Here is a 57,164-nt window from a genome sequence, read left to right on the forward strand (position 1 = left end):
CTGGCTGCCGCTGGACGCGGTCACGCTGGATGGCCGGCCGAGCCGCCTGTATGTGCTTGATGCCGTCCTGCTCGGCGCAGGCGCGGGCCTGACCATGTACGCCGCCCAGCGCCTGAGCTACGACTGGCACGGCGAGCGCCTGCATGTGCTGGCGCTGCTCGCGGCCGGCCTGGTGCTGCTGCTGGCCTTCGGCCTGTCGCATGCGCGGCGCGAACAGCCTTTCCTGCAGCTCGCGGTCCTGAAAAGCGGGCGCTACCGCGCCGCGCTGGCCATCTTCAGCCTGTGCTACGTGGTGCTGGGGCTGGTCAACGCCGGCCTGCCACAGCTTGTGCAGCGGGCCCTGGGCGTCGGCTTCGAGCAGGCCGGCCAGCTGCAGACGGTGGGGATGTCCTTCACCATACCGGCCTTCATCGTCCTGCTGCTGATGATGAAGCGCCGGCCGCACGCGACCAAGTTCTACGTCACCGGCTTTCTGATGCTGGCGCTGCTCGGCTGGTATTTCTCCCACCTCGACCCGCGCGCCCATGCCTGGGACAGCATCACCTTCCGCATCGGGCTGTTCGGCGGCTTCCTGGTGCTGGGGATGGCGACCACGGCGGTGCATGGCTTCAAGGACTTCATGGCGGACAACGTGGTGTTTTCCCAGGCCCAGCAGTTGAAGAACATGATGGGCCAGCCGGCCCTGGCCTTGGGCGTGGGCGCGACGGGGGTGCTGCTGCAGGAGCGCAGCGCGCTGCACGGCGCGCGCCTGGCCGAGGCGACGCTCGACGCGGGCGCGCCGCTGGCGCAGCAGACGGCGCTGCTGGCAGGGATGGACGCATTCTGGATCCTGATGTGGGTGGGATTGGCCGGGGCGGCCCTATTGCTTCGCCAACGCAGCTTCGACTGAGGTGCAGGGGACATGGCCCGGAAGGCCAGGGAGTTGGAACCGGGCTCCGGTGCAGAGACGTTCTGCCGGCGGCGGGCGCGCCTGCACGCCGGATCAGATGGAAGTAAAAAGCCCGCCCGGGCGTTGCGCCGGGGCGGGCTTATGGGAGCCGGCAGGAATCAGTCTTCCTGGAATGCTTCCTCGCGCTTCTTGCGCAGCGACGGCGACAACACCACCGCCATCGCGACCGCCGCCAGGACCAGCATGGTGGCGCTGATTGGACGCTCCAGGAACACCATCGGATCGCTGCGCGACAGCAGCAGCGCGCGGCGCAGGTATTCTTCCATCATCGGTCCGATGATGAAGCCGAGCAGCATCGGCGCCGGTTCCGCGCCCAGCTTGGCGCAGACGTAGCCGAGCAGGCCGAACAGGGCCATCAGCCAGACGTCGAATTCCGAGTTGTTCAGGCTGAACACGCCAATCGCGCAGAACATCAGGATCGCAGGATACAGGTAGTGGTAAGGCACCATGATCATGCGCACCCACAGGCCGATCATGGGCAGGTTGAGCACCACCAGGAACAGGTTGCCGAACCACATCGAGACGATCAGGCCCCAGAACAGCGCCGGCTGCTCGGTCATCACGGCCGGACCCGGCTGGATGCCCTGGATGATCATGGCGCCGATCATCAGGGCCATCACCGGGTTGGACGGGATGCCCAGGGTCAGCATCGGGATGAAGGAGGTCTGGGCGCCGGCGTTGTTGGCCGCTTCCGGCGCCGCCACGCCTTCGATCGCGCCCTTGCCGAAGTTGCGCGAATTGGGCGAGACCTTCTTCTCGATCGAGTAGGAGGCGAAGGAGGCCAGCATCGCGCCGCCGCCCGGCAGGATGCCGAGCAGGGAGCCGAGGCCCGTGGCGCGCAGCACCGGGCCGATGATGCGCTTGAGGTCGGATTTGTCCAGGGTCAGGCCCTTCACCTTCTTCATCAGGAGGTTGCGGGTCTCGTCGTGCTCCAGGTTGCGCACGATCTCGCCGATGCCGAACATGCCCATCGCGATGATCACGAAGTTGATGCCGTCCGCCAGCTGCGGCAGGTCGAAGGTGTAGCGCGCGGCGCCCGAGTTGACGTCGGTGCCCACCAGGCCAAGCAGCAGGCCCAGGACCACCATGCCGATCGCGTTGAGCAGCGAGCCGCTGGCCAGCACCACCGAAGCGACCAGGCCCAGCACCATCAGCGAGAAGTATTCGGCCGGGCCGAACTTCAGGGCGAGGTCGGCCAGCGGCGGCGCGGCCAGGGCAAGCAGCACCGTGGCGACGGTGCCGGCGAAGAAGGAGGCGATCGCGGCGGTGGCCAGGGCCTTGCCGGCCTGGCCGTTGCGCGCCATCTGGTAGCCGTCGATGGCGGTCACCACCGAGGACGATTCGCCCGGCAGGTTGACCAGGATCGCGGTGGTCGAGCCGCCGTACTGGGCGCCGTAGTAGATACCGGCCAGCATGATCAGCGCCGAGATCGGCGGCAGGCCGAAGGTCGCCGGCAGCAGCATGGCGATGGTGGCGATCGGACCCAGGCCCGGCAGTACGCCGACGGCGGTGCCGACGAACACGCCGATCAGGCAGTACATCAGGTTGGTGAGGGTGAAGGCCGTTTCGAGGCCCAGACCGAGGTTGGCGAGGATTTCCATATTCTTTTACTTATCCACCGAACCAGGAGCCGAAGATCGGCATCGGCAGGCCCAGGAGTTTGACGAACAGCACCACGGCGAACAGCGCCAGGCCGGCGGCCAGGGCGATGGTCTTACCGAGATGGAATTTGGGGCTGGCGAAGGCGCTGACCATGATCAGGATCACGGCCGCGGGCACCAGGCCGGCGGTGCGCACCAGGAAGCCGAACAGCATCACGGCTGCCAGGATCAGCACCAGTTCCTTGATGTGGAAGCGGCCGATGGCTTCGCCCGGACGCAGGAAGGAACGGATCACGCCGATCGCGCCGATGATGCTCAGGAGGCCGCCGAGCACGGTCGGGAAGTAGGCGGGACCCATGCGGCCGGCAGTGCCCATTTCGTAATCCTGGCCGATGATGACGGCGGCCAGGCCGAAAAACAGGAAGATGATGCCGGTCCAAAAGTCCTTCGGATGGCGAATGAAGGATGGCACGTGGTGGTCCCCTCTCGTCGATTATTCAAAGCTTGTTGTACGGGAAGGTCCCGCGCGGCCCTAAAGGGCCGGCGGGACCGGTCTTGCGGCGCGGGAGGTCCGCGTCCTCAGTCGGCGTAGGCGCCGGCTTTATGGATGATCGGACCCCAGCGGTCGATCTCGGATTTTACATGGGCGCGCAGGGCTTCGGGGCGGGCGCGTTCGTCGGCCACCGGCTCGGTGCCGAGGTCGGCGAAGCGCTGCTTGACGGTCGGATCCTTGAGCGCGCCGCGCAGGGCGTTGCTGAGGGTATCGATCACCTGCTTCGGCGTGCCCTTCGGCGCGTACATGCCGTGCCAGACCGCGACTTCGAAGTTCGGCAGGCCGGAGGAGGCCAGGGTCGGCACGCCCGGCAGGGCGGCCAGCGGGGCCTTGGTGGTCACGCCATAGACCTTGATCTTGCCGCCCTTGATCTGGCTGGTGGTGTTGGTGGTCTGGTCGCACATGATGTCCACCTGGCCGCCCAGCAGGTCGTTCATGGCCGGGCCGGTGCCCTTGTAGGCGACGGTGGTCAGGTCGACGCCGATGGCGGTCTGCAGCAGCATGCCGCACAGGTGCGAGGCCGAACCCAGGCCGGCGTGGGCGTAGGTGACCTTGTCCTTGTTGGCCTTGACGTAGGCCAGCAGCTCCTTGAAGTCCTTGGCCGGGAAGTCCTTGCGCGCCACCAGGGTCATGGGCACGTCGGTGACCAGGCCGATGGTCTCGAAGTCGTTCTGGGCGTTGTAGCTCAGCTTGCGGTACAGGGAGGGGGCGGTCGAGTGGCCGATGTGGTGCAGGAAGATGGTGTAGCCGTCCGGCGCGGCCTTGGCCACGCGCGCGGCGCCGATGGTGCCGCCGGCGCCGCCGACGTTCTCGATGATGATCTGCTGCTTGAGCGTATTGCCCATCGACTGGGCGACCAGACGCGCCACGGTGTCGGTCGGACCGCCCGCCGCGAACGGCACGATCATGGTGATGGTCTTGGTGGGATAGCCCTGCGCCTGGGCCAGGCCGGCGCCGAACATGGCCATGCACGCGACCGTGCACATCGTCTTGAATTTCATGGTGTCGTCCTCTGATCTCGGTATTGTTGGTTTTACAGCGCGTACGTACGCATTCCGGGTTATACCGGACAACATATGATTGACGCAACTAGGGGATACTACGGATGGCGTTTCCGCGCCACCCGCGTATTAATTGCTGAGCATCAACTACTACGGCGCCTGCTGCGGCGCCGCCCGGGTTTCAGCCCGGTTTCGCGACCGGCAGGCTGCGGTCTCCCAGCAACAGTTTGTCCGGGGTGATCGGGGTGCTGCGCAGGCGTTTGCCGGTGGCGTGGAAGATCGCGTTCGCCACCGCCGCCGACACCCCGACCAGGCCGATTTCGCCCACGCCCTTGGCGCCGAGCTGCTGGCTGACGATGCGGTCGTCCTCCTCGGCGAAGATGACCTCGATCTCGTGGATGTCGGCGTTGGCCGCCACGTGGTAGCCCGCGAAGTCATGGTTCATGAAACGCCCGAAGCGGTGGTCGGTATAGGTTTCCTCGTGCAGGGCCTGGCTGATGCCCCAGACCACGCCGCCGCTCACCTGGCTGGCCGCGGTCTTGGCGCTGATGATGCGCCCGGCGGCGACCGCGCTCACCACCCGGGTGACGCGCACGATGCCCAGCGCCTCGTTCACCTTGACCTCGCAGAACACGGCCGAATGCACGGCGCGGGTGTATTTGCGCTGCTTGAGCATCTGGGGCGTCATCAGGAACTTCTCTTCGACCCGGTCCCGGCCGCTGGCCGCCAGCACCTCGGACAGCGCCACCCGGCGCGTGGCGTCGGCGCGCAGCACCAGGTCGCCGTCGGCGAATTCGACGTCCTTCAGTTTGGCCCCCGCGAAGGGAGAGCCGGACATGGCTGCCGCCAGCTTCAGCAGATGTTTCTTGAGCTTGTCGCAGGCGCCGACGATGCCCGAGCCCACCGTCGCAACGTGCGAGGAGCCGCCCTCGACCGGCGCCATCGGCAGGGTCGAATCGCCCAGCTGGAAGGTGACGCGTTCCATCGGCAGCCCCATGGCCTCGGCCGCGATCATCGACATCACAGTATAGGTGCCGGTGCCGATGTCCGAGGCGGCGCTCGACACCACCAGGCGCCCGTCGGCGTGCATCACGGCCGACACGCGCGCCACCATCACCAGCGAATCCCAGATGCCGGTGGCCATGCCCCAGCCCACCAGTTCCTCGCCGTCGCGCTTGGCGCGCGGTTCCAGCGGCCGGCCCTCCCAGCCGAAGCGCTCGGCGCCCAGCCGGTAGCAGTCGCGCAGGGCCTTGGACGAGAAGGGCTTGTCCTCGATCGGGGCGACATCGGTATAGTTCTTCAGGCGCAGTTCGAGCGGATCCATCCTGAGCGCGTAGGCCAGTTCGTCCATTGCCACCTCGAGCGCGTGCACGCCGTGGGCCGCGCCCGGCGCGCGCATGTCCATCGGCGAGTGGCGGTCCTGGGCCACCAGCTTGTAGCCCAGTTCGATGTTCTCGCAGGCGTAGAGCTGGCCCGACCAGTTGACGACCACTTCCACATAGTCTTCCAGGCGCGAAGTCTCCTGGATCGCCTCGTGCAGGATGGCCTGCAGGCGGCCGTCGCGGTCGGCCGCCAGGCGCACCCGCTGCCAGGTCTCGGGGCGGTGGCCGAAGCTGAACATCTGCTGGCGCGTGAGCACCACCCGCACCGAGCGCTTGAGCTTGAGCGCCGCCATCACGGCCAGCGGTAGCTGGTACTGGGGACGCAGGCCTGAGCCGAAGGCGCCGCCCACGTAGGGGTTGCGCACCGTGACCTTGTCCTTGCCCAGCCCGAAGGCGCGCGAGACGTACCAGCGGCAGTTCTGCGAGCTCTGGGTCTTGTCGTAGATGGTCAGGTGGCCGTCCTCGCTGCGGATCACGGTGGAAGCGTGCATCTCCATCGGGTTGTGATGCTCGACCCCGCTGTAGTACTCGGCGTCGATCTTCACCGGGGCCGTGCCGAAGGCCTGGTGCGCATCGCCGGTGGAGCTGGGCGGCGTGAAGCCGGCCTTCAGCGGACGGGGCTTGTAGGCCCGGTCGAGGCTCGCCAGCAGATTGGTGTCGTGCTCCTCGCTCTCGTACTCGACCCGCACCAGGCCGGCCGCGTGGCGCGCGGCCTCGAAGGTGTCGGCGACCACCAGGGCGACCGGCTGCCCGCTATAGAAAATGCGCTCGCTGAACAGGGGGCGGAAGGGCGAGCCGCCCGGCGCCGTCATGTCCTTGTAGGCGAGGTCGGTCTCGCGCATCTTGGGCCGGTTTTCGTGGGTGAGGATGGCGATCACGCCGTGGGACGTGAGGGCGTCGACCAGGTTGATGCGGCGGATGCGGCCGCGCGCGATGGTGCTGTTGACGGCCACGCCGTAGCACAGGTCGGGCGCCTGCTGCTCGGCAGCGTAGCGCGCCGCGCCGGTCACCTTGGCGCGCCCGTCCACGCGCGAGACGCGCATGCCGCTGTGCACCCGGCCGGTGCCCTCGGGCGCGGTCGGGGTCTCGAGTTCGGGAATCAGGTCGCTCATGCTCGTTCTCCCTTCGCGTAGGCGGTGCCGCGGGCGGCCATGCCCAGGGCCTGGACGATGGCGTTGCGCGCCAGCGGCAACTTGAAGTCGTTCTCGCCGTAGCCGCGCGCGCCCTGCAGCAGGAGCTCGGCGGCCTCGGCGAAGGCGCCGGCGTCCGGCGCACGCCCGGCCAGCAGCGCTTCGGCTGCCTCGACCCGCCAGGGCTTGTGGGCCACGCCGCCCAGGGCGATGCGGGCCGCGCGGATCGATCCTCCCTGGATGTCGAGGGCGGCCGCCACCGACACCAGCGCGAAGGCATAGGACAGGCGCTCGCGCACCTTGAGGTAGGCGCTGTGGGCGGCGAAACGGTCGGCGTCCGGCAGGCTGAGGTGGGTGATCAGTTCGCCCGGCTCCAGGGTGTTGTCGCGCTCGGGATGCTCGCCGGGCAGGCGGTGGAAGTCGGCGAAGGGAATGCTGCGCTGGCCATCGCGGGCGCGCACGTGCACCGTGGCGTCGAGCGCGCGCAGGGCCACGCACATGTCGGACGGATGGGTCGCGATGCAGTGCTCGCTGGCGCCGAGGATGGCGAGCTGGCGGTTCAGGCCCTCGCGCGCCGGACAGCCGCTGCCGGGCTCGCGCTTGTTGCAGGGCGTCCCGGTGTCGTAAAAGTAGATGCAGCGGGTGCGCTGCATCAGATTGCCGCCGTTGGTGGCCATGTTGCGCAACTGGGCCGAGGCCCCGGCCAGGATGGCGCTGGACAGCAGCGGGTAGCGCTCGCGCACCAGCGGGTGGTAGGCGGTGTCGGCGTTGCGCGCCAGCGCGCCGAGCCGCAGGCCGCCGCCGTCTTCCTCGATGCCGTCGAGGCCCGCGATGCGGGTGATGTCGACCAGGCGCTGCGGCGCGGCGAGGTCGGCGGGTGGCACCCCCGCCTTCATCAGGTCGAGCAGGTTGGTGCCGCCGGCGACCGGCCTGGCGTCCTGGAGCGCGATCTCGGCCAGCACCCCGTCCAGGTCGGCGGGCTGGGTGTAGAGGAAGGGATTCATGCCAGCACCCCCCCGGTGGTGAAGGGGCCGCGGTCCTGGCGCCGCTCGGCTTCGCCGCGCTGCTGTTCGATCCCGAGCACTTCGCAGACGGCGTCGGCGATCTGGGGGTAGGCGCCGCAGCGGCACAGGTTGCCGCTCATGAGTTCGCGCACGTCGTCGCGGGTACGGGCCTGGCCTTCCTGCATCAGGCCCAGGGCCGAGCAGAGCTGGCCCGGGGTGCAGTAGCCGCACTGGAAGGCGTCGTGCTCGATGAAGGCCTCCTGCAAGGGGTGCAGGGCCTCTCCCTCTGCCAGGCCTTCGACGGTGGTGATCTCGCGCCCGTCCTGCATCACGGCCAGGGTCAGGCAGGCATTGATGCGGCGTCCGTCGACCAGGACGGTGCAGGCACCGCACTGGCCGTGGTCGCAGCCCTTCTTGGTCCCGGTGAGGCCGGCGCGCTCGCGCAGCAGGTCGAGCAGGGTGACCCAGGACTCGACCTCGAACCGTCGTTCCTGGCGATTGATGTGCAGCCGCAGCGGGTACTGCTTGTAGAGTTCCATGGCCTTCCCCTCGATGAACGGAGGCCCGACCTTACACCGCTGGCGGTTGTCGCTCGGTTAAGTCACACACCGAAATCGCTTCCGCAACCGCCCGGCGTGGCGCAGGTGGAAGGATGTTTGCCGACCGTTAACGTATGACCAGAACGCGCGCCGCCGGGTCGCGGGCCAGCACGAAGCGCGCGACCGATTCCGTGGTCACGGTGTCGATCTGGCCGGCGAGGCGGCGCGCAGTCGGGTGGTCGTCGAAGGCGACGTTGGCGCGAAACAGGCGGGCGCCCAGGCGCACCGAGGCCGGAATCTCGACCGTGATCGGGGCGAAGCCGGCCTGGCGCAGCCAGCGCTGGGCGGCCTCCCGCCCGGGCGCGGGTTCGTCTGCGGCGGCCGCAGCCAAGGTCTCCAGCACCCACTGGTTGGAGTTCTGGTAGCGGGTGGAGAAGGCATAGGACAGCATGTTGTAGCGCGGCTCGTGCAGGCGCAGGCCGGCCCTGGCCGCCATCGCCCGCGCGAGCCGGGCCTGCAGCTCCGGGCCGGGAATCACGACTTGCGCCTCGAAGCGGAACAGGTCGGACAGGAAGAAGTTGCCCATGCCTTCGTCGTAGAGGGCGGAACGGTCGGAGCCGCAATCGTTGAGGGCGTGGACCAAGGTCCAGCGCCCCGCGTGGTGCTCGCGCACCACGATCCCCATGTGCGAGTAGCGCACGCCATAGCGGTCGAGGTCCTGGCCGGCGCGCGACACCAGGGCGACGCTGGCGCCGCTGTCTTCGAGGACGCGCACGGTGCGCTGCGCCAGTTCGATCGACTGCAGCGCCTCGCTGGCGCCGAGCGGGGCTTCCGAGCAGCCCTGGCCGGCGCGGGCGGGCAGGGCGGTCGCGAGCAGTACGGCGAGGATAAGGGCGAGCAGGCGCGTCATGTCAGCTGGCCCGCGCCGAGTGCAGCAGGGCCTTGCCGGCTTCGTTCGGCAGGAAGGCGATCGCCTTGCCGGACAGGACCAGCAACTGGCCGGCGGAGGTGGCGAGCACCTCCAGCACCGTTCCTGCCGCGATCGAGATGCCGCCGGCGGCCTTGCCGGACAGGCGCAGGGTGGCGCGGCTGGCGTCGGCCGCGTTGCGGACCACGACCTCGATGCCGTCGCCGACGGCGTTGACGCTCTCGACGACCAGGCTGCCGCCGGCCGCGCTGACCAGCACCGAGCCGCCGACCACCGAGGCGGTGACCTGGCTGAGGGCGCGTGAGGGATTCGAGGCGTCCGCTTCGGCGTGGACGGTGGCGCAGGCGGCGCTAAGGAGGGTGGCAAGCAGCAGGTGTTTCATGGGCATCTCCGGATGGAAGGTGTGCGCATCTTCGCCGCCACGGCGCGGGGCGGCAAGCGCGCGTGGCGGCGGGCGCGCGCCGCGCTACGGCCGGTAGCGCCGCGCAATACCTGGCGGCCCTGGATCCACCAAAGTGGGAGGCGCGCCGGCGCGGCGGCGGCGATAATGCCTCTTCGGCATCAACGTGACAGGAGGAGCCATGGAAGAGTTGACACTTGCGTCCGGACCCTACGAGCCGGTGAGCTGCGAGCTCTACGACACGCTGGAGGCCATCGCGGTCCAGCGCCGCAAGGTGGCGATCGAAGTGAACTGCCGCGGCGGGGCCACCAGCACGCGCGTGGCCAGCATCCGCGACTTGTATACGCAAGGCGGGGTGGAATACGCGCTGCTCGACAGCGGCGAAGTGGTGCGGCTGGACGCCGTGGCCGCGGTGGACGGCGTGGACGTCGCCCAGATCCGCTAGCTTCGGCCCGTGTCAGGGGCCGCGGAAGACCACCGTCTTGTTGCCGTCGACAAAAACGCGGCGCTCGATGTGGAATTTGACCGCGGCGGCCAGGGCCATGCACTCGTTGTCGCGGCCGACCCGCGCCAGATGCTCCGGCCGGAAGGTGTGGTCGACCCGCGTCAGCACCTGTTCGATGATCGGCCCTTCGTCCAGGTCGGGCGTGGCGTAGTGGGCCGTGGCGCCGATCAGCTTGACGCCGCGATCGAAGGCCTGGTGATAGGGTTTGGCGCCCTTGAAACCGGGCAGGAAGGAATGGTGGATATTGATGCAGCGCCCAGCCAGGCGGCGCGCCAGTTCGTCCGACAGGATCTGCATGTAGCGGGCCAGGATCACGAGTTCGGCCCCGGTCTCCTCCACGATCTCCAGCAGGCGCGCCTCCTGCTGCGCCTTGTTCTCCTTCGTCACCGGCAGGAACACGTAGCGGATGCCTTCGCGCTCGACCATGGGGCGCAGGTCGAGGTGGTTCGAGACCACGGCCGTGATGGCCATGTTGAGTTCCCCGTTGCGGCGGCGGTAGAGCAGGTCGTCCAGGCAGTGGTCGTACTTCGACACCATGATCACGGTCTTGACCGCTTCGCGCGGGTCGTGGATCTTCCACTGCATCTGCAGGCGCGACGCCACCTGGGTTCCGAAATCCTCGCGCAGCGCATCCACCGCCGGCGAACCGTCCTGCTGGCGGAACACCAGGCGCATGAAGAAGCGCTCGGTGGAATCGTCGTCGAACTGTTCGAGCGAACAGATATAGCAGTCGCGTTCGGCCAGGAAGGTCGCGACCGCGGCCACGATCCCGGTGCCGGCCATGCAGGTGGCGGTGAGTATGTATTCGATGCGGGTGGGCGCGGTGTCGGCCTTGCTGCTCATGCTGTCATCCTGTGGTCGGTGCGGTCGAGTGAATGGCGGACGGCGCGGGCTGGCCGTGCCGGGTCCGGGAAACGCGTCCGCCACGCCGCCGGCGGAATGGGCCGGCCGCGGCTGCGGTTTCCAGACGAGCCTGGTTGGCGCGCCGGATGATCTTGTCAGAATGTATAGCATGGCCGATGAGCCGGGCCGCGTCAAGCGTGCCGGCGGCGACGTGCTACCATCCGTGGTTTTGCCGGCGCCACGCAGGCGCACCGCCTCCACGTTTCCATGCCTTGCCAGTTCCGCCCCCTGACCGGATCCGATCTCGACGCCGTGCTACGGATCCAGGCCGAATGCTATCCGCCCGCCATGCAGGAGTCCGCCGAGGTGGTAATGGCGCGCCTGCGCGCGGCGCCCGGCACCTGCCTGGCGGCCGTCGATGACGGCCAGTTGTGCGCCTATCTGTTCGCCTACCCCTCGCGCCTGGGCCTGGTCACCGACCTCGGCGCCGGCTTCACCCCGGCCCGCAACCCGGACACGCTTTACCTGCACGACCTGGCGGTGGCGCGCCGCGCGCTCGGGCGCGGCGTGGCGCGCGGTCTGGTCGGGCGCCTGCTGGACCAGGCGCGGCAACAAGGCCTGGCCTGGTCGGCCCTGGTCTCGGTGCAGGATACCCTGGCCTTCTGGGAAGGGCTGGGTTACCGCGCGGCCACCGCGAGTCCTGCGCCAACCGGGCGCGGACTCGGCTCGTATCCGGGCGCGGCGGTCTACATGGCCCGGCCGCTGGCCTGAGCCGGGCGCCGGCAAGGCGCGCGCAAAGCGCCTATACTGCCCGATTTGACCGCACCCCTGCGGCGCGCCATCCAGACCGCGCCGCCATCTCTTGAAAAGGACAAGCATGACCACGCCATTGACGATCATCGCCACGCTGCACGCCCTGCCGGGCAAGGAGGCCGACCTCGAACGCCGCATGCTGGAGATGGTCGAGGACACCCGCAAGGAAGAGGGCTGCATCGACTACGACCTGCATCGCTCGCACGAGGACCCGGCGGTCTACGTGATGATCGAGAACTGGGTCGACGCCGCCGCCCTCGACCGCCATTTCGCGACCCCGCACATGCAGCGTCTGGTGGCCGACCTGCCGGACCTCGTGGCGGACCGCGTGACGATCCAGAAGTTCGCCCGCGTCGGCCCGCCTGCCGCCTGATGCGCGGGCGGGGCTGCGGCGCCCGCGATGCGCGCTGCATGGCCGGATGCGAGGCAGCCAATGCCGCCCGGCCGTGCACACCCATTTCGGGGTGGTCCAGCACCTACCTAGGTATGATGGCCCGGCCCACCCCGTCCCGCTACACTTGGTTCGCAAACCGCTGCAGGCCGCAGCGTGTCCGTCACCATTTACAGGACCGAACCATGAACAAGCTCACCACCGCCGCCGGCGCTCCCGTCGTCGACAACCAGAACACCATGACAGCGGGACCGCGCGGCCCAGCCCTGCTGCAGGACGTCTGGTTCCTGGAAAAACTCGCCCACTTCGACCGCGAAGTGATTCCCGAGCGCCGCATGCACGCCAAGGGCGCCGGCGCCTACGGGACCTTCACCGTCACCCACGACATCACGCGCTACACCCGCGCCAAGCTGTTCTCGGAAGTGGGCAAGCAGACCGACCTGTTCATGCGTTTCTCGACCGTTGCCGGAGAGCGCGGGGCGGCGGACGCCGAGCGCGACATCCGGGGCTTCGCCATCAAGTTCTATACCGAGCAGGGCAACTGGGACCTGGTGGGTAACAACACCCCGGTGTTCTTCCTGCGCGACCCGCTCAAGTTCCCCGATCTGAACCACGCGATCAAGCGCGACCCGCGCAGTGGCCTGCGCAGCGCCGACAGCAACTGGGACTTCTGGACCAATCTGCCGGAAGCCCTGCACCAGGTCACGATCGTGATGAGCGAGCGCGGCATCCCGCGCAGCTACCGCCACATGCACGGCTTCGGCAGCCACACCTTCAGCTTCCTGAACGCTGACAACGAACGCTTCTGGGTCAAGTTCACCTTCAAGACCCAGCAGGGGATCGAGAACCTGAGCGACGCCGAAGCCACTTCCCTGATCGGCGGGGACCGCGAGAGCCATCTGCGCGACCTGTACGACAACATCGAGGCCGGCAACTTCCCGCGCTGGACCATGTACGTGCAGATCATGCCGGAGAAGGAAGCGTCGAGCTACCGCTTCAATCCCTTCGATCTCACCAAGGTCTGGCTGCACGAGGATTATCCGCTGATCGAAGTGGGCGTGCTGGAGCTGAACCGCAATCCCGAGAACCACTTCGCCGAGGTCGAGCAGGCCGCCTTCAATCCGGCCCACGTGGTGCCGGGCGTGGGCTTCTCGCCGGACAAGATGCTGCAGGGCCGCCTGTTCTCCTATGGTGACGCGGCGCGCTACCGCCTGGGCGTGAACCACCACCAGATCCCGGTGAACGCGCCGCGCTCGCCGGTACACAGCTACCACCGCGACGGCGCGATGCGGGTCGACGGCAACATGGGCGGCACCACCTCCTATGAGCCGAACCGCCACGGCCAGTGGCAGGAGCAGCCGGACTTCCGCGAACCGCCCTTGTCGCTGGAGGGGGCGGCCGACCACTGGAACCACCGGGTGGACGACGACTACTTCACCCAGCCGCGCCTCCTGTTCCGCAAGATGTCGGCCGCGCAGCGCGAGCTGCTGTTCCAGAACACCGCGCGCGCGATCGCCGGCGCCTCTAGCGAGGTGAAGGCGCGCCACATCTCGAACTGCAGCAAGTGCGATCCGGAGTATGGCGACGGGGTCGCCAGGGCGATCGCGCAGCTGGACGAGACACGCTGAGCGCCAGACGAACACCCGGCAGCATCTGTCAGAGTTAGCCGCCGCACGTCGTCCCGGCGAAGGCCGGGACCCAAGTTCTGCTCGAGTTGTCGAGACGCTGGCAAACTTGGGTCCCGGCCTTCGCCGGGACGACGGTTTTGGGGGCAACATTAGAAAGACGGAACCGCAGTTCCGCCAAAATTTGGCGCCTTGTTCGGCTCGAGTTGTCGAGACGCTGGCAAACTTGGGTCCCCGCCTGCGCGGGGACGACGGTTTTGGGGCCAACAATTAAGAAAGCGGAGCCGCAGTTCCGCCAGAATTTGTGGCCTTGTCGAGAATCTGTGGCCTTGTCGAGCATCTGTGGCCTTGTCTTGCATCCGTGGCCTTGTCGAGACACTGGCTAACTTGGGTGCCCGCCTCCGCGACGGGGGTGTTCCAGGCAGTGCCTGTAGCGACGTTTGGGGTGCAACAATAAAAAAAGCGGAACCGCAGTTCCGCCAAAAGAGGGGTGGAGAACACGCGACCCCCGGCTTCCAAGCAGCCAGGGGCCAGGTGCGGGGTTAGAAGCGGTAGGTCAGCGAGGCCTCCACCGCACGGCCGAACAGCGGACGCGCGTTGATCGGGCCGGTCGCGTTGCCCGCGGTCAGGCGCGAGTTGCCCTCGGTCAGGCCAAGCTCGTTGGTGACGTTGGTCGCGCTGACGCGGAACTCCAGCTTCTCGGACAGCTCGGCCAGCAGGCCCAGGTCCAGGGTTTCATACTTCGGCAGATACTGCTGGTTAGCCTGGTCGGCCCAGCGCGAACCGATGCGCGAGTAGGTGCCGTACAGGCGCAGCGCGTAGTCGCCCATCGGGATCCGGTAGCTCGGCGAGAAGCGGTATTGGAACTTCGGCTGGCGCTGCACGGTGTTGCCCTCGATTGCCGGATTGTCGCGGTACTCCGAATCCTGCCAGTTGCCGGTCAGCTGGAGCTGCAGGCCGGCCAGCGGACGCACGGCCAACTCGAATTCCACGCCCTTGCCCTTGGAGCCGCTCACCGAATACAGCACGCCGGTGGTGGTGATCTGCTGGAAGGAGATGCCGGTGAAGTCGGTGAAGAAGGCGTTCACGTAGGCGCTGTATAGCGGGTTCGCGGTCTTGAAGCCGACTTCGAGCTGCTTGACCTTCGGGGTCGGCACGCGCGAGCGATCATCCAGCACCGCCTGGGTGCCGGCGTTGCGCATGTCGTCGAAGTAGATGAAGGTGTGGCCCTGGTTGGCGCGCACGAACACGCTGCTGTCCTTGCCCAGCTTGTACAGGCCGCCCAGGGTGAAGGAATTCACCGAGTCGTCGCGCGACAGGCCGGTGAAGCTGCCGTCCGGGGTCGAGGTGCCGTTGTTGTACAGGGTCAGCGGGTTGTTGTCCGGGTCGACCGAGGTCAGGTTCGAGATGGTGGCGTTCAGGCGCTGCTTCTCGCGGCGGAAACCGGCGTCGAACTTGAGGCGGTCGGTCACGCGCCATTCGTCGGCAATGAAGAAGGCGGTGTTGTCGCCATCGTAGGACGCCACCGGCGCATAGAAGATGTTGCCTTCCTTGCCCTTGTTCGACACCACCGCGCCGTTGTTCAGGCGTACGTCGATCAGGCGCGCGTTCGGGGTGGCGGTCATCAGGTGGCTGTTGCCCAGGTACCAGACGTCCTTGGACGAATAGTTGGCGACATAGGCGCCGAGGGTCAGGGTGTGGTCCTCGCCGATGTTCTTGCTGACGCGGAACTCGTCGGTGAAGGAGCGCAGCTTCTTCTCGACCGCCCACAGGCCGGCCTGCACCACCTGCTGGTTCGGGTCGACCGCGCCGCCGCCATTGGCATAGGTCATGCTGCCCGTGGTGGCGCGCACGCCACCGGCCGCCGCCACCGCCGCGGCGTTGCCGTTGGCGCTGGTGATGGCGCTGGCCAGGTAGTCGCCGGCGCGCAGCGGGTTATTACCGGTGAACATGGCGATGGTATTGAGGTCGCCGTCGAAGTAGTTCAGCTTGTTCGATACCTGCCAGCCATTCAGGTTCTGCTGGAACTCGACGCCGAACAGGTTGGAATCCAGGCCGCGGCCGTCGCCCAGGTCGTAGTTGAGGGTGCGGCCGGGCGCGGCTTCGACCGTGAAGCGGCGCATCTCGTTGCTCATCAGGGTGCCCTTGAGCGGGTCGAAGCCCGGGAAGGCGGTAATGGTGCGGCCCTCGTTGGCCGACATCAGGGGCACGCCGGTGTAGAAGGCGTTCTTGTCCTTGGTCGAACGCATGTAGAAGTTCAGCTCGCCCTGGTCCAGCTTGCGGGTCAGCGAAGCGGACAGCTGGCCGCCGTCGTCGGCCGGGAAGCCCGACTTGCGCACGCCGTCGGTGACGCGGTAGAAGCCGCCGATCATGCCGTACCAGCCCTCGGCGATCTTGCCGCTGTAGACGCCGTCGACGCGGCGCAGGTTGCCGGTGCCGGCGGTGACGCGGATCGAACCCTCCGGGGTGTCCGTGCCTTTCTTCATGATGAAGTTCATGGTGGCGCCCGGCTGGCCCACCGAATAGATGGTGCTGGGCCCGCCGCGCAGCACTTCGACGCGCTCGATGGTGTCGTCGAGGCGGAAGGAGGACGAGCCTTCGAAGAAGGACAGCACCGGCACCGGGTAGATCGGGTTGCCGTTGAGCTGCACCGACACGAAGGGCGAATCGCTGCCCGAGGGGAAGCCGCGCACCTGGATGTTGGCGCCCGACTGGCCGCCGGTCGCTTCGGCATAGGCGCCGGGCACGATCTTCATGATGTCGGCGGTGCTGATCGGGGCCGCGGCCTTGAGCTGTTCCTCGTTGGCGGTGGTGATGCTGAAGGCGGCGTCGATCTTGCGGGTGCCGCTGGCGGAGGCGGTGCCGGTGACCACCACCTGCTGGATTTCCTTCTGCACCGCGGTCGGGGTGGCCGGGGCGTTCTGGGCGGCGCTGCTGCCGGTGGCTGCCGGGGCGCCGTCCTGGGCCATGGCCTGGCAATGGGCGCCGAGGGCGAGCACGGCGAGGGCGATGGCGGACAGTTGCGGGAACTGGGTTGCTGTCTTCATGTTGTGGGCTCTCTATTGTCGTGGAATCGAAACCGCGCGGGGCGTCTCCTCCCCGCATTCCCGTCCCGATGTGTGATCCGTTCGGGAAAGTCGTGTCATTGAATCATCGAATGTTATCGATGTCAACGAAATTGTTATCGATGTCATTTTGTGTCGACAAAACAAAAAGTTCTGTCATAATGCGTGGGACGCAACATACGATGAGCACGATGGCACTGGCGAAGCACAACAAGGCAAACGGCGATAGCGCGCCGACGATGGAAGACCTGGCGAAACTGGCCGGGGTCTCCACCATCACGGTCTCGCGCGCCCTGCGCGACAGCCCGCTGGTGACCGAGAAGACGCGCGAGAAGATCCGCCAGCTGGCGGCCGAACAGGGCTACCGCTTCAACATCAGCGCCCGCAACCTGCGCATGCGCCGTTCGTATTCGGTGGCGGTGGTGGTCGAGATGACGCCGGTGAAGGGCCGGCCGATGTCCGATCCCTATCCGCTCGAACTGCTGGGCGGGATCACCCAGGAACTGACCACCTCGGGCTACAGCGTGGTGCTGACCTCCAAGCAGTTGCTGGACACGGCGCCGGTGCAGGGCGCCGACGGCCTGATCCTGCTGGGCCAGGGCTCGCACGGCGAGGCGGTGCGCACCTTGCAGCAGACCAATCTGCCGCTGGTGGTCTGGGGCGCGCCCGAGCGCGACGGCGACTACGTGGTGGTCGGCTCGGACAACCGCAAGGGCGGGGCCAGCGCGGCCGAACGCTTCCTGGAGCAGGGCCGGCGCAAGCTGGTGTTCCTGGGCGACGTCGACCACGCCGAGGTGCAGGAGCGCTGCGCCGGCTTCATCGACACCCTTTCGGGCCGCGCCACCGTGCACATCCTGCGCCCCAAGGCCTTCACCTTCGAGGCGGGCTTCGATTGCGTCCAGACCCTGCTCAAGAAGAAGCCGGGCCTGGCGGCCGACGGCCTGTTCGCGGCCAGCGACCTGCTGGCCATGGGCGCCATCCGCGCCCTGACCGAGGCCGGTCTGCGGGTGCCGGACGACATTTCCGTCATCGGCTACGACGACACGCCGGGCGCGGCCAGCTTCGTGCCGCCGCTGACCAGCGTGCACCAGTACCTGCGCGACGGCGGCGTGCTGCTGGCCCGGAAGATGCTGGCCATGATCGAGGGCCGCCCCTCGCAGTCCGAAATGCTGCCCACGACCCTGATCGTGCGGCAGACCTGAGCAAGCGAACCAACACACACAGAACGAGCGAACCCAGCGCCGCCCCGCGGCCAACACGAGGAAAACGAAGTGGAAAATGTTATCGATGTCATCGGCAAGCTGCCGGCCGAACCCTGGGGCATCCGCGAAAGCGCAGCGAATGGCCCGCGCGCCTTCCTGCACGAGACCCTGTTCGCGCTCGGGAACGGCTACATCGGCATGCGCGGCACCCATGAAGAGGGAGGGGCGCAGGGGCCGACCCTGGAGGGGACTTACCTGAACGGCTTCTACGAGAACGAGGCCATCCACTATCCCGAGAATGCCTACGGCCTGGCGCGCACCAACGAGTTCATGCTGAACGTCCCCAACGCCAAGCGCATCGCCTTGACGGTGGACGGCGAGCGCTTCGGATTCGCCGAAGGCAGGCTGCTGGCCTACGAGCGCAGCCTCGACTTCCGCCACGGCGTGCTGGAGCGCACGCTCGAATGGGAAAGCCCGCGCGGGCGCCGGGTGCGCATCGAGAGCCGGCGCCTGGTCTGCTTCGGGCGCAAGCACGTGGCGGCGCTCGAGTACAAGGTGACCGCGCTGAACTTCAGCGGGCAGGTCGAGATCGCCTCCAGCATCGATGCCGAGGTCACCAACCTGCAGGCGGGCGACGATCCGCGCGTCGGTTCGGCGGTGACCGGGCCGGCGCTCTCGGTGCTCAGCCGCGAGCGCGGCGAAGGCGGCGAACTGCTGCTGCAGCGCACCCGCAACAGCGGCTTCCTGCTGGCGACCGGCGTCCTGCACGCCTGCAGTCATCCGTCCAGCCAAGGCCAGGACGGCGCCGCCGTGTTCTCGGCCGCGCTGCGCGAAGGCGAGAGCATCACCCTGCACAAGTACATCGCCTACGTCAGCTCGCGCGACGTGCCCGAAGCCGAGGTGCCGGCGCTCGCGCGCGCCGAGCTGGGACGGGCGGCGGGCGAGGGCTTCGCCGTGCTGGTGGCCGAGCAGCGCGCCTACCTGGAGCGCTTCTGGCGCGAGGCCGACGTCGGGATCGAGGGCGACGATGCCCTCCAGCAGGGCGTGCGCTTCAACCAGTACCACCTGCTGCAGTCGGTGGGCCGCGACGGCCGCACCAACATCGCCGCCAAGGGCGTGACGGGCGAGGGCTACGAAGGCCACTATTTCTGGGACACCGAGATCTACGTCTTCCCCTTCTTCCTGTTCTCGCGCCCGGAAGTGGCGCGCGCGCTGCTGCAATACCGCTACAGCGGCCTGCCCAAGGCGCGCGAGCGGGCGCGCCAGATGTCGCACGAGCGCGGGGCGCTCTATCCGTGGCGCACCATCGCGGGCGAGGAATGCTCGGCCTACTACCCGGCCGGCACCGCCCAGTACCACATCAACGCCGACGTCGCCTACTCGATCCGGCTCTACCTGCTGGCCACCGGCGACTTCGACTTCATCGCCCAATACGGCGCCGAGATCGTGCTGGAGACGGCGCGGATCTGGACCGGCATCGGCAGCTACGACCGCGCGGGGCGATTCTGCATCAATGCGGTGACCGGCCCGGACGAGTACACGGCCGTGGTCAACAACAACTACTACACCAACGCGATGGCGCGCATGCACATGCGCTTCGCCCTCGAGATCGCCCAGCGCCTGCGCGCCGAGGCGCCCGGCGAATATGCGCGGGTGGCCGCCGCGATCGGGCTGGAGGAGGCGGAACTGCAGGCCTGGCAGACCGCCGCCGACGCCATGCGCCTGCCCTACGACGAAGCGCTGGGCATCCACGAGCAGGACGACAGCTTCCTGTCCAAGAAGCCCTGGGATTTCGCCGCCACGCCCAAGGACAAGTACCCGCTGCTGCTGCACTTCCACCCGCTGGTGATCTACCGCCACCAGGTGTGCAAGCAGGCCGACGTGGTGCTGGCGCTGCTGCTGCTCTCGGACGAGTTCGCGCTGGAGGACAAGCGCCGCGACTTCGACTTCTACGAGCGCGTCACCACCCACGATTCCTCGCTCTCGTCCTGCATCTTCAGCATCATCGCCAATGAAGTGGGGCAGGCCGACAAGGCCTACGACTACTTCATGGAGACCGCGCGCCTGGACCTGGACAATACCCACGACAACACCGAATACGGCGTGCACACGGCGGCCATGGCCGGCACCTGGCTGGGCGTGGCCTACGGCTTTGGCGGCATGCGCCTGGGCGCGAGCGGCCTGCGCTTCGCGCCTGTCCTCCCGGGCAAGTGGCAAGGCTACCGCTTCCAGGTTCACGTGCATGGCGCGCTGCTGGCAGTGGCGGTCGACGCCCAGGGCGTGCTTTACCGGCTGGTCGATGGCGAGGAACTGGCATTCACCCACCACGGGCAGGCGCTGCACCTGACGCGCGCGGCCCCCGAAATTCGCATGGAGGCGGCATGAGCGGCAATCACGGCAAGTACAAGGCGGTCATCTTCGACCTCGACGGCGTCATCACCGACACCGCGCATTATCATTACCTGGCCTGGAAGCGGCTGGCGGACTCGATCGGCGCGCCCTTCGACGAAGCCTTCAACGAGGAGCTCAAGGGCGTGGACCGCATGGGTTCCCTGGCCCTGATCCTGGCGCGCGCGCCGCGCAGCTATTCGGACGAGGAGAAGCTGGACCTGGCCGATGCCAAGAACGCCCACTACCGCGAGCTGATCGCCACCATGACGCCGGACGACCTGCTGCCGGGGGCGCTGGAGGCCCTGGAAGCGGTGCGCGCGGCCGGGCTGAAGACGGGCCTGGCCTCGGTCAGCAAGAACGCCTTCACGGTGCTGGACCGCCTCGGCATCCGCGACCGCTTCGACACCGTGGTTGACGCCGCGACCATCGCCAACAGCAAGCCGCATCCGGAGATCTTCCTGACTGCGGCCAGCCAGCTCGGCCTCGCGCCGCAGGACTGCCTGGGCGTGGAGGACGCGGTGGCCGGCGTCGCCTCGATCAAGGACGCCGGTATGCGCGCGGTGGGGGTCGGACGTCCGGAGGTGCTGACCCGCGCCGACTGGGTGATCCCGTCCATGAGGGAGTTCCGGCTCGCCGATTACTGACACCGACACGGCACGCAGCACATACTTACAAGACAGGAGACAGCGTGAACCACCGTCGCATATTACTGGCACTATTCCTCATCTACTTCATGTTCGCCATCCTGCTCAACAGCGTGGGAACGGTGATCCTGCAGGTGATCAACAACTACGGCGTCGACAAGTCCTCAGCCAGCGTGCTGGAAGGCTTCAAGGACTTGCCGATCGCGATCGTGTCCTTCCTGGTCGCGTCCAGCCTGCCGCGCTTCGGCTATAAGAAGGCGATGCTGGTGGCCCTGGCCATCGTGGCCTGCGCCGCCCTGGCGATGCCGCTGCTGCCGGGCTTCGGCACCGCCAAGCTGCTGTTCCTGTGCGTGGGCGTGGCCTTCGCCCTGGTCAAAGTGTCGGTCTATACCACCGTGGGCCTGGTGGCCGAGGACCGCAAGCAGCACGCCGGCATCATGAACACCCTCGAGGGCTTCTTCATGGTGGGGGTGCTGTCGGCCTACTGGATCTTCGGCTACTTCATCGATTCCGAGAACCCGGCCTCGACCTCCTGGCTGAACGTCTACTGGCTGCTGTCGGCGATGTGCGCGCTGACCTTTGTGCTGGTGCTGTTCACCCGCTTCGACGAGAGCGCGGCGGTGGCGCCGGCCAGCCGCGGCCCGGCCCAGGACTTCATGGAGATGCTGCGCCTGTTCCTGCGCCCGCTGGTGTGCGTGTTCGTGCTGACCGCCTTCCTCTACGTGCTGATCGAGCAGAGCGTGGGGACCTGGCTGCCCACCTTTAACAACGAGATCCTCAAGCTGCCGGCGGCGATGAGCGTGCAGGTGACCAGCATCTACGCCTTCTGCCTGGCGGTCGGCCGCCTCTCGGCCGGCTTCATCATGCGCCGCCTGAACTGGTTCCCGGTGATGGTCGCCTGCGTGCTGGCGATGGGCGCGGTGGTGCTGCTGGCGCTGCCGCTGAGCCACGGCGTGGCCCACGATCCGGACGTCAGCTGGGCCAGCGCGCCGCTGGCGGCCTTCGTGTTTCCGCTGATCGGCCTGTTCATGGCGCCGATCTACCCGGGCATCAATTCCGTCATGCTCAGCTCCCTGCCGAAGCACCAGCACGCGGCCATGACCGGGCTGCTGGTGATCTTCTCGGCCTTGGGCGGCACCACCGGCTCGATGGTGACCGGCTATGTGTTCGGGCGCTACAACGGCCAGTTCGCCTTTTACCTGACGCTGGTGCCGATCGCCCTGGTGCTGGTGGGACTGTTCTTCTTCCGGCGCCAGGTCGAGCGAAGCGCCGCCGGACTCACGGCTCAGGCCGCCTAACACGGTCCTCACGGGGGCCTTGTGGGCAAACAATAAAGTCTGGCACAGGGTCCTCTATACGCCGCACTGATTCCCCCTGCTGTTCTTGCAAATAATGTTTGCCGCAAAAGCCAGCCGAACGGCCTTGCATCGTTTGCCAGGAAAAACAAAGTCTGCGGCAGCCTAGTCGGCGCGTTGGCTGCGCGAGAGTCCGCTGTCGATCCAAAGCGGACGTTCAGTCAGTGGTTAGACCCGTGCATTCGCCAAGGGCCGGGTATCGGTAAGTCTCGCGACGACTGATAGAGCGGCTTCCTCAGGTAAGTTGATGAGGATAGTTCCACTACTGTCCCAGCAAGCGATATCGGACAACGCACCATCAAGCTGAGGATCAGGTTCTTCCGCGCTCCAGTAGCTCGGGTTGCCCTCAACGCATGTTGCGGGAGAAGTAGTGAACCGAAACCCTCTGGGGACCGCACTAAATACTGCCCAGGTGAATTGCACCTAATGTTCATCTAAAAATGACGCCAGCTCTTCGCCAGAGAACCATTGATCAACTGGCGAGAACCCCGGTGGTGTCCAGTTTGTTTCTATGTCGCTGACGTACCAGTCATAATCTTGAGGGGCAATGTTCGCGGCATCGAGCACCTCGCGCATGTTTGTGAACCAACGGACTTGAGCTGTCCTTTCCAATATGAGATTTATCTGTGTCCTTGTAGAGCTCAACCCCGTACGTCCGCTTTCGGCCGATGCCGGACGGTCGTCACGGCGCACCATATCGGGTTGTTGCTTTCACAGTAACTAGAAAGCTCTGTTAGGCGTTCCAAATGAAGCTTTTTTCTGGCTCCAGAATATACATGTCCAGCTTCTCGTTATCTCCCGTAGAAACTGGAAACAACATTGGCAGCGGATTAGAGGCGTATGGGTTCTTGAGCAGCTTCCATACGTAGGTCTTACGAGTGCCCACAGTCCAAAATCTTGGCTCATACACCATTATTCCTGACACATGCTCCCATAGTCGCCAATAAGGGTCGACCTCATTCTCGATTTGTAGATACACATTTGGAAGGTTACTGCCTTCCAACGCAATAACGAACGGTACACCAGCAGTTCCTTGAAATTTTTCCGCTTTGCGTCTAATGGGATTTATATAATCTGCAGCGGGCGGCGCTGTCTTAAAATAAACATACCTGGGCGGAGAGCCAGTCCAGACCCCTGTTGCTACGAAACTTGCGCTAGATTTTGGCCACCAATGTGGCTGCAGCGCGGCCAATTTCGAATGAAAGTCGGTTTCTACGCTGTCGATAAATTGTGCAACCAGCCAACAATTTTCACACGACACAACCTCACCCGGCACGAGCGTCATCGCTGCGTCAAAGGCTTGACTCCGGTGCAAGCCGTTATTTACATCAATGAAGTAAAACGCAATATCGTTCTCAAGCTCTCCAGGTTGGATACCTCCAATGAAATCGCCCAAATACGCTCTGGCTTCTTCATGTACAGCTTTTTTCTCAGCATATGCGACTTCTACATCTACTTGGCCTTGCTCACTTACAAATCTCAGATCAGGCGTCTTGCGGGTGGACCGTGCGACGAAGTCGGCAGGCAGTCCAAGGGCATTTAATAAAGCACAGGCGTGGAGTTCTGCAAGTGTGCTTTCGATATCACTCGTCTGTATTTTTCCTGCCAAGTTCGCAGATAATACCTCCCTGATCTTTTTTGAGTTCCGAGTGTTATTTATTAACGTTAACGGCAATCCCAAGTCAAATATCCTCGAAACTTCCATCGCAAAAAATTGATCTGGCTCCCAGTCTTTAGCAGCGGGCAACGCCTCAAATGCATTAATTGAACGCCGCCCCAATGGCGTTAATGGTTGCCCGGTATATTCTTGAATTATATTATATAGGTCTCGCATATGGCCAATTAGATCAAAGCTATTTGAACGAGCGACGAGAGAGATTTCTGATTTGGTTCGTGATCTGGATTTTTATGCGACAACGACTGCTTTTTGCCGACAGCGGAAGTGCAGTGACCGCTAGTCTACCGGGCAGGCTTGCTCATGTGAAAACCTTAGCGTGCGATTGGGGCTGAGGAAGGACCGCAACCGACCCGAAGCAGACGCAAATGTTAAAGATTTTGAAGAAACTTCGCTAGACTTACGTCAGATAAACACATTCATCAAGGCTACCGAATCTTCTTCCAATCCTGCAGTATCTGAGTCTTTCCGCCCCCCATGGGGTTGAGACAATTTGGACTGTAGAATTTGGCGAATCTTGCACCGCGACGGTGGTTATGGTACGCATCAATTGTTATGCCTCCTCTAGGATCAGGGGCGAACGCCATGATGCCATAATCGTGTCCGCGAAATGTTAAAATTGTATCCCCGCCGCTGAACAGATTGGTGCAGCTTGGGCTGTATGTGACAAAAGCTTCGCTATTAAAGTTAGCAAAACTAGCAACGACACCGCTTCCACATACCTCTAAATGCGTAAGAAGGGTTGGTCGCGGGCCAACAGATTGGAAAATAGTGACCTCTGGTTTTCCCTCAACCTTCCAAACCACTGGTTTATAACTACCTAAACTTCCTTCGATTGTCCCTCCTCCGCATGGAATTCGAAAAACGTCATCACTCGAGTTTCTATTGCACGTTGGATGAGCCTCGTTGACACTGCGATATAACCTAGTGCCACCTGGACACGATTTGTTGCCGCAAGCGATAGTTATTCGATTCTCCTGTGTAAGGCATTCTTTGTGCGAACTGTTGCCTTGTGCTAAAGCAAGTGCGGCGCTTGAAAGAATCCACGACATGGAGAAGCATTTCGCAATTTTTAACGCGAATGAAACATGGGTCATAGTTCTCTCCTGTATTGAAATGAATTGCTTGCAGATACAAATTACCTTGGCTTCAATCAAGGTGTGTAAGACTGCTTTAGAATTAAATTCGACAGGCGTTTTTCCACTGCTGCTCATCACTCACAAATCCGTTCTCTGATGCAAATAGACTGCGGACATGGCCAGCATATGCGAGCAGATCGATGGATTTCTTAACAAACCATGACATCGCAATAGAACGCTTTTTGGCCGATTGCAGACATCATATATGGCTCAGTGTAGGATACTGTTGCACCTATGGCAACCGAGCTGCGAGTGTCACTTCGGAACGCGGTCTGTTACCTCTTTGAGGGCGCTGGCCAAGGGGCATCCGGCCATATTCCAAATTCCATAAAATCAGATGGTTAAGCTACTATGCGTACTTTGTGCGTAGGGAGGTTCACGCTCAGCAGGGCCCGGCACCCTTCCGCAACATGCTGAAATACAACGGCAGCTGGCCTACGGAGTGGCGGGCTGTGTGCTTCCTCGCGCGTTGACATATAGGGAGCAACGCTAGCTATCACTTCTTATTCCTAGGAGGCCAGTCGAGCTGCATGTGCGCCGCTAACCATTGCTTTGCAAAAAGATATTGCATCGTATCGCTCCGCTGCAGAAATTCCCAATGAGGAACAGAAGCGCTGAATGAAATAGAAAATTGGTTGCTTGGGAGCGGTGTGTGTGTGAAATCGACCGGAGCGAAGTAGGGATTGGCCTCGAAGAGGTAGCGTCTGAAATCATTGCCCAAAACGCGATGAAACGAGGACTCTATATTTGGTACCTGCATCTTGTTGCGCAGATAGAATGCCAGCGCGTCAAGGGCTAGCAGGTGGCCGGTATCGTAAATGGCCCCGTGGTTGTTGTAGCGGTTACTGGCTGATCCGTACCTTTCTAAAACAGAAGTGAACTCTCGCAATCTGAACCTGATTAGCGAGAAACCCGGTGCAAACGCTATATTTGGGTGCGGCCCCAAATTTAGGTCAGCAAAACCAGCTTCAACCTCTTCCGCCTTATTGAGTAATTTATTTAGTTTGTGTGAAAAATCCACTACGGAAACTCCACGTAAAAGCAGATATGCTTTCAAATACTTCTCAACGGCCTGCGCTGCAGACCAGAAGAATGAACGATGCATTCCACCTATTGCAAGGGTTCGCGCGGCCAGGTAATCGTCGTCGGCTGGCTCTACGAACGACTCAAGGATCACTTTTACGATGTGTTCCTCGATATTTGCCTGCTCTTCGGGCGTGCATGTTTTGAAGCGTTCAATCGTATTGCCAACTTCAAAGGAGTACGCGATGTTTTGATGCATCTTCAGTGTCCTCTGCCTAGGCTATGGCAAGCGACGGCCGGCTGTTGAGCGTGGAGTTCAGGGTGTCAGCATGTTGTTTTAATAGCGATTTTGGTTTCCAGCGGGCTAGTCACGCACAGCTTGGCCAAACACCGATTTTGGCACTTGGAATCACCCCTTCAGGCATGGGCGCGATGTTCGCCGCGCCGTACGTAACGTCCACCCAACTCAGATACCCTCGCTCGTCAGTAAAGAGAAGCATGTCGATCTCTTCGGGGAAGTTCGACGTGAAAGCCATTTCGTAAAATGGGCCTTGTCCGTCGTTTAGCGGTGGAACGTTTGCGTCACCATGCACCTCAAACGCAAATCCGTGACAGCCGCACTGATGAAGCTCGCCAACCTTACCGGCTGCGATCTGTTTCGACAATGTGGCGATAAACGGTAGGTCCTGCGTCAACAGGAAGCTTATACACTTTTGCGAATGAGCTTGCGTGTTTGCCATAGGGGTGTTCTGGAAAGGGCTATTGCGACAAAGCCTGCTGTCAGGCCAAAGTGAACCTCGTTCGCGAGTACGTCTGATCTTGGCCGATAGTGGACGGTCGGTACGGCTCAGTGTACGATCATGATGCCACGTTGACAAGGCGCTGGGCGTCGGTGTACCGCTAGAGCTTCTGTGGCAGTCGTTATTGCTTTGTGGCGAGTTCTAGTGGGGTTGTAACGGATTTTAATAGTCTGTGACAGCCGTTTGGATTCAGCGCCCCTTTTTAAGGCAGGCCTCTTTTGGTCTGGTCTGACATTCGGACACGGTCTCGGCGCTAAATAGGCGGGCCAGCGAAACTGCAGCTGGGTTCGTGTCCGAATGCCAGACCTGACCCCCATGCCTGGGGTGCAGGTGTGCTTGGTGCGGGCAGGCCTCAGGCCGCGGCCGCCGGCGTGTGCTTGAGTATGAAGGCCGCGGTATCGGCCGCGCGCAGCGGCCGCGAATAGTAGTAGCCCTGGATCTGGTCGCAGTCGGCCTTGCGCAGAGCTTCGACCTGGTCGGCGTTTTCCACCCCTTCGGCGATCACGATCAGGTGCAGGCGGTGGGCCATGGCCACGATGGCCTGCACGATGGCCAGCGATTCCGCGCTCTGGGTCATGTCGAGGATGAAGGAGCGGTCCACCTTCAGCTTGTCGATCGGCAGTCGCTTCAGATAAGCGAAGCTGGAATAGCCGGTGCCGAAATCGTCGATGCTGAGGGTGACGCCCAGCTCGCGCAGGCGGCGCATGGTGGAGGCGGTGCGCACCGGGTCGGTCAGCGACACGCTCTCGGTGAGCTCGATCTCCAGCGTGCGCGGGTCCACCTTGGCCTCGCGCAGCAGGCTGTCCACCAGGGCCACCACGTCGGTTTGCAGGAACTGACGCGCCGACACGTTGACCGCCACCGGAATCGGCGGAAGGCCCTCGTCGCGCCAGGCCGCCAATTGCGTCACGGCGGTGCGCAGCGCCCATTCTCCGATCGGCACGATCACCCCGGTTTCCTCGGCGATGGGGATGAACTCGTCGGGCCGCACCAGGCCGTACTCCGGATGCTGCCAGCAGATCAGGGCCTCGAAGCCGCCGATGCCCCCGGTGTGCAGGTCGATCTTGGGCTGGTATTGCAGGAACAGTTCGCCGTGGTTGGCGGCGCGCCGCAGATGGCTCTCGAGGGTCAGGCGGCGGCCCTGTTCCAGCCTCAGCTCGCTCGAGAACTGGTGCACCACGCCGCCGCCCAGGGTCTTGGCGTAGCGCATTGCCAGCGCGGCGCTGGTGAGGAGGGTGTCGGCGTCCTCGCCATTGTCCGGATAGCGCGCGTAGCCGATGCTGCAGGTGAGCGAGATCTCGTTGCCGCCCGAGATGATCTGGCGGTTGACGGCGTTGAGCAGGCGCTCGAGCAGGGCGCGCGCGGCTTCGTCGCCGCCGGCGTCGCCCAGCAGCAGGATGAATTCGTCGCTGCCGGCACGCGCCAGCACGTCGCCCTCGCGCAGGTTGTCCTGCAGGCTGCGGGTGATCGCCACCAGGGCCTCGTCGCCGGCGCGGTGGCCGAGCAGTTCGTTCAGGCGCTTGAAGCGGTCGAGGTCGATGCAGGCGACGATCGGGTGGGCGCCGCGCTCGCGCCACCCGGCCAGCCCGTCCTGGATCGCGCGCACCAGGGCGGCGCGGTTGGCCAGACCCGTCAGGACGTCGTGATTGAGCAGGTAATGCACCTGGTTGGCGGCGGCCGGCAGGCGCAGCGTTCCGGCCTGCTCCAGCAATTCCTCGTGCAGGGTCTGGGCCGCCATCGCGAGCTGGCGATGGAAGATCTGCTCCTCGACCATGTGCGCGAGGTCGCGCAGCGCCTCGAGATCGCGTGCCGTCAGCTCGCGCGGTCTGGTGTCCATCACGCACAGGGTGCCGAGCTTCATGCGGTCGACCGATTCCAGCTGCACCCCGGCGTAGAAGCGCACGTGCGGCGGGCCGGTCACGACCGGATTGTCGAAGAAGCGCGGGTCCTTGGTGGCGTCCGGCACCACCAGCGGCTCGTCGGTCAGGATCGCGTGACCGCAGAAGGAGATGTCGCGCGCGGTCTGGCGCGCGTCCAGGCCGCAGGTCGACTTGAACCACTGGATGTCCTTGGCCACCAGCGAGATGACGGCTATCGGCATGTCCAGCAGGCGCGCCGCCAGGCGGGTGATGCGGTCGAAGGATTCCTCGGGGTCGGTGCCGAGAAGATTGGTGGCATGCAGCGCCGCGATGCGGTGTGCTTCATCGGGGGGGATGCGTGGTGTTTCCATATGGCACTTTGTAGTCCGGGCAGCCGGGCGTTGCCGGTATTACGCCAGATGTGCAGGACAATTGCAAACGCCAGCCCTGCGGTGCGCGCCCATGCGGCTGGGATGCATGGCTCAGGCGAGCTGCGCCAGCAGGGCCGCCGTATCCGGCGCACCCATGCGGCGCGCGGCATCGAGGGCGCTGACGCCGTCCGCGTCCACGGCGCGCGGGTCGGCGCCGCGTTCGATCAGGAGGCGCGCGATCTCGACCCGGTTGAACATGGCGGCGAACATCAGCGCGGTCTTGCCGCCCGGCCCGGCGCTGTCCGGCCGCGCGCCCCGGTCCAGCAGCAGGGTGGCCACCGCCAGGTCGCCCTTGAAGGCGGCGCCGTGCAGCGGGGTCTGGCCGGCGTCGTTCAGCAGCTCCGGATCGGCGCCATGCTCGAGCAGCACGCGCGCGGCGTCGAGGTGGCCATGGTAGCTGGCCAGCATCAGCAGGCTGTCGCCGCGCTCGTTGCGCAGGTTGGGCGGCAGGCCCTGGGCCAGCAGCGCGCCCAGGGCCTCGGCCTCGCCGCCGCGCGCATGCTGGAACACCTTGCGCACCCATTCCAGGGTGGCTTCGTCGAGTTCTGCGGCCTTGTTTCCGGCAGGGGCGGGGGAGCTGGCTTGCATCGGGTTCTCCTTGTGCGTTCGATAGGCGATTAGATCACATCCCGGCGCGCCCTGCCGGCCGGCCCCGGCCTCATGCGGCCTGGCGCGCCGCCACGTGCTCGGCGTACTCGGCCACCCAGGCCGCCAGGCCGATCGCGGGCAGGGCCATGCCGGCGAACAGGGCGGCATGCCAGCCATGGGTCGCGTAGAGCCAGCCGCCCAGGGCCGAGCCGAGCGCGCCGCCGGCAAAGAACAGCGCGAAGTACAGGCCGTTGAGGCGGCTGCGCATCTCGGCGCCGAGGCTGAACAGGGCGCGCTGGCCCAGCACCAGGTTGGCGGCGACCGCCGCGTCGAGCACGATGGCGGCCACGGTCAGCAGTGCCAGGGCCACCCAGTGCGACTGCGGAGCCAGCAGCGGCAGGGCGAAGCTCAGCGCGCCCAGGGCCAGGGCGGCGGCGGTGGCGACCAGGGTGTGGCCGCGGTCGGCCAGGCGGCCGGCGATCGGCGAGGCCACCGCGCCCGCCATGCCGACCAGGGCGAACAGGGCGATGCCGGCCTGGGACAGGCCGAAGGCTTCGCTGGCCAGGGCCATCGGCGCCACGGTCCAGAACAGGCTGAAGGCGCCGAACAGGCCCGCATGGTAGAGCGCGCGGCGGCGCAGGACGCGGGTGTCGCGCAGCACCGGCCAGAGCGAGGCGATCAGCTTCGGATAGGGCAGCGCGGCGGAAGGCTGGCGCTGCGGCAGGCGAAGGCGCAGCACGGCGGCCAGCAGCAGCACCAGCACCGCGGCGATGCCGAACACGGCCTGCCAGCCTCCTGCCTCGGCCACCAGGCTGGCGGCGGGGCGCGCCACCATGATCCCCAACAGCAGGCCACTGACCACCTTGCCGACCACCTGGCCGCGGGTCGCCTCGGGCGCGAGGTGGGCGGCGAAGGGCACCAGCACCTGGGCCACCACGGCGGCCAGGCCGATCGCCAGCGCGGCGGCCAGGAACTGCAGGGCGCCGCCGGCGGTGGCGGTCAGCAGCAGGGCCGCGCCCAGCGCGACCAGGCCGGTCACCACCAGGCGCCGGTTCTCGACCAGGTCGCCCAGCGGCACGATGAACAGCAGGCCGAGGGCGTAGCCGATCTGGGTCAGGGTCACCACCAGGCCAGCCAGGCCTGGGGGCATGCCGATGGCGGCCGCGATCGGGGCGACCAGAGGCTGGGCGTAATAGAGGTTGGCGACGATGATGCCGGCGGCTGCGGCCAGCAGCAGCACCAGGCCGCGCGGTGGGTTGTTGGAAAGGGGAGTGGACATCGCGTTCTCCTGGGTGTGTAGATGATGTAGGCCATTGTAGAGAGGCAGGGCCCAAAGATAATTAGGGCATAATGCTCTTATACATTTCACTTTTCATGAACAATCATGGACAAGGTCAAGGCAATGCAGACATTCGTGCGGATCGTCGAGGCGAACAGCTTTTCGAAGGCGGCCGAGACCCTGAACCTGCCGCGCGCCTCGCTGACCGCGACCATGAAGAATCTCGAGGCCTATCTCGGCGCCCAGCTCCTGCAGCGTACGACTCGGCGCCTGTCGCTCACGCCCGAGGGCGAGCGCTATTACGAGCAGTGCGCCGCCATCCTGGAGGCGATCGAGAGCGCCGAGGCGGACTTCCTCGGCCAGTCGGCGGCGCGCCTGCGCGGCCGCCTGCGCATCGACCTGCCGGGCGCGCTCGGGCGCAGCCTGATCCTGCCCCGCATCCACGCCTTCCGCGCCGCCTATCCCGAGCTGGCCCTGACCATCAGCCTGAGCGACCGGCTGGTCGACCTGACCCAGGAGGGGGTGGACTGCTCGGTGCGCGTGGGCGTCCTGCAGGATTCGAGCTTCGTGGCGCGGCCGCTGGGCAGCATGCGCTTCGTGCTGGCCGCCGCGCCGTCCTACATCGCGCGCCGCGGGCTGCCGCGCGACATCGACGAGCTGGCGGCGCACGAGGGCATCGTGCACTTCTCCGGCCGCACCGGGCGCGCCTTCGACTGGGAGCTGGAGCACGAGGGGAAGGTCGTCAAGCTGCCGCTGGGCGGCAGCCTAGCGGTGAACGACGCCGACGCCAACATGTGCTGCGCGCTGCAGGGACTGGGACTGGCCCAGCTGGGCCGCTTCCAGGCGCGCGCCCACCTGGCCAGCGGGGCGCTGGTGGAAGTGCTGCCGGGCGTGCGGCCGACGCCGATGCCGGTGTCCCTGCTGTATCCGCGCGGGCGCATGGCCAGCCCGCGCCTGCAGGCTTTCGCGGCCTGGCTGGGGGAATTGTTCGCGGCCGACCCGGACCTGCGGCTGGAGGCCTAGGCCTCGAGCGAGGCCAAGGTTGCCGCCGCCGGCGCCGCCGCCATCGCGGGCAGGCGCAGCTCGAAGCAGCAGCCGGCAGCGGACTCGCGCAGGGCGATGCTGCCGCCGTGCATGGTCATGATCGAGCGGCAGATCGCCAGCCCCATGCCCATGCCATCCGGCTTGGTCGAATAGAAGGGATCGAAGACCTGGGCCGCGGCCTCGGGCGCGATGCCCGGGCCATTGTCCTGCACCTGCAGCAGTACCGCGCCATCCTCGTTGCGGCTGGCGACCGTCAGGCGCGGCAGTCCGGCGCCGCCGGCCATGGCCTGCACCGCGTTCATCAGGAGATTGAGCAGCACCTGCTGCAGTTCGATGCGGTCGCCCACCACCTCGGCCGGATCGGCGTGCAGCTCCAGGCGCAGTTCGACGCCGGCGCGCTCGAAGTCGCGCGCCAGCAGGTCCACCGTGTCCGCCACCAGCGCATGCAGGTCGAGCGATTGGTGCTCGGGCTCGGCGCGCCGCGCCAGGGCGCGGATGCGGCGCACCACCCCGGTGGCGCGCTCGCAGGCGCGTTCGATGCCGTCCAGTGCCAGCCCGGCTTCCTCCAGGTTTGGCTCGGCGCGCCGCAGCCAGCGCCGCGCCGCCTGGGCGTTGGAGGTGGCCGCGGTCAGGGGCTGGTTGACTTCGTGGGCCACCGAGGCGGCCAGCTCGCCCAGCATGCTGACCCGGCTGGCGTGGGCCAGCTGGACGTGGGAGGCGTGCAGCTGGCGCTCGGCCTCGATCCGTTCGGTGACGTCGGTGACCGCGCCCAGGTATTCGCAGCCGCCGCGCTCGTCGTGCGAGAGCTCGGCCAGCACGTGCAGGTGGCGGATGCCGCCGTCCGGCAGCTGGATGCGGTACTCGAAGTCGAAGTCGCCGTCGCGCGCCAGGGCGCGGGCATAGGCTTCGCGCACGCTGCGCCGGTCGTCCGGCACGGTGCGTTCCAGCACCCGGTCGATCCCGGCCGGGGTCGATGGCGGGTAGCCGAGGATGCGCGCGGCCTCCTGCGACCACACCATCTCGCCGCTGGGCACGCGCAGGCCGAAGCTGCCGGTGCGGGTCAGGCGCTGGGCCCCGGCCAGGTAGGCCTGGCTGCGCCGCAGGGCTTCCTGGCCCAGGCGCAGTTCGGCGATCGCGCCCTGGCACTGGAGCACCAGGCGGGTGGCGATGCCGATCGCGGCCACCGCCACCAGCATCCGTCCTGCCGGCGAGGGCACGACGTGCGGGCCGTAGGACAGCAGGTAGGCGCCCAGGGTCAGGCCGATGCAGCCCAGGCCCAGGGCGCGCACGCCGGCGGGAGGCCAGATGCGCGAGGCCGGCAGCAGCACCAGCACGTAGGCGACCGCGATCGCCACGTCGAGGGGTGTGAAGGCGTCGACGGCGAAGATCGCCGCCGTGAGGATGAGCAGTACCGCGGATTCGAGGCGGCGGCCGGGTTCCGGCGTCAGTTGTGGTTCCATGTTGCCGGCAGTGTAACGCCCGAGCGCATCCCTGCCTACTACTAAAAGTCAGGGGGAGGCTCATGCCTCGACCCCTGTCGCGTGCAGCTCGTAGCGGCGCGCCAGCTCGTCCGCAGCCAGGGGCTCGGCGAACAGGTAGCCCTGGAAGCCTTCGCAGCCGAGGCGGCGCAGCTGCGCCCACTGGGCCTCCAGCTCGACCCCCTCGGCCACCACCTGCAGCCCGAGGCTGGCGGCGAGCTGGACGATGGCCTGCACGATGCCGGCCGCGCCCTCGTTGTGCAGCATGTCGCGCACGAAGGACTGGTCGATCTTGAGCTGGTCCAGGGGCAGGCGCTGCAGATAGTTGAGCGAGGAATAGCCGGTGCCGAAGTCGTCGAGCGCGAAGCGGATCCCGTGCCGGCGCAGCACCTCCAGGCGGGCGACGGTCTCGTCGGCGTCGCGCAGCAGCATGCTTTCGGTGAGCTCGAACTTGAGCCGGCGCGGTTCGACCCCGCTGCGGGCCACGATGGCCAGGGCCCGCTCCACGAAGCCGTCCTGGTGGAACTGGCGCGCGCTGACGTTGACCGCCATGGTCAAGCCGAAGGGATTGCCGGCCGTGCGCGCCGCCGCGTCCCAGGCCGCGAGTTGGGCGCAGGCCGCTTCCAGCACCCAGTCGCCGATGGCGGCGATCAGGCCGGATTTCTCGGCCTGGGGCACGAAGGCCGAGGGCGGCACCAGGCCGTTGCGCGGGTGGCGCCAGCGCAGCAGGGCTTCCACCCCGGTCAGCTCGCCGCGCGCGTCGACCACGGGCTGGTAGAACAGCACGAATTCCTGGCGCGTGAGCGCCAGCCGCAGGTCGGCCTCGAGCGAGGTGCTGGCGTCGACCGCCGCCTGCATCGCCGGGTCGAAGAAGCGGTAGGTGGCGCGGCCGGCCGACTTGGCCTCGTACATCGCCATGTCGGCCTGGCGCAGCAGGTCGCCCATGTTGTGGCGGGCGTCGCCGAACACCGCCACGCCGATGCTGGGGGAGCTGCGCAGCTCGTGGCTTTCGAGGCGGTAGGGCAGCGACAGCGCCTCCAGCACCTTCTGCGCCACCACCTCGGCGGTGGCGCTGGCGTGTTGGGTGGTTGGACCAAGGTCTTCGAGCAGGATCACGAACTCGTCGCCGCCCAGGCGCGCCACGGTGTCGGCCTCGCGCGTGACCTCGCGCAGGCGGGAGGCGACCAGCTCCAGCAGGCGGTCGCCCATCTCGTGGCCGAGGGTGTCGTTGAGGGTCTTGAAGTTGTCGAGGTCGACGAACAGCACCGCGCCGTGCCCGCCCGAGCGCTCCGACTTGGCCAGCGCATGGCGCAGGCGGTCGGTGAGCAGCCGGCGGTTGGGCAGGTTGGTCAGGCCGTCGTAATAGGCGAGGTGGGCGATCTCGGCTTCGGCCTGCTTGCGCGCGCTGATGTCGGAGCGGGTGCCAACCATGCGCAGGGCGCGGCCGTCCGGGTCGCGCGCCACGATGCGGCCGCGCGACTGGATCCACAGCCACTGGCCGCTGCGGTGGCGCATGCGGAACTCGGCCTCGAAGGACGGCGTTTCGCCGCGCAGGTGACGGGCGGTGGCTGCGGCCAAGGCTTCGCGGTCGTCGGGATGGACCAGGGCGCTCCAGTCGACTTCCTGCTGCTCCTGTTCCTCGAGCGTATAGCCGAGCATGGCGCAGGCGCGCGCGTCCACGTTCAGCCTGCCGCTCACCACGTCCCAGTCCCACAGGCCGAGGCTGGCGCCATTGAGGGCCAGCTCGACCCGCTCGGCCGCGGCCAGTTGCTCGGCTTCGGCCGCATGCTGCATCCGCAGCAGCGAACGGCGGCGGCGCTGGGCCAGCACCAGGGCGCTGCCGCAGCTGATCCAGAACAGCAGCCAGGCGGCGGCGCAGGTGAAGGCCAGGCGGCGCCAGGACTGGGTTACCTGGCGCGCGTCGCGCCCGAGGCCGATCACCAGGCCGCGGTCCATCTTCAGGCCGCTCAGGGCCATGCTGCGCTGGACCACCAGGCGCTCGACCCCATCCTCGCCGCGCGCGCGCCGCACCGAGACCGCTTCGCCGCCGGCGCGGTGGGCGGCGACCAGGGCGTCCGCCTCGCGCCGGCGCATCTGGGCCGGGTCTGGCGGCACGTACAACAGGCGGCGCCCGCCGGTGTCGGTGATGGCGACGTGCATGTCGGGCGCGTACAGGGCCGAGCGCATCACGGCGTCGAAGTATTCCGGGTTCAGGATCGCGCTGATGGCGCCGTGGCCGCAGCCGTTGCCGCTGCTGCGCGACATCGAGATCTTGATGTTGAATTCGCCCGGCGCGTTCTCGTAGGGCTCGGACAGATAGGCCATGGCGCCGTTGCACATGTGGGCGATCTCGTGCAGGAAGTCGCGGTCGTCCAGGCGGCGGTCGCCGAGGTCGTCGTCGGATAGTTCGATGCGCCCGTCCGGGCCGATCGAGAGCAGGGCGCGCACGCCCGGCATCGAGCGCTTGAGCGACTGCAGCAGCAGCAGGCGGCACTCGCGGTCGCAGGCGCGGTCCGCACCCAGGGCCAGGCGCGCGCTCTCGAGCGCAGAACGTACGCCCTCGAGCTGGCGCTGCAGGGCCCCGTCGATGACCAGGGCCTGGCCGCGCATGCGGTCGGCGTCGCCGTCGAGGGTGGAGCTGCGCTCGACCAGCAGCATGTAGACGAGGATGGTGGCGCTGAACGCGAGGCCGGCGCCGAACACCAGCCATTCGGTGAGGCGGCGGCGGGCGCGCAGAAGGCGCAAGGGATGGTGCACTGGCATGGTGGTCTCCTGAGGATGAGCACATGCTAGGCGCGCGCTCGGGCTGGCGCTATTACACCTGAGTATGACAACGGCATAGGGAAGGATAAGGCGCCCGGTGGCGCGGCGCGGCCCGGCCGAGGCGGACCGCTTCGGGCGGCCCGGCCCAGGCGGACTTCGGGCGGCCCGGTTCAGGCGGCGGTCACCAGGGCGTGGCGCGCGTCCGCGCGGCGCGGAGAATGGCGGCGCGCCAGTCCGGCCTGGACCACGAAGGCCGAGGCGGCGGCCGCGTTCATCGGCCGGCCGTACCAGTAGCCCTGGATCTCGTCGCAGCCCCAGGCGCGCAGCAGGCGGCGCTGCTCGTCGCTTTCCACGCCCTCGGCGATCACGGCCAGGCCGAGGTTGTGCCCCAGGCCGATGACGGCCTGGACGATCGAGGCGTCGCCGGTGTCGGGCCCGAGCTGGCGCACGAAGGACTGGTCGATCTTGAGCTTGTGGATCGGGAAGCGCTTCAGGTAGGCCAGGCTCGAGTAGCCGGTGCCGAAATCGTCGATCGACAGGCGCAGGCCGAGCGCGCGCAGGGCGTTCAGGATGTCGACCGCGCGCTGCCCGCCCTCGACCATCACCCCCTCGGTGATCTCGAGCTCGATCAGCTCGGGGCGCACCCCGGTCTGCTCCAGCACCTGGCGCACGCCGTCCACGAAGCCGCGGTGGGCGAACTGGCGCGGCGAGATGTTGACCGCCACCACCAGGGGCTCGGGCCCCAGGCGCTGCCACATGAGGGCCTGCTCGCAGGCGCGCCGCAGCACCCAGTTGCCGATCGCCACGATCTGGCCGGTCTCCTCGGCCAGCGGGATGAATTCCGCCGGCGACACCTGTTCGCCGCCGTGGCGCCAGCGCAGCAGGGCTTCGAAGCCGAGCAGGCCGCCGTCGTCCAGGGCTTGCTGCGGCTGGTAATGGACCTCGAGCTCGCCGCGTTCGATGGCGCGGCGCAGGGCCGCCTCGAGGTGCAGGCGGTGCTCGGTGCGTTCGTTGAGCGAACGCGAGTAGGCCACCAGCTGGTCGCCGCCGCCGCGCCGCGCATGCTGGAGGGCGGCGTCGGCGTTGCGCAGCAGGGCCAGGGCGCCGGCGCCGTCGTCCGGGAAGCCCACGCTGCCCAGGCTCAGGCTGGAGAACAGCTCGTGCTCGTCGCAATTGAAGGGGGTGCGCACGCTTCGCAGCAGGGCGTCGGTGGCTTCCTGCAGCGCCGCGCCGCCCTGCGGCAGGCGGTACAGCACCGCGATGTTGGCGCCGTCCAGGCGGAACACCTCGCCGCCGTGCAGCTGGGCGGCGGCCTCGATGCGCGCCACGATGGCCTGGATCATGCGGTCGCCGAAGCTGTGGCCATAGCCGCCCACCACCGCGCCGAAGCGGTCGATGGTGCCCAGGACCACGGTGTGCGGCTGGACCGGGAGCTGCTGCAGGCGCAGCTCGAAGGTGCGGCGGTCGGGCAGGCCGGTGAGCGGATCGTGGCCGGCCTGGTAGGCCAGCTCGTCCTCGGAGCGGAAGCGCACCCAGATGTGGTACATCATGAACACGGCCGTCAGCAGGGCCAGCACGTTGAACATGTGGACCATGCGGGTGATCAGGGCCACGCTGGCCTCGGTGTCCTGGCTGGTGGCGACGATGGCGGCGCGCGCGCGGTCCTCGAGCGTGTCGACGTGCCCGCCGATCGCGGCGAGGTCGCGCTGCAGCGAGGCCAGCATGGCGCGCTCGGCGATGGCGCCGGCTTCCAGGGCGTGGGCGTACTCGGGGCCGTTGGCGGCCAGGCGCCTGGTGAGGGTGCGCAGGTGGCGCAGTTCGGGATCATCGCCCAGGCCGGCCTGGATCCGCACCAGGCGGTTGGCCAGTTCGAGGCCGAGCGCGCGGTCGGCCTCCATGAAACGCTCGCTGGCGCCGGGAGAGTGGTCGAGCCGCCCGAGCGCCATCTGGTAGCGCTGCACGGCCGCTTCCACGTGGGCCAGCTCGCCCAGCAGCGGCACCTGGCGCGCGAACAGGGGCGCGCTCTCGTGGCGGATCGCGGCGGTGGTGCGCTCCATCATCACCGAGAGCACGATGCCGCTGCCGATCACGGTCGCCAGCAGGGCGTAGACGGCGGGCCGGAAGCGGCGCGTGGCCAGGCGCTGGGGCAGGGTCAGGAGCTGGCGCCCGACCCGCATCGTCACCCGTGGGCGGCTGGCGGGACGGGCGGACAGCCAGTCGTCGAGGCGGCTGAGCAGGGGCATGGGCGCCGGCTCAGTAGATCTGCGGCTCGCCCGAAAGGGCGGACTCGATGCAGCGGATCATGATGTCGCCCTCGAAGGGCTTGCTCAGAAAGCAGGTGGCGCCGGCCGCGAAGGCGCGCCGGCGCAGGGTTTCTTCAGGGAAAGCGGTGATGAAGATGACGGGCACGCCGTGGCCGCCCCGGCGCAGGTGCTCCTGCAGCTCGATGCCGTTCATGCCGGGCATCTGGACGTCGGTCACGACGACGTTGCTGGCGCCCACCGCGCCGGCGTCGAGGAACTGCTCGGCCGAGTCGTACAGGCTGGCCTCGTGGCCCAGCGAGCGCACCAGGCTGCCGAGGGCCTGGCGCACCGAGGCGTCGTCGTCGATGATGGAAATGGTGATGTGGTCTGACACGTGGTGCTCCTGGTGCGGATGCGGAAAGCATCCGGTCATGCCCGCAGAATACCCCCTGTTCCGGCCGCGCGGAATCATACCAGGGTATGAGAGTGGGGGATATGAGGCGGACTCAAGGCCGGCTGGTTTCCAGTCCCAGGGCCTCGGCCATGCGCACCAGGTCGGCGAAGGTCTTGGCCTGCATCTTGCGCATCGCGTTGGCGCGGTGGATCTTGACGGTGATTTCGCTGGTGCCGACCTCGCCCGCGATCTGCTTGTTCATCAGGCCGCTGGCAGCCAGCCCCATGATCTCGCGTTCGCGCGGGGTCAGGGTGGCGAAACGCGCCGCCAGGTCGCTCGCCGCCTGGGAGCTGGCGCGCCGCTCGCTGTCGCGCGCCAGCGCCGCCGCCACCGCGTCCAGCAGATCCTGCTCGCGGAAGGGCTTGGGGAGGAAGTCGACCGCGCCGGCCTTCATGGCGCGCACCGACATCGGGATGTCGCCGTGGCCGGTCATGAACACGATCGGCAGCTCGATGCCGCGGCGCTGCAGCTCGCCCTGGAAATCCAGGCCGCTGTTGCCCTGCAGGCGCACGTCCAGCAGCAGGCAGCAGGGCGCGTCCGGCAGCGGGTGCAGCAGGAACTCCGCGGTCGAGCCATAGGCCAGGGCCTGCATGCCGACCGAGCGCAGCAGGCCGGAGAGCGCCTCGCGCAGGGGCTGGTCGTCATCGATGATGAAGACCACCGGGTCCTTGCCCGCCGGCGTGCCGGCCTTCATGCGCTCACCCGTGCGGGCGGCAGCGAGAAGGCGATGCGCGCCCCGCGCCCGTCTTCCTGGGGCAGCGCGCAGATGCGCCCGCCGTGCGCCTCGACGATGGAGCGGCAGATCGCCAGTCCCATTCCCATCCCATCCTCCTTGGTCGTGTAGAAAGCCTCGAACAGCCGCCCGGCCTGGGCCTCGGACAGGCCAGGTCCGGTGTCGGCCACGGTCACCATCACCCGGCCCTCCGGGTCGAGGCCGGTGGCGACGTCGATCCGGCGCCCGCCGGCGGCGCCGCGCGGCATGGCCGCGATCGCCTGCATGGCGTTCATCACCAGGTTGATCAGCACCTGCTGGAGCTGGACGGCGTCCCCGAGCACCGCCGGCAGCTCGCGTCCCTGGTCCAGGCGCAGCGAGATGCGCTGGGCCGAGAGCTCGCGCTGCACCAGGGCCACGGTGTCGTTCAGCACCTGGTTCAGGTCGAGCTCGCGGCGCTGGGTGTCGCCGCGCCGCGCCAGGGCGCGGATGCGGCGTATCACCTCGCTGGCCCGGCGGGTGTCGTCGAGGATGCGGTCGAGCGCCATGCGCGCCTCGCCGAGGTCGGGCGTGGCGCGGTTCAGCCAGCGCAGGCAGGCGTTGCCGTTGGTGGCCACGGCCGCCAGCGGCTGGTTGACCTCGTGGGCGATCGAGGCCGCCAGCTCGCCCAGGGTGGTCACCCGGGTAACGTGGGCCAGCTGGGCCTGGGCCCGGTGCAGGGCCTCGGCCGCCTCGTGGGCGGCGCTGACGTCCATCAGCGCGCCCAGGTATTCGAAGTCGCCGTTGCTGGCGGCGGTCAGGCTGCTGATGATGTGCACGTGCTTGATCGCGCCGTCCTCCATGCGCAGGCGGTGGCGCAATTCGATCGAGGGCTCGCCGCGGCGCACGCGCGCGATCGCTTCCTGCACCAGCGGCAGGTCGTCCGGGTGGCAGCGGGTGAGCATGCGTTCGATGGTCGGCGGCTCGCTGGGGGCCAGGGCGTAGATGCGCGCGGCTTCGTCCGACCACCAGGTGATCCCGCGCACCGAGTGGAAGCGGAAGCTGCTGGTGCGGCTCAGGCGCTGGGTGCTGGCCAGCAGGGCCTCGCTGATGCGCAGCGACTCCGAGCGGCGGCGCAGCGATTCGGTGGCCGTCAGACCGGCCAGGGCAAGCAGGGTGGTGATGCCGACCGCCGACATGCTGACCACGCAGCGCGCCAGGGAGCGCGACAGCTCGGGGCCGTGGTTGATGGCGAAGGCGGCCACCGTCAGCAGCACGCAGGCCACGCCGGTGACCAGGACGCCGCGGCGCGACCAGACATTGGTGGCGCACAGCACCACGACCACGTACAGCACGGCGATGGCGACGTCGAGCGGGGTGAAGGCGTCGATCAGGAAGATCGCGAGCATCAGCAGGACGATGCCCGCGGCCTGGGCAGGCGAGCGGTTGGAGCGGAACATGGTTAAAGGCTTGTTGTAGGTGTTCTCGTGGCGGCCCCGGACTGTCCGGAACCGCTCCGGCGTCATTATCCCAGTCCTCCAGGCGGGGTGTATCACACCTTGGTATAGGTCGGCGATACCTAGGCCCGATTTTACCCGGCGCCCCGGCTGCCTATCATGATTGTCAAGCCGTCCACCCTCGGAGCGGAGCGACGGCAAACCGGCTAACAGGGAGAGAAGACCATGAACTGGTTCCACAACATGAAGATCGTCAGCAAGATCATGCTCGCGGTGGCTGCGGTGCTGGCGCTGCTGGCCGTGCAGGCGGGCGTCGGCCTGACCGAGATGACGCGCATGCAGGCCGCCGCCGCCGAAGTCCACGGCAAGTGGGCGCCCGGGGTGCGCGAGGCGTTGCTGGTCAAGGCGGGGCTGACCCGCTACCGCACCTACGAGCTGCAGCACGTGCTGTCCGACACCTCCCAGGACCATGCACGCTATGCGTCCGACCTGGCCGCCCAGTCCGAGCAACTGGGGGCCACCATGCGCGAGCTGCGCGTGCTGCTGCGCAGCGACGCCGAACTGGCCGCCTACGTCGAGCTCGAGGGCGAGCTGGCCGCCTACGAGGCGGCCGCCGCCAAGGTGCTGGCGCTGTCGGCCGCCGGCGACAAGCTGGCCGCGCGCGCGCTGCTGCGCGGCGAATCGCGCGAGCATAACTTCCGCAGCGCCGGCCTGGTCGACCGCCTGGTGGGGGTCGAGGAGGCGGGCAGCGCGGCCGCGGTCGAGGCCTCCGGCGCGGCCTGGGCGCATGCGCGCCAGGTCACCATGCTGCTGCTGGGCGCGGGCCTGGCCGGCGGCACGCTGCTGGCATGGTGGGTGGCGCGCCTGATCGCCGCCCCGCTGCGCGAAGCGGTGGCGCTGGCCGGCCGGGTGGCCGAGGGCGACCTGGGCGCCAGCTTCCCGCGCGGCGGCCGCGACGAGACCGGCCACCTGCTCGAAGCCCTGCACCGCATGCAGGAGCGCCTGGTCGGCATGGTGCGCCAGATCCGCGGCGAGGCCGAGCGCCTGGCCGGGGTCTCGGGCGAGATCGTGCGCGGCAGCCAGGAACTGTCCGAGCGCGCCGGCCGCCAGGCGGCGGCGCTCGAGGAGACCGCGGCCACGATGGAGGAAATGGCGGCCACGGTGCGCGACAACGCGGCCAACGCCCTCCAGGCCAGCCAGCTGGCCGGCGCCGGGGCAGGGGCGGCCCAGAGCGGAATGCAGGCGATGGAGGAGGTCGGGGCCACCATGGAGCATCAGCGGCGCGGCCGAGCGCATGGCAACGATCGTCGACGCCATCGACGGCATCGCCTTCCAGACCAATCTGCTGTCGCTGAACGCGGCGGTCGAGGCGGCGCGCGCCGGCGACAGGGGCCGCGGCTTCGCGGTGGTGGCAGGCGAAGTGCGCGCCCTGGCCAACCGCAGCGCCGCCCAGGCCGGCGAGATCCGCCAGCTGATCGGCGAAGCCCTGGCCAGCGTGCGCGCCGGGGCCCAGGTGGCCGGCCGCACCCGGGCCCAGGTGGCCGACATTGCCGACAACGCGCGCCAGGTGGCGCTCCTGATGAGCGACATCAGCGCCGCCACCCGCGAGCAGAGCGGCGGGGTCGAGCAGCTCAGCCGCACCCTGGTCGAGATGGACCTGGCCACCCGCGACAACGCCGCCTTCGCCGGGCGCTCGCAGCAGGCCACCACCCAGCTCGAGCGGCAGTCGGTTCAATTGACGCGCCTGGTCGGCGCCTTCCGCCTGGCGCCGGAAGGCCGCGCGCCCCAGCGCGAGGGCGCGGCCACCCCGGTGCCTGCCGCGCAGCGCCCCCAGCCGCGCCTGGCCGCCGCCTGATGCCCTGCCGTCCACGCCCACCAAGGAGTCGTCCATGAACATGATGCACACCATCCGCCTGGCCGCGATGTCGGTGTCGGTCCTGGCCGTGACCGTCGGCGCCACCCTGATCATCTGCGCCTCCGAGGCGCTGGCGGCCGGCGTGTAGCCGGCCCCATCCTCCGGAAGAGTGCGCAGTCCCTGGCGCGCCGCTATGATGAGCCGTCGGCGCGCGCCATCCCGCCCCCAGAAGAACCATCGCTACAAGGAGAACGCATGTACAAGCACACCATCCTCGCCGCCACGCTGGCCGTTGCGGCCCTCCAGGCCCATGCCAGCCCCGAACTGGCCAAGTCCAAGAACTGCATCACCTGCCATACGCCGGACAAGAAGCTGGTCGGTCCATCCTACAAGGAGATCGCCGCCAAGTACGCGGGCGATGCCGGCGCGGAAGCGCGCCTGGCGGTCAAGATCCAGAAGGGCAGCAGCGGCGTATGGGGCCCGATCCCGATGCCGCCCAACGCCCAGGTCAACGATGCCGACGCCAAGGCGCTGGCGAAGTGGATCCTGGCCCAGAAGTGAGGACGGGCGGCGCGGCGCGCCGCCTTTTTTCTCCACCTGGCGTTCGAAAAAATCGATCATACGACAGTAAATTATCCGTTTTTCATTCCAAGCCGGGGCGCGCATAATCTCTCCATCGCATCGGACATTGCGGAGAGACAGGCGGGCCGGCAGGCCCGCACGGAACCTTCGAAGCGTTCGATGATCCCAATCACACAAGGAGCAGATCATGTTGAACGTACGTAAAAGCAACGAACGCGGCGCCGCAAGCTTCGGCTGGCTCAAATCCCGTCACACCTTCTCCTTCGGCCACTACTACGATCCGAAGCACATGGGCTTCGGTCCGCTGCGGGTGATCAACGAGGACAACGTGGCGCCGGGTCGCGGCTTCGACTCCCACGGCCACCGCAACATGGAGATCATCTCCTACGTGCTGGACGGCGCACTGGAGCACAAGGACAGCATGGGCAACGGCTCGGTGCTGCGCTACGGCGACGTGCAGCGCATGAGCGCCGGCAGCGGGGTCGTGCACAGCGAGTACAACCACTCCAAGACCGAGGGCGTGCACTTCCTGCAGATCTGGATCGAGCCGAACGTGCAGGGCGGCGATCCGGGCTACGAGGAGAAGCACTTCGACGTGGCCTCCAAGACCGGCCGCCTGCGCCTGATCGCCTCGCCCGACGGCCGTGAGGGTTCGGTCTCGCTTCGCCAGGATGCCGAGATCTACGCGACCATCCTCAACGGTGGCGACCCGCTCACCCACCTGCTGCGCGCCGGCCGCCAGGCCTACGTCCACGTGGTGCGCGGCAGCGTCACGGTCAACGGCGTGGCCCTGAGCGGCGGCGACGCCCTCAAGGTGAGCGAGGAAGCCCAGGTGGTCCTGGCCGACGCGGTCGATACCGAAGTGCTGGTGTTCGACCTGCCGCAATAATCAACGGCGCCGCCCCGCGAGGCCGGGGCGGCGTCCATCAGCCAAGCAAGCATATCCACACAGGAGACCAGCATGGAAGTGACATCGACCGGCGGCAAGGGCAAACTGCAGCAGGTGATCCAGATCGGCAAGCACCAGATCCTGACCGACGTTCCCGAGGCCCTCGGGGGCGAAGACAGCGGTCCTGAACCCCACGACATCCTGGCCGCGTCCCTGGCCGCCTGCACCGCGCTCACCGTCAGGCTCTACGCTGGCCGCAAGGGCATGGCCCTGGAGGACATCCGGGTACGAATCGAGCACGGCCAGCATGACGGGGCCTACGAATTCAAGCGCCACATCGAGTACGTGGGCAATCTCAGCCTTGAAGAGCGCCAGCGCCTGACCGACATCGCCAACAAGTGTCCGGTCCACAAGACCCTGAGCGGCGCCATCCGCATCCTGACCGAGGCCGCCTGATTCAGGGCAGGCCCACCAGGCTGGCGCCGCAGGGCTCGGCGATCATGCGCGCGAAAGGCGCGCTGCTCCTGACCCGCTCGATCCACCACCTGAGCGCGGCGCCGTCTTCGCCGCTGCGCCAGGCCAGGTAGAAGGTCTCGTCGGCCTTCGGTTCCACCACCTGCTTTTCCACCAGCAGGCCGCGCGCGATCGCCGGCCGCGCCCAGGCTTCGGGCAGGAAGCCGAAGCCCAGGCCGCGCACCTGGAATTCATATTTCGTGATCATGTCCGGCACCGCGAGCGTGTCCTGGCCGAACAGCAGGCCCACGGTGCGCGCGCCCAGCAGTCGCGCCGAGTCCGAGACCGACACCGCGCGGTAGGGCAGGAGGTCGGCCTTGTCGAGCGGCCGCTCGCTGGCGGCCAGCGGATGGCAGGGCGCCACCGCGAACACGAAGCTGCTGGTCCCGATCGGCTCCAGCGTATATCCCCCTCCCGACGGCCCTTCGCCGGCCGCCCCGACCAGCAGGTCGACGCGGCGGTCGAGCAGGGCGTCCCAGGTGCCCGACAGCGACTCGCGCACGATCCGCAGCCGGGTCTGGTCGGCGGCCTCGTAGAAGGCCTTGATGTCCGGGTCCAGTCCGGCGGCCGACAGCATCGAATCCATCCCGATCGCGATCTCGGTTTCCCAGCCCGAGGCCACGCGCCGCACCCTCGATTCGAGGTCGCTGGCGGCGCGCAGCAGGTAGCGGCCTTCCTTGAGCAGTTCCTGGCCGGCCGGGGTGAGGGCCACCTTGGGTCCGAAGCGGTCGAACAGGCGCACGCCGAGGTCGTCCTCGAGCTTGGAGACGGTGTAGGAGATGGTCGAAGGCACCCGGAACAGTTCCTTGGCGGCGCTCGAGAAGGAGCCCTTGCGGGCGATGGTTTCGATGATCTGGAGGGCGTCGAGGCTGAGTTTGAGCATGGCGGTCCTGGCGGGTTGACCCCGCCATGGTAGCGGCTTTGGCGGCCGCCTACCAAGTCCCGTCCGTAACGCGACAGCAATCTGATTCTATCGACGCGAACGCGGTCAAACGATACTGCAGCTATCCGGTTCGGCGCGCCTCCGCACGCCGCGCCGGCCAGAACAAGGAGCGAGCAATGTACCTCATTTCACTCGGCGCCGGCATCCTCGTCGGGATCATCTATGGCCTCATCAACGTGCGCTCGCCGGCCCCGCCGGCCATCGCCCTGGTCGGCCTGCTCGGCATGCTGCTCGGCGAGCAGGTGGTGCCGGTGGCCAAGCGCATGCTGGAAGGCGCCCCGATCACCCGAGCCTGGTTCCAGTCGGAGTGCCAGCCCAAGATCACGGGCGTGCCGCCCGCGGCCAAGGAAGGCGCGGACGCCGCCGCCCCCGACACCCGCCACGGCTGAACTCGCCAGAGTCGCACCGATTCGGCCGAACCCCCATCGCCGGCCACGGCATGCCGCCGCGGCTGCTTTTTCCACCACAGGAGAACCACCATGACCAATCCAAAACTCGAAGTCCTGACCCCGCAGAACTCCCAGCTCATCATCATCGACCACCAGCCGCAGATGGCCTTCGGCGTGCAGTCGATCGACCGCCAGGCCCTGAAGAACAACGTGGTCGGCCTGGCCAAGGCGGCCAAGGTGTTCAACATTCCGACCGTGATCACGACCGTCGAGACCGAGTCCTTCTCGGGCCACACCTATCCTGAAATCCTGGACGTGTTCCCGGGTCACCAGATCCTCGAGCGCACCTCGATGAACTCCTGGGACGACCAGAAGGTCCGCGACGCGCTCAAGGCCAACGGCCGCAAGAAGGTGATCGTGGCCGGCCTGTGGACCGAGGTCTGCAACACCACCTTCGCCCTGTGCGCGATGCTGGAAGGCGACTACGAGATCTACATGGTGGCCGACGCCTCGGGCGGCACCAGCAAGGACGCCCACGACTTCGCCATGCAGCGCATGGTGCAGGCCGGCGCCGTGCCGGTCACCTGGCAGCAGGTGCTGCTGGAATGGCAGCGCGACTGGGCGCACCGCGACACCTACGAGGCCGTGATGAAGATCGTCACCGAGCACTCGGGCGCCTACGGCATGGGCGTGGACTACGCCTACACCATGGTGCACAAGGCCGCCGCCCGCAACAAGGGCGACAACCCGGTGCTGGCGCCGGTCGCCGCGCCGGTGCGCTAAGCGCCCATCCGCCGGGCCGCGCCGTGCGCGCGGTCCGGCGCAGCCAGACCGTTTCAACCATGGCGCCGGGCCTCGTGCCCGGCGCCCTGCCAAGGTGACCAGACATGCAAGCACAGCCGACCCCGGGCACTTCGCCTGCCCTCATCCTCATCAACGGATGCTTCCACACCGTCGACCGCGCCCAGCCCCAGGCCAGCGCGGTCGCCATTCGCGACGGCCGCTTCCTGGCCGTCGGCGACAGCGACTACGTGATGCGCTTCCGCGATCCGGACAGCCAGGTGATCGACCTGAACGGCCGCACCGTGATCCCGGGCCTGAACGACTCCCACCTGCACCTGATCCGGGGCGGGTTGAACTACAACCTGGAGCTGCGCTGGGAAGGCGTGCCCTCGCTGGCCGACGCGCTGCGCATGCTCAAGGAACAGGCCGACCGCACGCCCAACCCGCAATGGGTGCGCGTGGTGGGCGGCTGGAACGAATTCCAGTTCGCCGAGCGTCGCATGCCGACGCTCGACGAAATCAACGCCGCCGCGCCCGATACCCCGGTGTTCATCCTGCACCTGTACGACCGCGCGCTGCTCAACCGCGCGGCCCTGCGCGCGGTGGGCTATACCAAGGACACGCCCAACCCGCCGGGCGGCGAGATCGTGCGCGACGCGGCGGGCAACCCCACCGGGATGCTGATCGCGCGCCCGAACGCGATGATCCTCTACGCCACCCTGGCCAAGGGCCCCAAGCTGCCCTACGACCTGCAGGTGAACTCCACGCGCCAGTTCATGCGCGAACTGAACCGCCTGGGCCTGACCTCGGCCATCGACGCCGGCGGCGGCTTCCAGAATTATCCCGAGGACTACGCGGTCATCGAGGAGCTCGACCGCGCCGGCCAGCTGACGATCCGCATCGCCTACAACCTGTTCACCCAGAACAAGGGCCAGGAGCTGGAAGACTTCCAGCGCTGGACCGGCATGGTGGCGCCGGGGCAGGGCAGCGACTACTACCGCCACAACGGCGCCGGCGAGATGCTGGTGTTCTCGGCCGCCGACTTCGAGGACTTCCTCGAGCCGCGTCCCGAGCTGGCGGCCGGCATGGAAGACGAGCTGGAAAAGGTGGTGCGCCACCTGGTGCAGAACCGCTGGCCCTTCCGCCTGCACGCCACCTACGACGAATCGATCTCGCGCATGCTCGACGTGTTCGAGAAGGTGAACCGCGAGATTCCCTTCGACGGCCTGCACTGGATGTTCGACCACTGCGAGACCATCACCCCGCGCAACATCGACCGCGTCAAGGCGCTGGGCGGAGGCATCGCGATCCAGCACCGCATGGCCTTCCAGGGCGAATACTTCGTCGAGCGCTACGGCAGCGAGGCGGCGCGCCAGACCCCGCCGGTCAAGCGCATGCTGGACACCGGTGTGCCGGTCGGCGCCGGCACCGACGCCACCCGGGTGGCCAGCTACAACCCCTGGACCTCGCTGTACTGGCTGGTGTCCGGGCGCACCGTGGGCGGCCTGCCGCTGTACGGCAGCGGCGGCCACCTGCCGCGCAGCGTCGCGCTCGAGCTCTGGACCGCGGGCAGCGCCTGGTTCTCGAGCGAGCATGGCCGCAAGGGCAAGATCCAGGAAGGCATGCTGGCCGACCTGGCGGTGCTGTCCCAGGATTTCTTCAGCGTCGACGAGGAAGCGATCAAATCCATCGAATCGGTGCTGACCGTGGTCGGCGGCAAGGTCGTCCACGGCGCCGCCGAGTTCAGCGCGCTGGGGCCGCCGCCGATCCCGGTGCTGCCGGAATGGTCGCCGGTGCGCAGCACGCCTGGCCACTGGAGAAAGAGCGCGCCGGCGGCCCAGCCGGCCGCCCTGGCCCACCAGTGCCGCGGCGCCTGCGGCGTGCACGCCCACCAGCACGACGTCGCGCGCCGCTCCAAGGTGCCGGTGTCGGACTTCAGCGGCTTCTGGGGGGCGCTGGGCTGCAGCTGCTTCGCGTTCTGACATGGCGGCCCCACACAACCAGCGCCTGGAAGGCGTGAGCATGGGCTTCCTGGCGGGCTACGTCGACACCCTCGGCTTCATCGCCCTGTTCGGCCTGTTCACCGCCCACGTCACCGGCAACTTCGTGCTCATCGCGGTGTCGCTGGCCGACCCGGCCCAGACGCCCAGCCTGCTCAAGCTGCTGGCCTTCCCGGCCTTCATCCTGGGCGTGGCGGCGGCGCGCCTGCTGGTGGCCTATTGCGAGGGACACGGCCGGCCGGCGGTCAAGCCCTCCTACCTGCTGCAGGCCTTGCTGCTGGCCGGCTTCATGGCCTGCGGCATGCTGGCCGAGCCGGTGGGCGACAGCGTCGGCGCGTTCGCGATGGCGGCCGGCCTGCTGGGCGCGGCGGCCATGGGGGCGCACAGCGCGGCCAGCAAGCTGCTGCTCACCCACCTGGCCCCGACCTCGATGATGACCGGGAACGTGACCCAGCTCGTGATCGACGGCGTCGACCAGCTGCGCGGGGCGGGCGACGCCGCCACGCGCGCCCGTTGCGGCAAGTTCTTCTGGCCGGTGCTGGCCTTCGCCCTGGGCTGCGTGGCGGCCGCTTTCGCCTACCTGGCCTTCGGCTTCGTGGCGCTGGCCGTCCCGCTTGCGATACTATGCCTGCATCTCTTCCTTCCTGAACCCGCGGCGCAATGACCAAGAACCGCCTGGAGGCCTTCAGCGACGGCGTGATCGCAATCATCATCACGATCATGGTGCTGGAGCTGAAGGTCCCGCATTCCACCGAGCCCGAGGCGCTCCTCGACGCGCTGCCCGGCTGGCTGCGCTATGGGCTGAGCTTCGTCTACGTGGGCATCTACTGGGTCAACCACCACGCCCTGCTGGACCGCGCCACCCGGGTCGACTGGGCCGCGCTGTGGGCCAACCTGCACCTGCTGTTCTGGATGTCGCTGATCCCCTGGGTCACCGCCTGGGCCGGCGAGAATCCGACGGCGCCGGTCCCGGTGGCCATGTACGGCGTGGTGCTGCTCCTGTGTTCCGGCTCCTTCATGCTGCTCGCATGGCGCCTGCGCGAAGGCGCCGATGGCCACGTGCTGGCCTGGAGCAACCGCAGGAACGCGATGTCGCTGCCGGCCTACGCGCTGGCGGTGGGCGTGTCGCTGTGGCGTCCCCCGCTGGCCGCCGCGGTCCACGTGCTGCTGGCGCTGGCCTGGCTGGTGCCGCAGGGCCAGCTGCGTCAGGCGCGGGGCTGAGGCGGGACCGCCCATGGCCTCCCGGTGGCATGCTCTGGCGCGTTGCCTGCTCCTGCTGGGAGCCTGCGCCGCAGCCTGCCTACCGGCGGCAGGAGGCGCCCTCGACCAGCTCGAGCACCGGCGCTGGATCGCGGCCGACGGCGGCCCCAGCCAGGTCGGCGCGATCGCCCAGACCTCCGACGGTTTCCTCTGGCTCGGCACCAACGACTCGCTGATGCGCTTCGACGGCTCGCGCTTCGTGCGCTTCGAGCCGCCGGGGAGCAACCGCTTCAACATCGTAGCTTCGCTGCTGCCGGACGGCGACGCGCTCTGGGTCGGCCTGCGCTACGGTGGGGTGCGCCGCATCGAGGGCGGGCGCGTCACCGACCATGGCCTGGAGCAGGGCTTGCCCGAGGGCGCGGTGTACGGGCTGGCGCGCGACCGCGACGGCGTCCTCTGGGCGGCCGTCGACGACGGCCTGGCGCGCTTCGACGGGCGGCGCTGGGAGATCGTCGATGCCGCCCTCGGCTTCCCGGTGCGCAAGGCGCGCGCCGTCTTCCTCGACCGCGAAGGCGTGCTGTGGGCTGCCAGCCACGACCGCCTGTTCTACAAGCCGCCCGGCGCGGCCGGCTTTTCCCCCGCCGGGGTGGAGGTGGAATGGGCCAGCCGCATGGCCCAGGCCCCGGACGGCGCGCTCTGGATCGCCGAGCGCCACCGCGGCATGCTGCACCGGGTGAAGCTCAGGGATGGACGGGTCGAACACGCGTCGCGCCCGCTGGGCCTCGGCTCCAGCGGCCTGCTGTTCGATCGCACCGGCGCGCTCTGGATCGCCACCTCGGGCGACGGCTTGCGCCACCTTCCGGCGCCGGCCAGCCTGGCGGCGCTGGACCGCGCCGAGCATGTCGACAGCCGTTCCGGTCTGTCGGGCGATTTCGTCTGGCAGCTGTACGCGGACTACGAGGGCAATCTCTGGGCCGGCACCAGCGCCGGCCTGGACCGCTTGCGCGAACGCACCCTGGTGCCGGCCGGGCTGCCGCGCGGCACCCATAACGTGGCCCTGGCGGCGGCGCCGGACGGCAGCATCTGGGCGGGGCCGGTCAACCGCCCGGCCCTGCGCATCGGTCCCGATGGCGTGGTCGGCGTGGCCGGCATGCCGCCGCCCGTGACTGCGGCGGTGGCCGACCGGGACGGGACGGTGTGGATGGGCGGTCCGGGCGGGATCTGGCGCAGCCAGGGCGAGCGGCTGGTCAAGGTGGCGCCGCTGCCCAGCGGCGAGGTGACCGAGTCGGCGGTGCGGGCGCTGACGCGCGGGCCGGACGGCGCGCTCTGGGTCTCGCTCAACCGCCTCGGACTGTTCCGGCTGCAGGACGGACGCTGGCAGGCGCTGCCCGCGCCCAGCGCCGCGCCCAGCCAGCGCATGCCGGTCGTGGCCTCCTGCGCGCCCGATGGCCAGTTGTGGTTCGGCTACCGCGACAACCTGGCGGTCTCGCGCGATGCCGGCGGCGAGCGGCGCTGGACCCGCGAGGACGGCCTCGACCTGGGGCACGTCACCGCCCTGGCGCACGAAGGCGGGCGCACCTGGCTGGGCGGCCAGCACGGCCTGGGCGTGATCGAACGCGGCATCTACCGCAGCGTGGGCCTGCCGGCCAACGGACTGTTCGAGAACATCTACGCCATCGTGCCGGTCGCCCAGCGCGCCGCCAAGGAGGGGAACCCGCCGTCCGACCTGTGGATCCAGTCGCGCTCGGGCATCTTCCAGCTCGACGCCGGGGAGTTGCGCCAGGCCCTGCTGGATCCCGCTCACCGGGTGCGCTACCGCTCCTACGACCTGATGGGGGGTCTCGCCAACGACCCGTATGGCGTGCTGCCGCTGCCGACCGCGGTGCGCGGGGCCGACGGGCGCCTGTGGTTCTCGGCCAGCGCCGGCGTGGCCTGGATCGATCCGAGCCGGCCGGCGCCCGGCCTGGCGGGGCCGGTGGCCACCATCGAAGCGGTCACGGTCGACGGCGCGCGGGTCGCGACCGGCCAGCCGGGCAGCTTCGGGCCGGCCACCCAGCGCGTGGTGTTCGACTACACCGCGCCAAGCCTGTCGGCGCCCGAGCGCCTGAATTTCCGCTACCGCCTCGACGGCTACGACGGGGCGTGGCATGATGCGGGCCGCCAGCGCGAGGCCGTCTACACCGGCCTCGGGCCGGGGAGCTACACCTTCCGCGTGATCGCCTACAACGAGGAGGGCGCGCGCAGCAGCAGCGAGGCGCGCTACGACTTCCACATCGAACCGGTGTTCTACCGCCGTCCCGGCTTCGTGCTGCTGGTGGCGGCGGCCGCCGCGCTCGGCCTGTGGCTGCTGTACCGCGCCAACCTGCGGCGCGCGGGGCGCCAGCTGCGCCAGCGCCTGGAAGAGCGGCACCGCGAGCGCGAGCGCATCGCGCGCGAACTGCACGACACCCTGCTGCAGGGGTTCAACGGGCTGGTGCTGCGCTTCCAGGTGATCGCCGACTCGCTCGGGCCGCAGCACCCGGCGCGGGCCGAGATCGAGCGCATCCTGGACCGCGCCGACCAGGTGCTGATCGAGGGCCGCGACCGTGTGCGCGCCCTGCGCGGCGCGACTGGTAAGGGCAGTCTGGAAGACGCGCTGGGCGAGTGCGGCGCCGAGTCGGCGGCCGGCCGCGAGACCGTGTTCGCGATCGAGGTCACCGGCAGTCCGCGCCGCCTGCACGACGAGGTGCGCGACGAGGCCTACTGGATCGGACGGGAAGCGATCGCCAACGCCTTCGCCCACGCCCAGGCCAGGCGGATCGACGTCACGGTCGACTACGGCGTGCGCCTGCTGAGGCTCGCGGTGCGCGACGACGGCGCCGGCATCGCGCCCGAGCATGCCGGCCCGCGCGGCCGCCCGGACCATTGGGGCATGCGCGGCATGCACGAGCGCGCGGCCCAGCTGGGCGGGACCCTGGCCGTGCGCGGCGTCCCGGGGGAGGGCAGCGAGGTGATGCTGTGCGTGCCGGCGGCGCGCGCCTATGTGGGCGACGCGCGGGAAAAGCGCCAGGGACCTGGCCGCAACGGTTCGCAGAGTACGCAAACTACGCAGACGACGCAGATTACGCAGGACACCCACAACATGCAGGAAGGCGGGCGCACGCGCCCGTTGGCACCAACCGACAACAATGACGAGGCATAACGTGAATACCCCAGCCACCCCAATCAGTGTCCTGATCGCGGACGACCATCCCCTGATGCGCGAAGGGATCGCCGCCGTCATCGCCAGCCAGCCCGACATGCGGGTGGTCGGCGAGGCAGGCGATGGCCGCGAGGTCGTCACCCTGTACCGCGCGCTGCGCCCGGACGTCTGCCTGATCGACCTGCAGATGCCGAACCTGAACGGGATGGAGGCGATCCAGGCGATCCGCGCCGAGTTTCCCCAGGCCTGCCTGGCCATCCTCACCACCTACAAGGGGGACGCGCGGGCCATGCACGCGATCAAGGCCGGAGCCCAGGGCTACCTGCTCAAGAGCGCGCTACGCAAGGAACTGACCGACGCGATCCGGGCGCTGGCCAGCGGCCACCGCTACTTCCCGCCGCAGATCGCGGCCGAGCTGGCCAACCACCTGGGCCAGGAATCGCTCACGGTGCGCGAGCTGCAGGTGCTGGAACTGATCGCGCGCGGCTACGGCAACAAGCAGATCGGCACGACCCTGGGCCTGTCCGAGGACACGGTCAAGGGCCACATGCGCAGCATCATGGAAAAGCTCGGGGCCAACAACCGCACCCACGCGGTGACGATCGGCATCGAGCGCGGCTTCCTCGAAATCTGAGAGCCGCCCGGGGCGGCGTGGCCTTGCGCCGGCCGGACCCGGGCGATTTCGGTAGAAACGGAGCCAACACTTTCGTGTGGTCGGGCCGCGCCCCGATCTTGTCTTATCAATATGCGCCCCGCACTGCACCATGACGGCTGAATTCGTAACCACCAGCCACATGGAGAAAGCACGTGCACACCGCGATTGCGTTTCCGGCCGCCCGTCCGGCCACCATGCCCCTCCCGTCCGCCTCCCAGGGCGGCCTGCCCGCCTGGCAGGTCAAGCGGGTGACCGACTACATCGACGCCAACCTGGGCGCCACCCTGCGCACCTGCACCCTGGCCGCGACCCTGGGCCTGTCGGTCAGCCATTTCACGCGCGCCTTCAAGCATAGCGTGGGCGTGCCGCCGCGCGTCTTCGTGATCCGGCGCCGCCTGGCGGCCGCCTGTGCGGCCATGCTGGACTCGAGCCAGCCGCTGACCGCCATCGCCCATGCCCACGGCTTCTGCGACCAGTCCCATTTCACCCGCACCTTCCACGAAGTGATCGGGGTCGCGCCCCAGGCCTGGCGCCGGCGCCAGGAAGCCATGACGGCCGAGGCGGCATAGCGGGCGCAGTAATTTCGAGGAAGTTGGTAAGGTAGGGGCTGCAAAAATGACAAGGAGCCCCGCGCGATGTTCGACTTCATCACCAAGTTCCTCGAATCCAGCGGCTATCTGGGCGTGTTCGCGCTCATGGCGCTGGAAAATGTCTTTCCGCCCATCCCTTCCGAACTCATCATGCCTTTCGCCGGCTTCGTGGCGGCGCGCGGCGACCTGCACGTCGCGGGCGTGCTGATCGCCGGCACCGCCGGTTCGATTGCCGGCGCCTTGCCCTGGTATTACGCGGCCAAGATCTATGGCAAGGAGAGGCTGGAGAAATTTGCCGACAAGCATGCCCGCTGGATGACGGTGACCCACGGCGAGATCGAGCACGCGCTCGAGGCCTTCGATCGCCACGGCCGCAAGGTGGTGCTGTTCGGCCGCCTAATCCCGGCGATCCGGACCCTGATCTCGGTGCCTGCCGGGCTGGCCTGCATGCCGATGGCCCAGTTCCTGTTGTATTCGACGATCGGCTCCCTGATCTGGACCGGCATCCTCACCTCCGCAGGTTACCTGCTGGAAAGCCAATACGAAAGGGTGTCGCAATACGTCGATCCCGTTTCCAAGGGCATCCTGATCTTGCTGGTGGGATGGTATCTGTACCGCGTGGCAACCTGGAAACCCAAGGAGACCTGAGGGCGCGGCCGGGCGGCGAGGCGCGCGCGCAACGTTGCTGCGCTGCGGTACGCGGCGTTTTCGGCGCATTGGCTACAATCCGCCTGTTCGCATGCAGGCCTTAGTCAATGAAGAACCAGCTGTTGGAAGATATCGGCGCGAACGATTCCGCGCCCAACGGAAACCCGCGCGCCCGGCTTGCCGGTCGCCGGCCGGCCACGCCGCCGCCTGATCCCGCGCCGCGCCCGAAGGTGTGGCGCGAGCGCCAGAACGCGTCGGCGGAGGAGACGCGCGCCCCGCGCCAGGAACGTCCGCCGGAGCCGCCGCCCGAGCCGCCGCCGTCCCCGTTCACCGCGTCCCCGTCCTTCAGCGCGGACTTTTCGTCCTTCGCCAGCCAGGAGCCGGACCTCTCGATCCAGCTGCCCGAGGAGCCCGTGCCCTGGACCGAACGCTGGGGGCGCAAGTTGCTCGGCTGGAGCATCGCCACGGCGGCCGTGGCCGCCATCGTGGGCGCCGGCTGGTGGATTTACGGGGATACCCAGGTCGAATCGACCCTGGCCCTGGTCGCCGACCAGAGTCCGGCGCCGACGACTCCTGCGCCAGTCCTGCCGGCCGCGCCAAGCACCAGCGCGCCGGTCGCGAGCGCTCCAGTATCAAACGCCCCTGCCTTGAGCGGCCCTGCCGTGAGCGACCCTGCCTTGAGCGGCCCTGTCCCAGCCGCGCCCACGGTGGCCGCGCCCGCCAATGAGATGGCGACGGCGCCGCAGCCCGCGGCAGCCAGCCTCGACGCCGGCGAAGAGGCCATCGCCGGCGCTGCCGGCGCCGCCGGCGCGGCGGTGGTCGCCGCCGCGGCGCGCAAGGCGGTCGGCGATCCCGCGCCGCCAGCGCCCAGGAGCGCCCCGGTGAAGAAGACCCCCCGGCCCGCCGCGCGCCCGGCGCAGCCGCCGGCCCGGCGCGAACTGGCCGCCGTGCGCACGGCGCCCCGCGTCGTCGCCGAGCGTCCCGCGCCGCCGCCCGCCGCGCCGGCGGTCCAGGATTCCCTCGAGGAGACCCTGCGCCAGTGCCGCGCCGCCGGCTACCACGCCAGCATGTGCCTCAAGCGCGGCTGCACCGCCACCAAGTTCGGCCTGGCCTGCCGCGGCTGAACCGCGGCGCGGGCTTTCCCTAGCCCGGCTGGACGCTCGGCTCCAGCTCGGCCGCCAGGGCCGCGAGCGGGGCCAGCGCCGCCGCGTATTCCAGTTCACCGATGGCGCGCCGCAGCTCGGCCAGGGTGGCCGCATGGCGTCCGTCCGCCAGCAGGGCCTCGAGCTCGGTGAGGGCATCCTCGGCGCGGGCGTCGTCGGCGTGCAGGTAGTCGCGCAGGCGGGCCGCCACCTCGGCCAGCGCGGCCGGCGCCGCGGCAGGCGCGATCGGGCGCGGCTGGGCAGCCGCGTCCAGCAGGGCCAGGCCCGCAAGCGCGGTCTCGGTGGCGGCCACCAGGGCCGGCGCCTGCTGCGCCAGGCGCTCGAAGTGGCCGCTGCGCAGCTCGTGTTCCATGCGGCTGGCGGCGGCCGCCAGCTCGAGCGCGCCGACATAGGCGGCGCTCGACTTGAGATTGTGCGCCAGCGCCTGCAGGCGCGCGTGGTCGCCCTGGGCCAGCGCGTCGCGCAGCGCCTTGGGCGCGCCCGCGTACTCCCGCACGAAGCTGGCGGCGCGCTTGTCGAGCAGGCTGC

General features: G+C 67.9%; 49 protein-coding genes and 1 pseudogene (2 of these 50 only partly in view). 25 read left to right on the forward strand and 25 right to left on the reverse strand.

Annotated elements, in window-relative coordinates:
• Positions 1 to 889, forward strand: partial view of an MFS transporter gene (locus B0920_RS05190; protein ID WP_078031486.1) — the 3' portion only. The gene continues 548 nt to the left of window position 1, outside the view; only the last 889 of its 1,437 coding nucleotides appear in the window; its start codon lies beyond the left edge, outside the window; its stop codon occupies positions 887 to 889.
• A gap of 158 nt (positions 890 to 1,047) precedes the next feature.
• On the opposite strand, the gene B0920_RS05195 is transcribed toward B0920_RS05190, so the two are convergent.
• From B0920_RS05195 to B0920_RS05230, 8 genes are all read right to left on the reverse strand, one after another.
• Positions 1,048 to 2,550, reverse strand: coding sequence for a tripartite tricarboxylate transporter permease (locus tag B0920_RS05195; RefSeq protein WP_078031487.1), 1,503 nt, complete (start codon positions 2,548 to 2,550; stop codon positions 1,048 to 1,050).
• Between the two features lie 10 nt (positions 2,551 to 2,560).
• Positions 2,561 to 3,022, reverse strand: coding sequence for a tripartite tricarboxylate transporter TctB family protein (locus tag B0920_RS05200; protein WP_078031488.1), 462 nt, complete (start codon positions 3,020 to 3,022; stop codon positions 2,561 to 2,563).
• Between the two features lie 107 nt (positions 3,023 to 3,129).
• Positions 3,130 to 4,104, reverse strand: coding sequence for a tripartite tricarboxylate transporter substrate binding protein BugD (locus B0920_RS05205; RefSeq protein ID WP_078031489.1), 975 nt, complete (start codon positions 4,102 to 4,104; stop codon positions 3,130 to 3,132).
• 181 nt (positions 4,105 to 4,285) lie between these two features.
• A complete protein-coding gene (locus B0920_RS05210; protein WP_078031490.1) occupies positions 4,286 to 6,598 on the reverse strand; it encodes a xanthine dehydrogenase family protein molybdopterin-binding subunit in 2,313 nt (770 codons plus the stop codon).
• Positions 6,595 to 7,620 (reverse strand): xanthine dehydrogenase family protein subunit M, encoded by a 1,026-nt coding sequence (locus B0920_RS05215; protein ID WP_078031491.1) that lies wholly within the window; start codon positions 7,618 to 7,620, stop codon positions 6,595 to 6,597. Before B0920_RS05215 ends, B0920_RS05210 begins: the two co-directional genes overlap by 4 nt.
• Complete coding sequence (locus B0920_RS05220; protein ID WP_078031492.1) at positions 7,617 to 8,159, reverse strand: (2Fe-2S)-binding protein; 543 nt, start codon at positions 8,157 to 8,159, stop codon at positions 7,617 to 7,619. Before B0920_RS05220 ends, B0920_RS05215 begins: the two co-directional genes overlap by 4 nt.
• A gap of 127 nt (positions 8,160 to 8,286) precedes the next feature.
• The gene (locus B0920_RS05225; protein WP_078031493.1) at positions 8,287 to 9,069 is read right to left on the reverse strand and encodes a DUF2145 domain-containing protein; all 783 of its coding nucleotides are present in this window, start codon (positions 9,067 to 9,069) and stop codon (positions 8,287 to 8,289) included.
• A gap of 1 nt (position 9,070) precedes the next feature.
• On the reverse strand, positions 9,071 to 9,469 hold the full coding sequence (locus B0920_RS05230) for a hypothetical protein (protein WP_078031494.1): 399 nt from the start codon (positions 9,467 to 9,469) through the stop codon (positions 9,071 to 9,073).
• Between the two features lie 199 nt (positions 9,470 to 9,668).
• Between B0920_RS05230 and B0920_RS05235 the strand changes: the two genes are divergently transcribed.
• Positions 9,669 to 9,932: a hypothetical protein gene (locus B0920_RS05235; protein WP_143745653.1), complete on the forward strand. Its 264-nt coding sequence runs from the start codon at positions 9,669 to 9,671 to the stop codon at positions 9,930 to 9,932.
• Between the two features lie 12 nt (positions 9,933 to 9,944).
• Here B0920_RS05235 and purU read toward each other — a convergent pair whose 3' ends face one another.
• Complete coding sequence (gene purU, locus B0920_RS05240) at positions 9,945 to 10,835, reverse strand: formyltetrahydrofolate deformylase (RefSeq protein WP_078031496.1); 891 nt, start codon at positions 10,833 to 10,835, stop codon at positions 9,945 to 9,947.
• A 267-nt stretch (positions 10,836 to 11,102) separates the two neighbouring features.
• Between purU and B0920_RS05245 the strand changes: the two genes are divergently transcribed.
• The 3 genes from B0920_RS05245 (at position 11,103) to B0920_RS05255 (ending at position 13,667) form a co-directional block, all read left to right on the forward strand.
• On the forward strand, positions 11,103 to 11,606 hold the full coding sequence (locus B0920_RS05245; RefSeq protein ID WP_078031497.1) for a GNAT family N-acetyltransferase: 504 nt from the start codon (positions 11,103 to 11,105) through the stop codon (positions 11,604 to 11,606).
• A 106-nt stretch (positions 11,607 to 11,712) separates the two neighbouring features.
• Complete coding sequence (locus tag B0920_RS05250; RefSeq protein ID WP_078031498.1) at positions 11,713 to 12,021, forward strand: putative quinol monooxygenase; 309 nt, start codon at positions 11,713 to 11,715, stop codon at positions 12,019 to 12,021.
• 203 nt (positions 12,022 to 12,224) lie between these two features.
• A complete protein-coding gene (locus B0920_RS05255) occupies positions 12,225 to 13,667 on the forward strand; it encodes a catalase (RefSeq protein WP_078031499.1) in 1,443 nt (480 codons plus the stop codon).
• Positions 13,668 to 14,206: 539 nt separating this feature from the next.
• On the opposite strand, the gene B0920_RS05260 is transcribed toward B0920_RS05255, so the two are convergent.
• Positions 14,207 to 16,711, reverse strand: coding sequence for a TonB-dependent siderophore receptor (locus tag B0920_RS05260; RefSeq protein WP_078031500.1), 2,505 nt, complete (start codon positions 16,709 to 16,711; stop codon positions 14,207 to 14,209).
• A 200-nt stretch (positions 16,712 to 16,911) separates the two neighbouring features.
• Here B0920_RS05260 and B0920_RS05265 point away from each other — a divergent pair, with 200 nt between their 5' ends.
• The 4 genes from B0920_RS05265 to B0920_RS05280 all read left to right on the forward strand — a co-directional run bounded on the left by B0920_RS05265 (position 16,912) and on the right by B0920_RS05280 (position 22,264).
• Positions 16,912 to 17,931, forward strand: coding sequence for a LacI family DNA-binding transcriptional regulator (locus B0920_RS05265; RefSeq protein ID WP_229455190.1), 1,020 nt, complete (start codon positions 16,912 to 16,914; stop codon positions 17,929 to 17,931).
• A 69-nt stretch (positions 17,932 to 18,000) separates the two neighbouring features.
• Positions 18,001 to 20,316, forward strand: coding sequence for a glycoside hydrolase family 65 protein (locus B0920_RS05270; protein WP_078031502.1), 2,316 nt, complete (start codon positions 18,001 to 18,003; stop codon positions 20,314 to 20,316).
• Positions 20,313 to 20,966 (forward strand): beta-phosphoglucomutase, encoded by a 654-nt coding sequence (gene pgmB, locus B0920_RS05275; protein ID WP_078031503.1) that lies wholly within the window; start codon positions 20,313 to 20,315, stop codon positions 20,964 to 20,966. Before B0920_RS05270 ends, pgmB begins: the two co-directional genes overlap by 4 nt.
• Positions 20,967 to 21,010: 44 nt before the next feature.
• Entirely contained in the window at positions 21,011 to 22,264 is a 1,254-nt protein-coding gene (locus tag B0920_RS05280) for a sugar MFS transporter (protein ID WP_078031504.1), read from the forward strand.
• 480 nt (positions 22,265 to 22,744) lie between these two features.
• Here B0920_RS05280 and B0920_RS25900 read toward each other — a convergent pair whose 3' ends face one another.
• The 7 genes from B0920_RS25900 to B0920_RS05310 form a co-directional block, all read right to left on the reverse strand.
• Positions 22,745 to 22,897, reverse strand: a complete 153-nt coding sequence (locus tag B0920_RS25900; protein ID WP_179119097.1) for a hypothetical protein — start codon at positions 22,895 to 22,897, stop codon at positions 22,745 to 22,747.
• Between the two features lie 157 nt (positions 22,898 to 23,054).
• Positions 23,055 to 24,155 (reverse strand): hypothetical protein, encoded by a 1,101-nt coding sequence (locus B0920_RS25475; protein WP_143745654.1) that lies wholly within the window; start codon positions 24,153 to 24,155, stop codon positions 23,055 to 23,057.
• Positions 24,156 to 25,631: 1,476 nt separating this feature from the next.
• Entirely contained in the window at positions 25,632 to 26,417 is a 786-nt protein-coding gene (locus B0920_RS05295; protein WP_078031506.1) for a HEPN domain-containing protein, read from the reverse strand.
• A gap of 109 nt (positions 26,418 to 26,526) precedes the next feature.
• The gene (locus B0920_RS25480) at positions 26,527 to 26,898 is read right to left on the reverse strand and encodes a hypothetical protein (RefSeq protein WP_143745655.1); all 372 of its coding nucleotides are present in this window, start codon (positions 26,896 to 26,898) and stop codon (positions 26,527 to 26,529) included.
• A 412-nt stretch (positions 26,899 to 27,310) separates the two neighbouring features.
• The gene (locus B0920_RS05300) at positions 27,311 to 29,188 is read right to left on the reverse strand and encodes a bifunctional diguanylate cyclase/phosphodiesterase (RefSeq protein ID WP_078031507.1); all 1,878 of its coding nucleotides are present in this window, start codon (positions 29,186 to 29,188) and stop codon (positions 27,311 to 27,313) included.
• 111 nt (positions 29,189 to 29,299) lie between these two features.
• On the reverse strand, positions 29,300 to 29,836 hold the full coding sequence (locus B0920_RS05305; RefSeq protein WP_078031508.1) for an ankyrin repeat domain-containing protein: 537 nt from the start codon (positions 29,834 to 29,836) through the stop codon (positions 29,300 to 29,302).
• A 70-nt stretch (positions 29,837 to 29,906) separates the two neighbouring features.
• A complete protein-coding gene (locus B0920_RS05310) occupies positions 29,907 to 31,115 on the reverse strand; it encodes an MFS transporter (protein WP_078031509.1) in 1,209 nt (402 codons plus the stop codon).
• A 123-nt stretch (positions 31,116 to 31,238) separates the two neighbouring features.
• On the opposite strand from B0920_RS05310, the gene B0920_RS05315 reads away from it, so the two are divergent.
• Positions 31,239 to 32,138 (forward strand): LysR family transcriptional regulator, encoded by a 900-nt coding sequence (locus B0920_RS05315; protein ID WP_307188898.1) that lies wholly within the window; start codon positions 31,239 to 31,241, stop codon positions 32,136 to 32,138.
• Here the strand turns inward: B0920_RS05315 and B0920_RS05320 are convergent.
• The 6 genes from B0920_RS05320 to B0920_RS26125 all read right to left on the reverse strand — a co-directional run bounded on the left by B0920_RS05320 (position 32,135) and on the right by B0920_RS26125 (position 41,248).
• Positions 32,135 to 33,619, reverse strand: coding sequence for a sensor histidine kinase (locus B0920_RS05320; RefSeq protein WP_078031511.1), 1,485 nt, complete (start codon positions 33,617 to 33,619; stop codon positions 32,135 to 32,137). The genes B0920_RS05315 and B0920_RS05320 overlap by 4 nt on opposite strands.
• Before the next feature lie 60 nt (positions 33,620 to 33,679).
• The gene (locus tag B0920_RS05325) at positions 33,680 to 36,400 is read right to left on the reverse strand and encodes a bifunctional diguanylate cyclase/phosphodiesterase (protein ID WP_078031512.1); all 2,721 of its coding nucleotides are present in this window, start codon (positions 36,398 to 36,400) and stop codon (positions 33,680 to 33,682) included.
• A 170-nt stretch (positions 36,401 to 36,570) separates the two neighbouring features.
• Positions 36,571 to 38,643, reverse strand: coding sequence for a bifunctional diguanylate cyclase/phosphodiesterase (locus B0920_RS05330; RefSeq protein ID WP_229455192.1), 2,073 nt, complete (start codon positions 38,641 to 38,643; stop codon positions 36,571 to 36,573).
• Between the two features lie 10 nt (positions 38,644 to 38,653).
• Complete coding sequence (locus B0920_RS05335) at positions 38,654 to 39,037, reverse strand: response regulator transcription factor (RefSeq protein ID WP_229455194.1); 384 nt, start codon at positions 39,035 to 39,037, stop codon at positions 38,654 to 38,656.
• Positions 39,038 to 39,149: 112 nt separating this feature from the next.
• Entirely contained in the window at positions 39,150 to 39,791 is a 642-nt protein-coding gene (locus B0920_RS05340) for a response regulator transcription factor (protein ID WP_078031514.1), read from the reverse strand.
• Complete coding sequence (locus tag B0920_RS26125; RefSeq protein WP_218669339.1) at positions 39,788 to 41,248, reverse strand: sensor histidine kinase; 1,461 nt, start codon at positions 41,246 to 41,248, stop codon at positions 39,788 to 39,790. Before B0920_RS26125 ends, B0920_RS05340 begins: the two co-directional genes overlap by 4 nt.
• Positions 41,249 to 41,509: 261 nt before the next feature.
• Between B0920_RS26125 and B0920_RS26530 the strand changes: the two are divergent.
• The 5 genes and pseudogenes from B0920_RS26530 to B0920_RS05375 form a co-directional block, all read left to right on the forward strand.
• Positions 41,510 to 42,193: pseudogene (locus tag B0920_RS26530) on the forward strand (MCP four helix bundle domain-containing protein); the annotation flags it as partial.
• Positions 42,194 to 42,518: 325 nt separating this feature from the next.
• Positions 42,519 to 43,100: a methyl-accepting chemotaxis protein gene (locus tag B0920_RS05360; protein ID WP_267873371.1), complete on the forward strand. Its 582-nt coding sequence runs from the start codon at positions 42,519 to 42,521 to the stop codon at positions 43,098 to 43,100.
• 255 nt (positions 43,101 to 43,355) lie between these two features.
• The gene (locus B0920_RS05365; RefSeq protein ID WP_078031517.1) at positions 43,356 to 43,661 is read left to right on the forward strand and encodes a c-type cytochrome; all 306 of its coding nucleotides are present in this window, start codon (positions 43,356 to 43,358) and stop codon (positions 43,659 to 43,661) included.
• A 208-nt stretch (positions 43,662 to 43,869) separates the two neighbouring features.
• Positions 43,870 to 44,571: a pirin family protein gene (locus B0920_RS05370; protein ID WP_078031518.1), complete on the forward strand. Its 702-nt coding sequence runs from the start codon at positions 43,870 to 43,872 to the stop codon at positions 44,569 to 44,571.
• A gap of 72 nt (positions 44,572 to 44,643) precedes the next feature.
• On the forward strand, positions 44,644 to 45,027 hold the full coding sequence (locus B0920_RS05375) for an OsmC family protein (protein WP_078031519.1): 384 nt from the start codon (positions 44,644 to 44,646) through the stop codon (positions 45,025 to 45,027).
• A 1-nt stretch (position 45,028) separates the two neighbouring features.
• Here B0920_RS05375 and B0920_RS05380 read toward each other — a convergent pair whose 3' ends face one another.
• Entirely contained in the window at positions 45,029 to 45,967 is a 939-nt protein-coding gene (locus B0920_RS05380; RefSeq protein WP_078031520.1) for a LysR substrate-binding domain-containing protein, read from the reverse strand.
• Positions 45,968 to 46,143: 176 nt separating this feature from the next.
• On the opposite strand from B0920_RS05380, the gene B0920_RS05385 reads away from it, so the two are divergent.
• The 10 genes from B0920_RS05385 (at position 46,144) to B0920_RS05430 (ending at position 56,597) form a co-directional block, all read left to right on the forward strand.
• Positions 46,144 to 46,416: a DUF1427 family protein gene (locus B0920_RS05385; RefSeq protein WP_078031521.1), complete on the forward strand. Its 273-nt coding sequence runs from the start codon at positions 46,144 to 46,146 to the stop codon at positions 46,414 to 46,416.
• A 90-nt stretch (positions 46,417 to 46,506) separates the two neighbouring features.
• The gene (locus tag B0920_RS05390) at positions 46,507 to 47,199 is read left to right on the forward strand and encodes a hydrolase (RefSeq protein ID WP_078031522.1); all 693 of its coding nucleotides are present in this window, start codon (positions 46,507 to 46,509) and stop codon (positions 47,197 to 47,199) included.
• A gap of 104 nt (positions 47,200 to 47,303) precedes the next feature.
• The gene (locus B0920_RS05395) at positions 47,304 to 49,181 is read left to right on the forward strand and encodes an amidohydrolase (protein WP_078031523.1); all 1,878 of its coding nucleotides are present in this window, start codon (positions 47,304 to 47,306) and stop codon (positions 49,179 to 49,181) included.
• 1 nt (position 49,182) lies between these two features.
• A complete protein-coding gene (locus B0920_RS05400; protein WP_078031524.1) occupies positions 49,183 to 49,863 on the forward strand; it encodes a YoaK family protein in 681 nt (226 codons plus the stop codon).
• Entirely contained in the window at positions 49,860 to 50,420 is a 561-nt protein-coding gene (locus B0920_RS05405; RefSeq protein ID WP_078031525.1) for a TMEM175 family protein, read from the forward strand. The genes B0920_RS05400 and B0920_RS05405 overlap by 4 nt, the downstream gene beginning before the upstream one ends.
• Before the next feature lie 13 nt (positions 50,421 to 50,433).
• Positions 50,434 to 53,580: a sensor histidine kinase gene (locus tag B0920_RS05410; RefSeq protein WP_078031526.1), complete on the forward strand. Its 3,147-nt coding sequence runs from the start codon at positions 50,434 to 50,436 to the stop codon at positions 53,578 to 53,580.
• 1 nt (position 53,581) lies between these two features.
• A complete protein-coding gene (locus B0920_RS05415) occupies positions 53,582 to 54,214 on the forward strand; it encodes a response regulator transcription factor (protein ID WP_229455198.1) in 633 nt (210 codons plus the stop codon).
• 173 nt (positions 54,215 to 54,387) lie between these two features.
• On the forward strand, positions 54,388 to 54,804 hold the full coding sequence (locus B0920_RS05420; protein ID WP_078031528.1) for an AraC family transcriptional regulator: 417 nt from the start codon (positions 54,388 to 54,390) through the stop codon (positions 54,802 to 54,804).
• Positions 54,805 to 54,870: 66 nt separating this feature from the next.
• The gene (locus tag B0920_RS05425; RefSeq protein ID WP_078031529.1) at positions 54,871 to 55,473 is read left to right on the forward strand and encodes a DedA family protein; all 603 of its coding nucleotides are present in this window, start codon (positions 54,871 to 54,873) and stop codon (positions 55,471 to 55,473) included.
• Between the two features lie 107 nt (positions 55,474 to 55,580).
• On the forward strand, positions 55,581 to 56,597 hold the full coding sequence (locus B0920_RS05430; protein WP_078031530.1) for a hypothetical protein: 1,017 nt from the start codon (positions 55,581 to 55,583) through the stop codon (positions 56,595 to 56,597).
• 19 nt (positions 56,598 to 56,616) lie between these two features.
• On the opposite strand, the gene B0920_RS05435 is transcribed toward B0920_RS05430, so the two are convergent.
• Positions 56,617 to 57,164: the end of a hybrid sensor histidine kinase/response regulator gene (locus B0920_RS05435; RefSeq protein ID WP_078031531.1), read on the reverse strand. It continues 2,923 nt past the right edge of the window; 548 of the gene's 3,471 nt are visible here — the last part of the coding sequence; the start codon falls outside the window, past its right edge; the stop codon is at positions 56,617 to 56,619.

Origin of the sequence: Massilia sp. KIM, from assembly GCF_002007115.1 — a bacterium.
GTDB lineage: Bacteria > Pseudomonadota > Gammaproteobacteria > Burkholderiales > Burkholderiaceae_D > Telluria.

What these genes read in the sequence shown, in the direction of transcription:
- purU (WP_078031496.1), bottom strand. Translation starts at nt 10,835, where the DNA reads ATGAGCAGCAAGGCCGACACCGCGCCCACCCGCATCGAATACATACTC.
- B0920_RS05410 (WP_078031526.1), top strand. Translation starts at nt 50,434, where the DNA reads ATGGCCTCCCGGTGGCATGCTCTGGCGCGTTGCCTGCTCCTGCTGGGA.
- B0920_RS05250 (WP_078031498.1), top strand. Translation starts at nt 11,713, where the DNA reads ATGACCACGCCATTGACGATCATCGCCACGCTGCACGCCCTGCCGGGC.
- B0920_RS05395 (WP_078031523.1), top strand. Translation starts at nt 47,304, where the DNA reads ATGCAAGCACAGCCGACCCCGGGCACTTCGCCTGCCCTCATCCTCATC.
- B0920_RS05390 (WP_078031522.1), top strand. Translation starts at nt 46,507, where the DNA reads ATGACCAATCCAAAACTCGAAGTCCTGACCCCGCAGAACTCCCAGCTC.
- pgmB (WP_078031503.1), top strand. Translation starts at nt 20,313, where the DNA reads ATGAGCGGCAATCACGGCAAGTACAAGGCGGTCATCTTCGACCTCGAC.
- B0920_RS05375 (WP_078031519.1), top strand. Translation starts at nt 44,644, where the DNA reads ATGGAAGTGACATCGACCGGCGGCAAGGGCAAACTGCAGCAGGTGATC.
- B0920_RS05405 (WP_078031525.1), top strand. Translation starts at nt 49,860, where the DNA reads ATGACCAAGAACCGCCTGGAGGCCTTCAGCGACGGCGTGATCGCAATC.
- B0920_RS05210 (WP_078031490.1), bottom strand. Translation starts at nt 6,598, where the DNA reads ATGAGCGACCTGATTCCCGAACTCGAGACCCCGACCGCGCCCGAGGGC.
- B0920_RS26125 (WP_218669339.1), bottom strand. Translation starts at nt 41,248, where the DNA reads ATGTTCCGCTCCAACCGCTCGCCTGCCCAGGCCGCGGGCATCGTCCTG.
- B0920_RS05315 (WP_307188898.1), top strand. Translation starts at nt 31,239, where the DNA reads ATGCAGACATTCGTGCGGATCGTCGAGGCGAACAGCTTTTCGAAGGCG.
- B0920_RS25475 (WP_143745654.1), bottom strand. Translation starts at nt 24,155, where the DNA reads ATGCGAGACCTATATAATATAATTCAAGAATATACCGGGCAACCATTA.
- B0920_RS05215 (WP_078031491.1), bottom strand. Translation starts at nt 7,620, where the DNA reads ATGAATCCCTTCCTCTACACCCAGCCCGCCGACCTGGACGGGGTGCTG.
- B0920_RS05430 (WP_078031530.1), top strand. Translation starts at nt 55,581, where the DNA reads ATGAAGAACCAGCTGTTGGAAGATATCGGCGCGAACGATTCCGCGCCC.
- B0920_RS05230 (WP_078031494.1), bottom strand. Translation starts at nt 9,469, where the DNA reads ATGAAACACCTGCTGCTTGCCACCCTCCTTAGCGCCGCCTGCGCCACC.
- B0920_RS05370 (WP_078031518.1), top strand. Translation starts at nt 43,870, where the DNA reads ATGTTGAACGTACGTAAAAGCAACGAACGCGGCGCCGCAAGCTTCGGC.
- B0920_RS05380 (WP_078031520.1), bottom strand. Translation starts at nt 45,967, where the DNA reads ATGCTCAAACTCAGCCTCGACGCCCTCCAGATCATCGAAACCATCGCC.
- B0920_RS05260 (WP_078031500.1), bottom strand. Translation starts at nt 16,711, where the DNA reads ATGAAGACAGCAACCCAGTTCCCGCAACTGTCCGCCATCGCCCTCGCC.
- B0920_RS05320 (WP_078031511.1), bottom strand. Translation starts at nt 33,619, where the DNA reads ATGGAACCACAACTGACGCCGGAACCCGGCCGCCGCCTCGAATCCGCG.
- B0920_RS05385 (WP_078031521.1), top strand. Translation starts at nt 46,144, where the DNA reads ATGTACCTCATTTCACTCGGCGCCGGCATCCTCGTCGGGATCATCTAT.
- B0920_RS05310 (WP_078031509.1), bottom strand. Translation starts at nt 31,115, where the DNA reads ATGTCCACTCCCCTTTCCAACAACCCACCGCGCGGCCTGGTGCTGCTG.
- B0920_RS05295 (WP_078031506.1), bottom strand. Translation starts at nt 26,417, where the DNA reads ATGCATCAAAACATCGCGTACTCCTTTGAAGTTGGCAATACGATTGAA.
- B0920_RS05305 (WP_078031508.1), bottom strand. Translation starts at nt 29,836, where the DNA reads ATGCAAGCCAGCTCCCCCGCCCCTGCCGGAAACAAGGCCGCAGAACTC.
- B0920_RS05220 (WP_078031492.1), bottom strand. Translation starts at nt 8,159, where the DNA reads ATGGAACTCTACAAGCAGTACCCGCTGCGGCTGCACATCAATCGCCAG.
- B0920_RS05265 (WP_229455190.1), top strand. Translation starts at nt 16,912, where the DNA reads ATGAGCACGATGGCACTGGCGAAGCACAACAAGGCAAACGGCGATAGC.
- B0920_RS05205 (WP_078031489.1), bottom strand. Translation starts at nt 4,104, where the DNA reads ATGAAATTCAAGACGATGTGCACGGTCGCGTGCATGGCCATGTTCGGC.
- B0920_RS05245 (WP_078031497.1), top strand. Translation starts at nt 11,103, where the DNA reads ATGCCTTGCCAGTTCCGCCCCCTGACCGGATCCGATCTCGACGCCGTG.
- B0920_RS05340 (WP_078031514.1), bottom strand. Translation starts at nt 39,791, where the DNA reads ATGAAGGCCGGCACGCCGGCGGGCAAGGACCCGGTGGTCTTCATCATC.
- B0920_RS05400 (WP_078031524.1), top strand. Translation starts at nt 49,183, where the DNA reads ATGGCGGCCCCACACAACCAGCGCCTGGAAGGCGTGAGCATGGGCTTC.
- B0920_RS05225 (WP_078031493.1), bottom strand. Translation starts at nt 9,069, where the DNA reads ATGACGCGCCTGCTCGCCCTTATCCTCGCCGTACTGCTCGCGACCGCC.
- B0920_RS05365 (WP_078031517.1), top strand. Translation starts at nt 43,356, where the DNA reads ATGTACAAGCACACCATCCTCGCCGCCACGCTGGCCGTTGCGGCCCTC.
- B0920_RS05255 (WP_078031499.1), top strand. Translation starts at nt 12,225, where the DNA reads ATGAACAAGCTCACCACCGCCGCCGGCGCTCCCGTCGTCGACAACCAG.
- B0920_RS25900 (WP_179119097.1), bottom strand. Translation starts at nt 22,897, where the DNA reads ATGCGCGAGGTGCTCGATGCCGCGAACATTGCCCCTCAAGATTATGAC.
- B0920_RS05235 (WP_143745653.1), top strand. Translation starts at nt 9,669, where the DNA reads ATGGAAGAGTTGACACTTGCGTCCGGACCCTACGAGCCGGTGAGCTGC.
- B0920_RS05330 (WP_229455192.1), bottom strand. Translation starts at nt 38,643, where the DNA reads ATGCCCCTGCTCAGCCGCCTCGACGACTGGCTGTCCGCCCGTCCCGCC.
- B0920_RS05195 (WP_078031487.1), bottom strand. Translation starts at nt 2,550, where the DNA reads ATGGAAATCCTCGCCAACCTCGGTCTGGGCCTCGAAACGGCCTTCACC.
- B0920_RS25480 (WP_143745655.1), bottom strand. Translation starts at nt 26,898, where the DNA reads ATGGCAAACACGCAAGCTCATTCGCAAAAGTGTATAAGCTTCCTGTTG.
- B0920_RS05300 (WP_078031507.1), bottom strand. Translation starts at nt 29,188, where the DNA reads ATGGAAACACCACGCATCCCCCCCGATGAAGCACACCGCATCGCGGCG.
- B0920_RS05425 (WP_078031529.1), top strand. Translation starts at nt 54,871, where the DNA reads ATGTTCGACTTCATCACCAAGTTCCTCGAATCCAGCGGCTATCTGGGC.
- B0920_RS05325 (WP_078031512.1), bottom strand. Translation starts at nt 36,400, where the DNA reads ATGCCAGTGCACCATCCCTTGCGCCTTCTGCGCGCCCGCCGCCGCCTC.